This window comes from Aeromonas sp. FL131 (genome assembly GCF_049860615.1).
GTDB classification, from domain to species: domain Bacteria; phylum Pseudomonadota; class Gammaproteobacteria; order Enterobacterales; family Aeromonadaceae; genus Aeromonas; species Aeromonas hydrophila.
This window is the reverse complement of the sequence record NZ_CP187595.1, coordinates 3,909,297-3,964,267: the sequence shown is the minus strand read 5'-3', so window position 1 is coordinate 3,964,267 and position 54,971 is coordinate 3,909,297. Positions and strand designations below refer to the sequence as shown.

General features: G+C 63.9%; 55 protein-coding genes (1 of these 55 only partly in view). 25 read left to right on the top strand and 30 right to left on the bottom strand.

Annotated features, from left to right (window positions below; genetic code table 11):
* The first annotated feature begins 4 nt into the window (after window positions 1-4).
* On the top strand, window positions 5-544 hold the full coding sequence (locus tag ACPW75_RS18370) for an REP-associated tyrosine transposase (protein ID WP_077095757.1): 540 nt from the start codon (window positions 5-7) through the stop codon (window positions 542-544).
* A gap of 122 nt (window positions 545-666) precedes the next feature.
* Here the strand turns inward: ACPW75_RS18370 and ACPW75_RS18365 are convergent, their stop codons facing one another.
* Window positions 667-1,356 (bottom strand): hypothetical protein, encoded by a 690-nt coding sequence (locus tag ACPW75_RS18365; protein WP_077095756.1) that lies wholly within the window; start codon window positions 1,354-1,356, stop codon window positions 667-669.
* 206 nt (window positions 1,357-1,562) lie between these two features.
* Entirely contained in the window at window positions 1,563-2,105 is a 543-nt protein-coding gene (locus ACPW75_RS18360; RefSeq protein WP_179101352.1) for a GNAT family N-acetyltransferase, read from the bottom strand.
* A gap of 337 nt (window positions 2,106-2,442) precedes the next feature.
* On the opposite strand from ACPW75_RS18360, the gene ACPW75_RS18355 reads away from it, so the two are divergent.
* Window positions 2,443-3,024: a hypothetical protein gene (locus tag ACPW75_RS18355; protein ID WP_010635332.1), complete on the top strand. Its 582-nt coding sequence runs from the start codon at window positions 2,443-2,445 to the stop codon at window positions 3,022-3,024.
* A gap of 80 nt (window positions 3,025-3,104) precedes the next feature.
* Here ACPW75_RS18355 and ACPW75_RS18350 read toward each other — a convergent pair whose 3' ends face one another.
* On the bottom strand, window positions 3,105-3,521 hold the full coding sequence (locus ACPW75_RS18350; protein ID WP_077095754.1) for a GNAT family N-acetyltransferase: 417 nt from the start codon (window positions 3,519-3,521) through the stop codon (window positions 3,105-3,107).
* A gap of 112 nt (window positions 3,522-3,633) precedes the next feature.
* Window positions 3,634-3,951, bottom strand: a complete 318-nt coding sequence (locus tag ACPW75_RS18345) for a DUF6968 family protein (protein WP_077095753.1) — start codon at window positions 3,949-3,951, stop codon at window positions 3,634-3,636.
* A gap of 357 nt (window positions 3,952-4,308) precedes the next feature.
* On the opposite strand from ACPW75_RS18345, the gene ACPW75_RS18340 reads away from it, so the two are divergent.
* Both ACPW75_RS18340 and ACPW75_RS18335 read left to right on the top strand, forming a co-directional pair.
* Window positions 4,309-5,214, top strand: a complete 906-nt coding sequence (locus ACPW75_RS18340) for a GGDEF domain-containing protein (protein WP_077095752.1) — start codon at window positions 4,309-4,311, stop codon at window positions 5,212-5,214.
* 458 nt (window positions 5,215-5,672) lie between these two features.
* Window positions 5,673-6,947: an amino acid permease gene (locus ACPW75_RS18335; protein WP_024945675.1), complete on the top strand. Its 1,275-nt coding sequence runs from the start codon at window positions 5,673-5,675 to the stop codon at window positions 6,945-6,947.
* A 63-nt stretch (window positions 6,948-7,010) separates the two neighbouring features.
* On the opposite strand, the gene ACPW75_RS18330 is transcribed toward ACPW75_RS18335, so the two are convergent.
* Complete coding sequence (locus ACPW75_RS18330) at window positions 7,011-7,649, bottom strand: exopolysaccharide biosynthesis protein (RefSeq protein ID WP_024942173.1); 639 nt, start codon at window positions 7,647-7,649, stop codon at window positions 7,011-7,013.
* Window positions 7,650-7,863: 214 nt separating this feature from the next.
* Here ACPW75_RS18330 and ACPW75_RS18325 point away from each other — a divergent pair, with 214 nt between their 5' ends.
* The gene (locus ACPW75_RS18325) at window positions 7,864-8,484 is read left to right on the top strand and encodes an outer membrane beta-barrel protein (protein WP_043160877.1); all 621 of its coding nucleotides are present in this window, start codon (window positions 7,864-7,866) and stop codon (window positions 8,482-8,484) included.
* A gap of 23 nt (window positions 8,485-8,507) precedes the next feature.
* Here the strand turns inward: ACPW75_RS18325 and ACPW75_RS18320 are convergent, their stop codons facing one another.
* Window positions 8,508-8,813 carry a monooxygenase gene (locus ACPW75_RS18320; protein ID WP_077095750.1) on the bottom strand — a complete coding sequence of 102 codons (306 nt, stop codon included), beginning with the start codon at window positions 8,811-8,813 and terminating at the stop codon, window positions 8,508-8,510.
* Between the two features lie 121 nt (window positions 8,814-8,934).
* Between ACPW75_RS18320 and ACPW75_RS18315 the strand changes: the two genes are divergently transcribed.
* Window positions 8,935-9,300, top strand: a complete 366-nt coding sequence (locus tag ACPW75_RS18315; protein ID WP_077095749.1) for a winged helix-turn-helix transcriptional regulator — start codon at window positions 8,935-8,937, stop codon at window positions 9,298-9,300.
* On the opposite strand, the gene ACPW75_RS18310 is transcribed toward ACPW75_RS18315, so the two are convergent.
* From ACPW75_RS18310 to ACPW75_RS18280, 7 genes are all read right to left on the bottom strand, one after another.
* Complete coding sequence (locus ACPW75_RS18310; protein WP_077095748.1) at window positions 9,297-9,731, bottom strand: N-acetyltransferase; 435 nt, start codon at window positions 9,729-9,731, stop codon at window positions 9,297-9,299. The genes ACPW75_RS18315 and ACPW75_RS18310 overlap by 4 nt on opposite strands.
* 125 nt (window positions 9,732-9,856) lie before the next feature.
* Window positions 9,857-10,429, bottom strand: a complete 573-nt coding sequence (locus ACPW75_RS18305; protein WP_043125671.1) for a hypothetical protein — start codon at window positions 10,427-10,429, stop codon at window positions 9,857-9,859.
* Window positions 10,430-10,558: 129 nt separating this feature from the next.
* Entirely contained in the window at window positions 10,559-11,596 is a 1,038-nt protein-coding gene (locus ACPW75_RS18300; protein ID WP_077095746.1) for an acyltransferase, read from the bottom strand.
* Window positions 11,597-11,772: 176 nt separating this feature from the next.
* Window positions 11,773-12,393 (bottom strand): PepSY-associated TM helix domain-containing protein, encoded by a 621-nt coding sequence (locus ACPW75_RS18295; RefSeq protein ID WP_190283838.1) that lies wholly within the window; start codon window positions 12,391-12,393, stop codon window positions 11,773-11,775.
* 65 nt (window positions 12,394-12,458) lie between these two features.
* Window positions 12,459-14,501: a TonB-dependent receptor gene (locus ACPW75_RS18290; protein ID WP_077098298.1), complete on the bottom strand. Its 2,043-nt coding sequence runs from the start codon at window positions 14,499-14,501 to the stop codon at window positions 12,459-12,461.
* A 228-nt stretch (window positions 14,502-14,729) separates the two neighbouring features.
* A complete protein-coding gene (locus ACPW75_RS18285; RefSeq protein ID WP_077098300.1) occupies window positions 14,730-15,641 on the bottom strand; it encodes an ABC transporter substrate-binding protein in 912 nt (303 codons plus the stop codon).
* A gap of 117 nt (window positions 15,642-15,758) precedes the next feature.
* Window positions 15,759-16,823 (bottom strand): porin, encoded by a 1,065-nt coding sequence (locus tag ACPW75_RS18280; RefSeq protein WP_016349239.1) that lies wholly within the window; start codon window positions 16,821-16,823, stop codon window positions 15,759-15,761.
* Between the two features lie 219 nt (window positions 16,824-17,042).
* Between ACPW75_RS18280 and glpX the strand changes: the two genes are divergently transcribed.
* Together glpX and ACPW75_RS18270 are read left to right on the top strand one after the other, a co-directional pair.
* A complete protein-coding gene (gene glpX / locus ACPW75_RS18275; RefSeq protein ID WP_016349240.1) occupies window positions 17,043-18,053 on the top strand; it encodes a class II fructose-bisphosphatase in 1,011 nt (336 codons plus the stop codon).
* A gap of 173 nt (window positions 18,054-18,226) precedes the next feature.
* Entirely contained in the window at window positions 18,227-18,478 is a 252-nt protein-coding gene (locus ACPW75_RS18270) for a YkgJ family cysteine cluster protein (RefSeq protein ID WP_077098302.1), read from the top strand.
* Between the two features lie 151 nt (window positions 18,479-18,629).
* On the opposite strand, the gene ACPW75_RS18265 is transcribed toward ACPW75_RS18270, so the two are convergent.
* From ACPW75_RS18265 to hemC, 4 genes are read right to left on the bottom strand one after another with little or no spacing between them, the layout of a single operon-like run.
* On the bottom strand, window positions 18,630-19,793 hold the full coding sequence (locus tag ACPW75_RS18265) for a heme biosynthesis HemY N-terminal domain-containing protein (RefSeq protein ID WP_011704439.1): 1,164 nt from the start codon (window positions 19,791-19,793) through the stop codon (window positions 18,630-18,632).
* A gap of 10 nt (window positions 19,794-19,803) precedes the next feature.
* A complete protein-coding gene (locus tag ACPW75_RS18260) occupies window positions 19,804-20,877 on the bottom strand; it encodes a uroporphyrinogen-III C-methyltransferase (RefSeq protein WP_041217696.1) in 1,074 nt (357 codons plus the stop codon).
* Window positions 20,874-21,608, bottom strand: a complete 735-nt coding sequence (locus ACPW75_RS18255; RefSeq protein WP_077098117.1) for a uroporphyrinogen-III synthase — start codon at window positions 21,606-21,608, stop codon at window positions 20,874-20,876. The genes ACPW75_RS18260 and ACPW75_RS18255 overlap by 4 nt, the downstream gene beginning before the upstream one ends.
* Window positions 21,605-22,534: a hydroxymethylbilane synthase gene (gene hemC, locus ACPW75_RS18250; protein ID WP_016349245.1), complete on the bottom strand. Its 930-nt coding sequence runs from the start codon at window positions 22,532-22,534 to the stop codon at window positions 21,605-21,607. Before hemC ends, ACPW75_RS18255 begins: the two co-directional genes overlap by 4 nt.
* A 323-nt stretch (window positions 22,535-22,857) precedes the next feature.
* On the opposite strand from hemC, the gene ACPW75_RS18245 reads away from it, so the two are divergent.
* Window positions 22,858-25,392: a class I adenylate cyclase gene (locus ACPW75_RS18245; RefSeq protein WP_017408871.1), complete on the top strand. Its 2,535-nt coding sequence runs from the start codon at window positions 22,858-22,860 to the stop codon at window positions 25,390-25,392.
* A gap of 123 nt (window positions 25,393-25,515) precedes the next feature.
* On the opposite strand, the gene ACPW75_RS18240 is transcribed toward ACPW75_RS18245, so the two are convergent.
* Together ACPW75_RS18240 and cyaY are read right to left on the bottom strand one after the other, a co-directional pair.
* The gene (locus ACPW75_RS18240; protein WP_179101533.1) at window positions 25,516-26,169 is read right to left on the bottom strand and encodes an alpha/beta hydrolase; all 654 of its coding nucleotides are present in this window, start codon (window positions 26,167-26,169) and stop codon (window positions 25,516-25,518) included.
* A 14-nt stretch (window positions 26,170-26,183) separates the two neighbouring features.
* A complete protein-coding gene (gene cyaY / locus ACPW75_RS18235) occupies window positions 26,184-26,498 on the bottom strand; it encodes an iron donor protein CyaY (protein ID WP_011704445.1) in 315 nt (104 codons plus the stop codon).
* A gap of 73 nt (window positions 26,499-26,571) precedes the next feature.
* On the opposite strand from cyaY, the gene lptM reads away from it, so the two are divergent.
* From lptM to ACPW75_RS18205, 6 genes are all read left to right on the top strand, one after another.
* Window positions 26,572-26,748: an LPS translocon maturation chaperone LptM gene (gene lptM, locus ACPW75_RS18230; protein ID WP_017408874.1), complete on the top strand. Its 177-nt coding sequence runs from the start codon at window positions 26,572-26,574 to the stop codon at window positions 26,746-26,748.
* Between the two features lie 20 nt (window positions 26,749-26,768).
* Window positions 26,769-28,019, top strand: a complete 1,251-nt coding sequence (gene lysA / locus ACPW75_RS18225; RefSeq protein WP_077098113.1) for a diaminopimelate decarboxylase — start codon at window positions 26,769-26,771, stop codon at window positions 28,017-28,019.
* 65 nt (window positions 28,020-28,084) lie between these two features.
* Window positions 28,085-28,915, top strand: coding sequence for a diaminopimelate epimerase (dapF, locus tag ACPW75_RS18220; RefSeq protein WP_041217699.1), 831 nt, complete (start codon window positions 28,085-28,087; stop codon window positions 28,913-28,915).
* A gap of 80 nt (window positions 28,916-28,995) precedes the next feature.
* Window positions 28,996-29,676, top strand: coding sequence for a DUF484 family protein (locus ACPW75_RS18215; protein ID WP_016349251.1), 681 nt, complete (start codon window positions 28,996-28,998; stop codon window positions 29,674-29,676).
* Complete coding sequence (gene xerC / locus ACPW75_RS18210) at window positions 29,669-30,646, top strand: tyrosine recombinase XerC (RefSeq protein ID WP_042066090.1); 978 nt, start codon at window positions 29,669-29,671, stop codon at window positions 30,644-30,646. Before ACPW75_RS18215 ends, xerC begins: the two co-directional genes overlap by 8 nt.
* Window positions 30,647-30,686: 40 nt before the next feature.
* Window positions 30,687-31,397 carry an HAD-IA family hydrolase gene (locus ACPW75_RS18205; RefSeq protein WP_077097599.1) on the top strand — a complete coding sequence of 237 codons (711 nt, stop codon included), beginning with the start codon at window positions 30,687-30,689 and terminating at the stop codon, window positions 31,395-31,397.
* A gap of 110 nt (window positions 31,398-31,507) precedes the next feature.
* Here the strand turns inward: ACPW75_RS18205 and ACPW75_RS18200 are convergent, their stop codons facing one another.
* Window positions 31,508-31,909 (bottom strand): STY0301 family protein, encoded by a 402-nt coding sequence (locus ACPW75_RS18200; protein ID WP_179101500.1) that lies wholly within the window; start codon window positions 31,907-31,909, stop codon window positions 31,508-31,510.
* A 41-nt stretch (window positions 31,910-31,950) separates the two neighbouring features.
* Window positions 31,951-33,477: a mechanosensitive ion channel family protein gene (locus tag ACPW75_RS18195; protein ID WP_039212899.1), complete on the bottom strand. Its 1,527-nt coding sequence runs from the start codon at window positions 33,475-33,477 to the stop codon at window positions 31,951-31,953.
* A gap of 133 nt (window positions 33,478-33,610) precedes the next feature.
* On the opposite strand from ACPW75_RS18195, the gene ACPW75_RS18190 reads away from it, so the two are divergent.
* The gene (locus tag ACPW75_RS18190; protein ID WP_161772480.1) at window positions 33,611-34,006 is read left to right on the top strand and encodes a hypothetical protein; all 396 of its coding nucleotides are present in this window, start codon (window positions 33,611-33,613) and stop codon (window positions 34,004-34,006) included.
* A 9-nt stretch (window positions 34,007-34,015) separates the two neighbouring features.
* On the opposite strand, the gene ACPW75_RS18185 is transcribed toward ACPW75_RS18190, so the two are convergent.
* From ACPW75_RS18185 to ACPW75_RS18175, 3 genes are all read right to left on the bottom strand, one after another.
* Window positions 34,016-34,786, bottom strand: coding sequence for a gamma-glutamyl-gamma-aminobutyrate hydrolase family protein (locus ACPW75_RS18185; RefSeq protein WP_077097594.1), 771 nt, complete (start codon window positions 34,784-34,786; stop codon window positions 34,016-34,018).
* 361 nt (window positions 34,787-35,147) lie between these two features.
* Window positions 35,148-35,957: a sugar-phosphatase gene (yidA, locus tag ACPW75_RS18180; protein WP_011704455.1), complete on the bottom strand. Its 810-nt coding sequence runs from the start codon at window positions 35,955-35,957 to the stop codon at window positions 35,148-35,150.
* A gap of 104 nt (window positions 35,958-36,061) precedes the next feature.
* The gene (locus tag ACPW75_RS18175) at window positions 36,062-37,732 is read right to left on the bottom strand and encodes a DUF342 domain-containing protein (protein WP_318841801.1); all 1,671 of its coding nucleotides are present in this window, start codon (window positions 37,730-37,732) and stop codon (window positions 36,062-36,064) included.
* A gap of 285 nt (window positions 37,733-38,017) precedes the next feature.
* Between ACPW75_RS18175 and ACPW75_RS18170 the strand changes: the two genes are divergently transcribed.
* The 3 genes from ACPW75_RS18170 to ACPW75_RS18160 all read left to right on the top strand — a co-directional run bounded on the left by ACPW75_RS18170 (window position 38,018) and on the right by ACPW75_RS18160 (window position 41,118).
* Window positions 38,018-38,992 carry an HlyD family secretion protein gene (locus ACPW75_RS18170; RefSeq protein ID WP_077097590.1) on the top strand — a complete coding sequence of 325 codons (975 nt, stop codon included), beginning with the start codon at window positions 38,018-38,020 and terminating at the stop codon, window positions 38,990-38,992.
* Window positions 38,985-39,914, top strand: coding sequence for an ABC transporter ATP-binding protein (locus ACPW75_RS18165; protein ID WP_017408882.1), 930 nt, complete (start codon window positions 38,985-38,987; stop codon window positions 39,912-39,914). Before ACPW75_RS18170 ends, ACPW75_RS18165 begins: the two co-directional genes overlap by 8 nt.
* Before the next feature lie 109 nt (window positions 39,915-40,023).
* On the top strand, window positions 40,024-41,118 hold the full coding sequence (locus ACPW75_RS18160; protein WP_077097589.1) for an ABC transporter permease: 1,095 nt from the start codon (window positions 40,024-40,026) through the stop codon (window positions 41,116-41,118).
* 49 nt (window positions 41,119-41,167) lie between these two features.
* Here ACPW75_RS18160 and ACPW75_RS18155 read toward each other — a convergent pair whose 3' ends face one another.
* Both ACPW75_RS18155 and ACPW75_RS18150 read right to left on the bottom strand, forming a co-directional pair.
* Window positions 41,168-42,325, bottom strand: a complete 1,158-nt coding sequence (locus ACPW75_RS18155; protein ID WP_077097587.1) for a competence/damage-inducible protein A — start codon at window positions 42,323-42,325, stop codon at window positions 41,168-41,170.
* Window positions 42,326-42,377: 52 nt separating this feature from the next.
* Complete coding sequence (locus ACPW75_RS18150) at window positions 42,378-43,616, bottom strand: HD-GYP domain-containing protein (RefSeq protein ID WP_016349264.1); 1,239 nt, start codon at window positions 43,614-43,616, stop codon at window positions 42,378-42,380.
* A gap of 144 nt (window positions 43,617-43,760) precedes the next feature.
* Between ACPW75_RS18150 and metA the strand changes: the two genes are divergently transcribed.
* Window positions 43,761-44,714, top strand: a complete 954-nt coding sequence (gene metA / locus ACPW75_RS18145) for a homoserine O-acetyltransferase MetA (RefSeq protein ID WP_017408885.1) — start codon at window positions 43,761-43,763, stop codon at window positions 44,712-44,714.
* 8 nt (window positions 44,715-44,722) lie between these two features.
* On the opposite strand, the gene ACPW75_RS18140 is transcribed toward metA, so the two are convergent.
* The gene (locus tag ACPW75_RS18140; protein WP_179101499.1) at window positions 44,723-45,241 is read right to left on the bottom strand and encodes a cyclin-dependent kinase inhibitor 3 family protein; all 519 of its coding nucleotides are present in this window, start codon (window positions 45,239-45,241) and stop codon (window positions 44,723-44,725) included.
* Between the two features lie 159 nt (window positions 45,242-45,400).
* On the opposite strand from ACPW75_RS18140, the gene ACPW75_RS18135 reads away from it, so the two are divergent.
* On the top strand, window positions 45,401-45,871 hold the full coding sequence (locus tag ACPW75_RS18135) for an Lrp/AsnC family transcriptional regulator (RefSeq protein WP_011704464.1): 471 nt from the start codon (window positions 45,401-45,403) through the stop codon (window positions 45,869-45,871).
* A gap of 52 nt (window positions 45,872-45,923) precedes the next feature.
* Here ACPW75_RS18135 and ACPW75_RS18130 read toward each other — a convergent pair whose 3' ends face one another.
* Window positions 45,924-47,888: an LTA synthase family protein gene (locus ACPW75_RS18130; protein WP_077097583.1), complete on the bottom strand. Its 1,965-nt coding sequence runs from the start codon at window positions 47,886-47,888 to the stop codon at window positions 45,924-45,926.
* A gap of 259 nt (window positions 47,889-48,147) precedes the next feature.
* On the opposite strand from ACPW75_RS18130, the gene ACPW75_RS18125 reads away from it, so the two are divergent.
* The 3 genes from ACPW75_RS18125 (at window position 48,148) to ACPW75_RS18115 (ending at window position 52,361) form a co-directional block, all read left to right on the top strand.
* Window positions 48,148-48,405 (top strand): DUF2442 domain-containing protein, encoded by a 258-nt coding sequence (locus tag ACPW75_RS18125; protein WP_011704466.1) that lies wholly within the window; start codon window positions 48,148-48,150, stop codon window positions 48,403-48,405.
* Between the two features lie 245 nt (window positions 48,406-48,650).
* Window positions 48,651-50,618, top strand: a complete 1,968-nt coding sequence (locus ACPW75_RS18120; RefSeq protein ID WP_077097581.1) for a TonB-dependent copper receptor — start codon at window positions 48,651-48,653, stop codon at window positions 50,616-50,618.
* Window positions 50,619-50,741: 123 nt separating this feature from the next.
* A complete protein-coding gene (locus tag ACPW75_RS18115) occupies window positions 50,742-52,361 on the top strand; it encodes an alpha-amylase family protein (RefSeq protein ID WP_179101498.1) in 1,620 nt (539 codons plus the stop codon).
* A gap of 55 nt (window positions 52,362-52,416) precedes the next feature.
* On the opposite strand, the gene ACPW75_RS18110 is transcribed toward ACPW75_RS18115, so the two are convergent.
* Entirely contained in the window at window positions 52,417-52,950 is a 534-nt protein-coding gene (locus ACPW75_RS18110) for an MgtC/SapB family protein (protein WP_016349269.1), read from the bottom strand.
* Window positions 52,951-52,974: 24 nt separating this feature from the next.
* Complete coding sequence (locus tag ACPW75_RS18105; protein WP_077097548.1) at window positions 52,975-54,417, bottom strand: RimK family protein; 1,443 nt, start codon at window positions 54,415-54,417, stop codon at window positions 52,975-52,977.
* A gap of 186 nt (window positions 54,418-54,603) precedes the next feature.
* Here ACPW75_RS18105 and ACPW75_RS18100 point away from each other — a divergent pair, with 186 nt between their 5' ends.
* Window positions 54,604-54,971, top strand: the 5' portion of a protein-coding gene (locus tag ACPW75_RS18100; RefSeq protein ID WP_077097550.1) for a GNAT family N-acetyltransferase. It continues 91 nt past the right edge of the window; the window shows 368 of its 459 coding nt (coding positions 1-368); the start codon lies at window positions 54,604-54,606; its stop codon lies beyond the right edge, outside the window.

Sequence of the window (54,971 nt, the reverse complement as noted above, 5' to 3'; positions counted from 1 at the left end):
ATACATGTCGAATTACAAACGGGTATGGCAACCAGGGGGAACCTGGTTTTTTACGGTCGTGCTGGCTGAGCGTCAGAACAACCATCTACTGGTCGAGCAGATTGATCTGCTGAGGTCAGTTGTCAGGGAGGTGCAAGAGCGCCACCCATTCCGGATCCACGGATGGGTTGTCTTGCCCGAGCATCTACATGCACTGTTGGAGTTGCCGGAAGGGGATACCAATTTTCCGTTGCGCTGGCGCCAAATAAAAAGCAGGTTCTCACGAGGGCTCCCCAATTCAGAGGCTCGGTCAGAATCTCGCTGGCGTCGCGGTGAACGAGGCATTTGGCAGCGACGTTATTGGGAGCATCTGATCCGCGATCAGGAGGATTTCAATAATCATCTCGATTACATCCATATCAACCCCGTCAAACATGGATTGGTAACAGCCACGAAAGATTGGCCATATTCCACCTTCCATCGTTGGGTTCAACAGGGGCGGTATTCATTATCATGGGGCGATACCTCCACTCCAGAATATGAAATTCCACACGACAATAGATAATCGGCATTAACGTGGTTAATGTAGGGTGCAATAAGCGTAGCGTATTGCACCGCTTATTGTCATCTCGAATATATAGGTGCAATTCACTTCGTTCATTGCACCCTACGGTAATATTACTCATGTTACCCTTTTTCAGTTTGTTGTGTTTTTGATATTTCATTGGCTATATCAATGACTGCTCTTGCATCGGAGGGTTGTAAGTAATCAATTAGTGTTAACTTCTTAGTGACCCCATTTAATGAAGTCCCCATAACGATTCCTTTCTTGTTGTCCGTATCAAGCCAAAACCTATCATGAACTTCATCTGTTATGATGTCTTTTATCTTTATGTCTGAATTAATGGATTTTAATATATTGTGCATAGCATCTGGGCTGCGCTTTTTAGCGTCTTTAGGTTTGGACTCTTGAGTGAAAAATGTTATGCATTGCAGTGACTCAGATAACTCAGTTATCATTTTTTTAAAAAGATTCAGAACGTTTTCTTCGTTTGAGTAGAAGAATGCATCGATAATCATTAGGTTTTTCACACCTTTTAATGTGCGTATAAACCCAAGGATTACAGTCTCAACTTCATCTACATTTATACCTGGGTGTAAGATAGAATCACAGGTGATATGGTATCGAAATAAAGATGACATCCCATATTTTATGAACTCATCACGTAAACGCTCTTGAAGGTGAGTGGTGTCTAGTCTGGTTAACATGAAATCGCGACTTAAATCAGGATGTTCATAAAAGCGTTGGAAGATATCTCTGCTATTAATGCCGTTGTTACCATAACAAGCAAGTATAGTCATTTCTTTATCGGTCATAATATCTCTTTGTAGAAATCAAGGTGTCAGTATTATTTGCTAGCTAGTGTATCGTTGCCTTGGTGCCACTATCAAACATTGGTTCTTCCATCGTGTTAATCGGAGCGTAACGGATTATCAGGCTTCAGGAGTCGTGTGGTAGAGATCGCCATAATCAGCGTCTCTTCACGTAATAGAAATCGATAGGATTCGCTCTGCTACAGAAATCAGTCTGAGGGAATAAGCGAATAGACATTCGCATTGAGGGGCTGGCCGTGAAGGAAGATACGATTCCTTGCCCGGCATTCAAAAGTAGCCCCGGCTGCGATGGCAACCGCTTCGCTGGCTATGTTGCCGATCCCCATCACGATCTCAAGCCGAAATAGACCCAACTGCTGAAAGCCAAAGTCACGCAGCAGAGCGACCGCTTGTCGGGCGATACCGTAGCCTTGGCGGGATTGGCGCACCCAGTAACCGATATTGCCGTAGCGATGATGGGGCGATAGCTGGTTGATACCGGCGCCACCCAAGAGCTGGCCGGTGGCGGCGCAGAAAATGCCCATGTCAAAGGCGCGTCCCGCCGCACGATCCTGATCGCAGCTGGCAAACCACTCCAGCGCCTGCTCCCGGTTGAACGAGGGAGTGCACCAGCTCATCCATTTGCCGACCGTTTCGATGGATTCGTGGGCCGCGCGGACAAACTCGTCGGCGTCGCCCGGTTCGAAGGGGCGGATGATGAGACTGGCGTTGGCAAGGGGCTGGAATGTCATTGGCTGTCCTGCGTTGTCAGAGAGTAACGGCGCTCTCCCGAGGGGCGGCTCGGTGGCTGGCCAAACCTGGTGTCGTCCTGAGAAAAGCAGCCGGCCACCTTGGGAGCTGGGGGGCAACACTATCCAGTTGAACCTTGAGCAAACCTACCCTAACGGAATCGGGTGGAGCCTTGCCACCCTTTTGTTCCCTCCGCTTCGCCAGTCTCTGTCGCCCGGTGGTGGTGGGCGCATCGACCCCGCCGGGGTTTGTCTCTAGCATAAGGAAGATGCGGGGCAGGGGCTCCGCCATGTGGGCGGTGGTTGATGCCCGTTTACGGACTTCTGGCGGAGAGACAAGATGAAGCTGCGTTCCTTGTTGATGGTGGGGGCCCTGTTGCTGGGCGGTTGTGCGGTCAATCCCTATGGTGGCACTCAGGCTCCTGTCAGTGAACCGGACCAGCCAGTGAGCCAGCCGGACAAGCCGGTGACCAAGCCGGATGCCGGGGCGCCGCTGCCCAAACCGGTGGCGCCGACCGGGCTGGCGCTGGCCATGGCCGATGCCTTTGTGCAGGCCCCCGAGGTGCGCGAGCTGGCGCAAACTGGCCAGCCGGTACTGCTGCTCACTCCGCCCCAGAACGGCACCGGCGAGCCGGTGGATACCCGCGCCATGGCAGCGGCCATGAGCAAGCGCATCCAGAGCAAGAGCGGTTTTCGCTTTGTCGACCCGGGTCAGGTGGCGGCCATCACCGGCCAGCTGGAATATCAGCAGGGCAGGATGAACCCGGCCTCTCTGGTGCGGCTCGGTCGTCAGACCGGCGCCGGCTACATGCTGTACGGGGATCTGGTGGCCGAGGGCAGCCGCTATCGGCTGTCGATGACCCTGATGGAGCTGCGCAGCGGCGAGCTGCTCTGGAGCGGCAGTCGCTCCGCCAGCCACTGAGTAGCCAGCGATCCATCAATAAAGAGGGTTGAGTGCCTGTGCACTCAACCCTCTTCTTATTCCAGCCCCGCTGGCAGGGATCAGGACTCCATCTTCCTCAGAAAATAGGTGGTATGCCCGGGCGGCATGTCCGGCAGCTCGCCAAAGACCTGGTAACCCTGTTTCTGGTAGAAGGGCAGCGCCTGGAAGCTGGTGGTTTCCAGATGAAAGTTGCTGATGCCCTTGCTTCGGGCGTACTGCTCCATGGTGGCGAGCAATCGGCCGCCCCAGCCATCCTGGCGGATGCGCTCGTCAATCCAGAGCCAGTCCACGTGCAGCCAACCCCATTTGAGGTCGGCGGTGATGCCGCCATGCACCTTGCCCGCTTCATCCTTGATAAAACTGGCGATGTGCTCACGCAGATGGGGGCCGGCCTGGCCGATGTTGTAGCCCGACAGGCCGATGCGCAGCGCGTCGACATCCTGCTCGGCAGGGGGTTGGGGTGGGGTCAGGTGCATGATCTCTCCAGAGCCGGGTAAGGGGCCTCTATCCATAACCGTTCAGACTCGATGCGGTCAAGTGATTGCCCGACCTCAATGGCTATCAGCCTGCTGGGCGGGCAACCCGGCGTCACAGCTGCGGGAAGTAGCAGGCGGCCATGTCGACCGGATGATCGGGACAGCCGGGCAGGTAGAAGTGCCAGCCCGCATCGGTGAAGGCGCGCAGCTCGCTCTCCACGAACTTGAGGGCGAGGCTGAGGGCCTGCAGGGCATCGACGCCATAGATGAAGGTCTTGTTGCCAAGGCCGTCCAGCCTCACTTTGCAGCGCCAGTCACCGCCGGCGGATTTGGGGTCCGGCTCGGGGGCGCGGATGGCAATCTTCACGGTCAGCTGTTCTCCCTCGATGCTGATGGCATCGAAGCGGGCTTTCACTATGGCTCTCTTCATCTGGACGATCCTTTTCCGGGGGCCGGCGCCTGTCTGGCCGGTGGCTGATGGTCGGTGAGCCGGCCGTCAGTGGCAGACTCAGGAAGGTCAGCCTAATGGATGCGGGCGTCGCAGACAACGGGCGCGGCGGCTGTCTGTGAGGCAGGGTGAATATCCGAGTGCTGCCGCCGACGAGTCTGGCTTATTGCCTGTTTTTCACCCGGCCCTGGTTGCTGACTATCTTATTTTCTTGAATTTATTGATTAATATCTATTAATAACAGGATCCGTTATTGGCCCGGCACCAGCCGCAGTACGATAATCGGGATCCGGCGGCAACTCTGGCGCTCGCTTCTCGACATCAAAATAAGGAAACGGCATGGCGCTCTCGGTCAAGCAACTATATGAAGTGATGGCCCAGCTGCCCGACCCCGTCTTCATCCTGAGCGAGGATGGCTACTACATCGAATACATCGGCGGAGTGGAGCAGCAATCCTACCAGGATGGCAACCCGCTGACGGGCAAGCGGCTGGCCGATGTGCTGCCCGCCGCCATGACCCGCTGGGTGATGGAGCAGGTGACCCTGGCGCTGGATTCGGGCCAGGTGCAGGTGGTGGAGTACGAACTGGCGGCGGTGGAGGTGGAGGGGATCGACGCCTCGGTCGGGCCGCAGGGGATGCAGCACTTCGAGGGCAAGATTGCGCCGCTGCCCTCCCGCTACGATGGCAAGCGGGCGGTGGCCTGGGTGACCCGCAACATCACCCGCCAGTACGAGCTGCAGCAGCGGCTCAAGCTGCAGAGCGAAACCGACCAGCTGACCGGCCTCTACAACCGCCGCTATTTCTTCGAACATTGCCAGCAACAACGGCTCGGCAGCGAGAGCAGCGGCCTGGTGATGCTGGACATCGACCACTTCAAGCAGATCAACGATCGCTTCGGCCATCAGCAGGGTGACCGGGCGCTGCAGCGCTTCTGCGCTTGCGTGGCCGCCCAGCTGCGGGCGGACGATCTGTTCGTGCGCAGCGGCGGCGAGGAGTTCCTGATCCTGCTGCCCGGGATGAGCGAGCCGGATCTGCTGGCGCTGGCGGAGCGGATCCGGGCGGCCGTGGCGGCGCTGCCGGCAGATCCGGCGGCCTTTACCGTCAGCCTGGGCACCACCCTGGTGCGGCCGGGGGAGGAGATCAATCAGGCGCTGGCCCGCGCCGACGAGTGGCTCTATCGGGCCAAGCGGGCGGGGCGCAACCGGGTCGCTCACTGCCCGGTGGCAACCGGCGCTCAGGGGTGAAACCGGGGCCGGCGACCCTCTTATATATGGCGACCAGCCCGGCACCGATATATCAGGTGCAGCGGGCACCGTTCGCTGCATAATTAACTGATATTTATGGGCTGATGCTGTTAATATTAACGGGCCACTCTCTGGCCTTATTCAAGTTGTTGAACTACTCATCGAGGTTTTGTCGTTATGTTACCAGACGGAGCTGAATTGATTATCTTGAGGCCGAAATGACACATCTTATTTCCTTTTGAAACAATCCGATTCAAACAGTCATGAATTATTAACCTTGACCTTTATGGCGATTTCAACGATGGTAGCGTGGCATCCCCGTTTCCTCTTGGTGATCATGTTGATCGCAGGCGGGCTTGTTTTTTCTACGATCCGGTCGATATGCCGCTGCATATCACCAGCCTAATTACACGGGCCAATAAAATAAAAGATGACAGATTAATAAGGTGTATATCGCAATGAGTGTTGCTATTGCTGAAAAGAGTAATCCCGCATCAAAGTTGAAATGGGAGAAAAGTGATTCGGTATGGACCATGGGCTTATATGCCACTGCGGTCGGTGCCGGTACACTGTTTCTCCCAATTACCGTTGGCAGTAATTCACCGGTTATCTTGCTGTTTATATTATTGATGGCATTTCCGCTTTCTTATTATTCCCATCGGGCATTGAGTCGTTTTGTATTATCCAGCTCCCACCGGGAAGGGGATATTACCCACGTGGTGGAGGAGCACTTCGGTGCGCGGGCAGGCAAGCTGCTGATGCTGGTCTATCTGATGGCCTTCTACCCCATCATTCTGGTCTACAGCATCTCCATCACCAACGCGATCCAGAGCTTTGTGGTGCATCAGCTGGGCAATGCCGAGATCCCGCGCGGCCTGCTGGTGTTGGGGGTGATGCTGGGGCTGCACCTGGTGCTGCTGGCGGGCAAGCAGATCGTGGTGTCGGCCATCAGCGTGCTGGCCCTGCCGATGGTTGCCTTCCTCATCGGCCTCTCCATCTATCTGCTGCCCCAGTGGAGCCTCTCCTACTTCAGCGAGAGTCAGGGAGTGGACTGGCGCGACCCGGCATTCTGGAAATCCCTCTGGCTGATCGTGCCGGTGATGGTGTTCTCCTTCAGCCATGCCCCCATCATCTCCTCCTTCAGCGCGGCGCAGAAGAAGCGCTGTCAGGCGAGTGCCGACCAGCGCGCCAAGCGGATCATCAAGTGCAGCAGCCTGCTGATTTGCGGCAGCGTGCTGTTCTTCGTGGTGAGCTGCGTGATGAGCCTGAGTCAGGCCGAGATGGCGCAGGCCCGCATCGACAATATTTCGGTGCTGTCGGCGCTGGCGAACAAGTTCTCCAATCCGCTGATCGCCTATGTGGGGCCGCTCATCGCCATTCTGGCCATGTCCAAATCTTTCCTCGGTACCTCCATGGGGGTGAGCGAGGGGACGGTGAGCATGGTGAACGGTGCCTGCCAGGGGCTGGGGCTGTCGCTGCGTGAAGCGACCATAGCGCGGGTCTCGTCGGTCATCCTGTTCGTGGTGACCGGGGTGATTACCTACCTCAACCCGAACGTGCTGGAGATCATCGAGAAGGTGAGCGGGCCGCTCATCGCGGTGATCCTGTTCCTGCTGCCGGCCTGCTCCATCTATCGTCTGCCCGCCCTCAAGCGTTATCGCGGGGCGAGTACCCTCTTCGTGCTGGTGATCGGGCTGCTGGCCATCTCGGCCCTTATCTACGATCTGCTGTGACGGCGGATCCCGCACAAGTCAAAAAGGGCGACCCATGGGGCGCCCTTTTTCTTGGTGTTGCCGTTAGCCGAACAGGGTGGAGACGCTCTGGCCGGCCATCAGCAGGCCGATGGCCAGGGCGCTGAACCAGACTAGGGTGGCGCTCACCAGCAGGTAGCCGCTGGCGACGAACAGGCCGTCGCGCTGCAGCATGCCGATGGCCAGCAGCAGGATGGCCCAGGCCGGCATGGCGTTGGTGAAGGGGATGGCCCCGAGCGGCAGCATCAGCAGCAGGGCCGCCAGCATGATCAGCAGGCCGTTGCAGCGGTTGATGGTACTGCTGCCGGTCAACAGCAGCAGGCGCGGGCGGATGAAGCGATCGATGCGGGCCAGCAGATCCGCCCCCTTGTGCAGGGTCGGCTTGAGCTGCTCGGCGGCAAAGCGGCGCTCCATCAGGATGGCGGGCAGCCAGGGTACCCGGTTGAGGGTGATGCCGATGCCGATAAAGAGGATCAGCAGGCCAAACGGGGTGCTGACGCCGGGGATGGAGACCGGCAGCAGGAAGGGCACGGTGAGCAGTACGCAAAACAGCAGCATGCCCTGTTCGCCGACCAGGGCCAGCATCTGGCGCAGGCTGATATGGCTGTCCTCGATGGCGTGGGCGGTGGCCCGCAGGGTATCGGAGAGCTTGTTCTGGGGGTCGTTGAGTTGCGCGGCAACCATTCCCTGATGTCCTTCTGGTGAGTTGAACCGGCTCACCATGAGCCGATTGCGCGCCAGCATACGTGGCAGAGGTTAATCGGGGATGAATAACGGCAGGGACGGCGAAGTGTGATCGCCCCGATGAAAACCGCTTGATACAGGCCGGGTTTAGGATGGGGGCCAGTGGGCTCTGATATGCTTGACGGGCACTGATGCAGAGCACGGAGGAGCCGTGATGAAACGAGCAGGGATCATGATGATGGGGCTGTTGTTGCCACTGGGGCAGGCCTGGAGCGCCGAGGAGCAGGCCGCCCTCGGCTGGCAGGTGACGCCGTTCTTCGGCTACAGCTCGGCCATCGACTTCGAGGCCAATGACGAGCCCAAACCGACGCCTGTTTCCACCCGGCTGGAGTCCTTGCAGGGGGAGCGCTCTGGCAGCTGGGGGCTGTTCATCAGCAAGGAGGTGGATGACCCCGGCATGATAGAGCTGCTCTACAGCCACCAGTCCACCCACCTCTCCCCCGATCAGCCGGATCGCTTGACGGTGGACACCCTCCACTTCGCCGGGGCGCTCACCCTGTCGGACAACCTGATGGCTCCCTATATCGGCGCCGGGATCGGCGCGACCCGCTTTGCCGCCTACGACAGCGAGGTGGCCCCCTCCATGTCGCTGGCGCTCGGGGTGCAGCCGCGCCTGACCGAGCATCTGGCACTGCGGGCCGAGGTGCGCGGTTATGGCTCGCTGGTCAACGACAACAGCCAGTTTCTCTGCAACCCGGACCAGTGCGTGTTCAAGGTGCGCGGCGAGCTGGTGACCCAGTGGCAGGCCAATATCGGCCTGACCCTGCGGTTTTGATGCCAGCCCGGTGACGGATCATGTCAGGCAATGCCACGGGTGAGGCGGCTGAGCGGCTCGTTGACGTCGAACAGCTTGAACTGCACCGCGCTGGCGCCCATGGCGAGCACCCGCTGCTCGTGCATGGTGGCGTAGGCGAGGGCGCTGGCCTCATCCTCGAACAGATAGATGCCGCCCGCCTCGCCGGTGCGCGGGTTTTCGGTCCAGATCTTGGAGATGAAGCCCGGCTCCTTGGTGATGGACTCGGCCAGCGGCATGGCCGCGGCGGTGAGGGCCGGCCCCATCAGCTCGGCGGGGAAGTTGAAATGGATCTGCAGCAGGCTGGGCATGGTGAACCTCTCGTGGGCGTTGAATGACTAAGCCCGCATCATAGGAAGCCGGCATCTTGGCTGCAAGAAGGCACATTTTCGTGGCATAGTTACCGCAAAGTAACCACTCGCGAGCCATCCCTTGTCTTCACTGCCCTGTCCCGCCTACCGGGTGCTGCGCCTGCTGGCCGGCAAATGGAAACCGGCCATCCTGTTTCATCTGCGCGTGCAGACCCTGCGCTTTGGCGACCTGCGCCGCAGCCTGCCCGAGGTGAGCCAGAAGGTGCTCACCGCCCAGCTCAAGGAGCTGGAGAGCGACGGCGTCATCATCCGCACCCTCTACCCGGACGTGCCACCCCGGGTGGAGTACAGCCTGAGCCCGCTCGGCATCGCCCTGCTCCCCCTGCTCCAGCAGATGCACGACTTTGCGCTGAGCCACGGCTCTCTGCTGGCGCAGAGCGAAGCGGGGGCGGCCCGCGAGGAGCCCCATCTCGGCGAGCCCGGTTAATCCCGCGCCGGCCAGACCATCAGCCACTCGGCGCAGCCGGTGTGGGGATCCACGCCCTCTGCCGCCACCTGAAATCCTTGTGTGCGATAGAAGTCGCACGCGGCCCAGTTCTGCTGATAGACCTGCAGTCGCAGGGTCGGCAACTGCTGCTTGGCGTGCTCGAGCAGGGCCTTGCCCAACCCTTGCCCCTGCCGCGCGGGGGCCACGAAGAGGGCGGCCAGGGAGCCCTCATGCAGGGAGTAGAAGCCCAGCACCTGCTCACCCAGGCAGAGCAGCTGGCTGTCGGCGGCGGGCAGATAGATCTCCCGCATCGGCGCCAGGTTGGCGTGCCAGTAGGCGGGCTCGATGAAGTGGTGGGCCTGCAGAGAAGCCTCCAGCCAGATGGCGAGGACGGCCTCGGTGTCGGCCGGGGTGAAGGGGCGGATCTGCATGGGTGTCTCGTCTGGAATCATCACAAGGGAGGCATGGTAACAGCACAGGCCCGGTCGTCACCCGACGGGTTGCCAAACTGTTACCCCCATAACAAAACAGGCGACCCGCAGGTCGCCTGTTGCCGTTAGCCGGCGTAGGGGAGGGAGGAGTGGTGCAGCACGATGCGTACCTTGCCGTCGTCCCCCTTCTTGAAGCCCCAGGTCTTGTCGACCGTGGTCTGCTTGTTGTCTCGGTCGGTCAGGTGCACCTTGCCCATGGTGAGGGCCATGTCGCCGTTGATGTAGACGGCGGCGTTGTCGTAGTTGTAGCTCTGCCAGTTCTTGAGGGCGAAGCCGGTGTCGGCGGGATAGGCCTGATTGTTGCCGACGAAGTAGGCCAGCGCCCCTTCCTGATTGATGCGGAAGGTCTGTTCGCCGCCGGCCAGGGTCGGCTTGAACAGCACGGGGCCATGGTGGTAGCCGTAGGCACCGTCGAGCACGGCGGTGGCGGTGGCTCTGGCCTTGTCGATGCCGCCGCTGCGGTAGTCGTCGCTGATCTGGATCAGGGCCTTGCCCCAGGCATCCTGCGCGGCCTTGATCTCGGCTTCGGTGATGTTGTTGTTGGCGATCTGGGCGGCGCTGAGGGAGCCGCTGGCGGCGAGCAGAACGAGGACAAGGCCGGATTGCTTGGTGAACAGCGTCTTGGTGAGCAACTTCATACGGTCGTGACTCCTGGGTGTCGCGTTTAAGGAGTCCCGGAGTTTATCTATCTGCGATGAATAAAAATTGAACCCACCATTCAGCCTTGAGTGGGGAGGGATCGGCCTCCCTCCCATCCCCTGTTCCCCTCAGCGGGCCCGCAGCAGCCAGCGACTGGCCGCCCCCTGTGCCAGCAGCCGGTAGCCGAGCAGGGAGAGCGCCAGCAGCGCCGGCACCTTCAGCAGCTCCCACCACACCTGCTTGCCTTGCGGGCCGAAGATCATCAGCCACACCACCAGCATCATGTGCAGGCAGTAGAGGCCCAGCACCTTGGGGGCCTGGCGCTCGAGCCAGCTGCCCCGGCCCCAGCCCGGGTTGGCCAGCAGCAGGCCGAACAGTCCCAGCGCCCAGGGCAGGGAGCCGAGCAGGAAGTCGTGGCGGTTGAGGGGCACGGCGGCAAAGTGCAGCAGCCCTGTGGCCTCCAGGGCGTAGAGCCCCATCCCCGCCATCATCAGCAGGGCGCAGCGCCTGGCATCCGGCTGCCAGACGCGCAGGCGCAGTTCGGCGCCAAGGGCTACGAACAGCAGCGAGAAGAAGGGGCCGTTGCGAGTCAGCAGGGCCCACTCACCCCCCAGCAGCGGCGGGCCATAGGAGCCGCCGAGCAGGGCCAGCCCGTAGAGCAGGACGCCCAGCAGCAGGGCCAGCCGGGGCAGGCGGGCCTGCTGGCAGAGCGCCAGGATCAGCACCGCCAGCATCAGGGCGGGCAGGAACCAGAGGTGGATCATGCCACCCACCCACCAGGCGTTGAGCGGATCCCCCAGCTGCATCTGCCACTGGCTCGCCATGGCTGGCAGGTAGCCCTCGTTCACCGCCGCGAGCGGATTGAAGGGTATCAGCACGTAGAGCAGGCTCCACGCCAGCCAGAGCCCCAGCAGCGGGCGGCAGTAGCGCAGCGCCACCGTCAGGGGGTGACCTGCGGCGAGGGCGGGTTGCAGAAAGTAGCCGGCGCAGAGAAAGAACAGCGGCACCGCGAAGCGGCAGAGCTGGTTGATGACGCCCCCGAGCCAGAAGTAGAGGGTGCCGTCCCACAGGGTGGGGTCGAAGGGGTTGCTGAAGGGGGAGAGGTGAATGGCCATCACCGCCATGATGGCCACCACCCGTCCGCATTCGATGCTGGAGATGCGCATGCTGCCTCTTGCCGCTTGGGTTGAGGGCGCACCCTAGCAGCCGCAGGCGATCCTCATCCAGCCGCCTGGCCGGCAACTGTGACCCCCATCGGCGGCCGGTTACCCTTTGTTACCCGAGGTGCGGGCAAGGTTACCGCCACCGAGAGACAGATCCCGTTTTGCCGTCGGTAAACGCCCTAGAGCAGGGCCACCAGCACGGTGACCAGGGCGCCCAGCAGCAGCAGGGCGATGCCGCGCGCGGCCGGGCCGTGCAGCTTGTTCCACATCAGCAGGCTGGTGAGGGCCAGCAGCAGCATGGCCAGCGCCGCCAGATCCCCCACCAGCTGCCACGGCAGGCCGGTGCCCATGCCACGGTGCAGCCGGTTGAGGCTGGCGGCGAAGTTGGCCTGTTGCAGTTCGGTGCGCACCAGCAATGTGCCCGCCACATAGCTGGCAGCCACGCTCTGGCTGAGGGTGACGCCGCGCATCTCCCAGCGGGCCGGCAGGGTGAGCGGGCCGTCGGGGGTGGGCAGGGTCTGGGGCGGGGTGAGCTGGACGCGCCCCTCCTCGAACCCTGCTGCATAGCGTTGTTGCAGCAGGCTTTTCAGCTCATCCGGGCTGCTCAGCGGTGCGCTCAGCACTATCTCTTCGCTGGATTTTTCGGTGTGGGGGCCGGGCAGCGGCAGCACGGCCCTGTGTTGCAGCCAGAGGCCGGTGAGGCCGTAGAGCAGCATCAGGGTGAGGGTGGCAAAGCCGGCCCAGGCGTGGATGCGGCGCACCCACTTGTTGTTGTGCAGGGGGAGTTTTCTGCGTTTCATCGCTCGGTGCTTCATAAAAATCTGGCCAGCGGAAGCTGGCCAGAGGGATCGGGAAAAGGCGGGGATCAGAAGCGGTAGGCGGCGCTCAGATGCAGCTGACGGGGTGTGCCCGGCATGATCTGGGAGGCGCTGGTGGCGCTGACGAAGTAGTCGTGATCGGTCAGGTTCTCCACGCTCAGCTGAGTTTCCCACTGCTGCCAGCGGTAGCCGGCACGGGCGTCGAAGCGGGCGTAACCGGGCAGGGTGGTGGTGTTGGCGTTGTCGGCGAAGCGATCGCCCACCGCGGTCACCCCGGTCTCGCCGAACCAGCCCTGCTTGCCGCTCTGATAGCCGGCGAACAGCTCGCCGTTCTGACGGGAGACGTTCATCGGCCGCTTGCCTTGCAGATCGGCGTCCGCCTTGACCTGCTCGGCATCCTGGATGGCGATGCCGCCGCGCAGGTAGAGTTCGTCGGTCAGCTGGGCGCGGGCGCTCAGCTCGATCCCCTCGGTGCGCTGCAGACCGGTGAGGATCACCTTGGTGGGATCCAGCGGATCCTTGCTGCGCTTGTTGTACATCTCCAGCCGGTAGAGGGAGAGGGTGGTCGCCAGGCGGCCATCCAGCCAGTCGCTCTTCACGCCGCCCTCGTACAGCCGGGTGTGCTGGGGATCCAGGTTGTTGTTCTTGTCGCCCGGGGTGATGCCGATCAGCTCGCCACCCACCGGGGTGAAGGTCTTGCTGTAGGAGGCATAGAAGGCGTGCTCCTCGATCGGGTTCCACACCAGCCCCAGGCGCGGACTCAGGCTGGTGACCGAGACGGTCTCCTCCTTGTTGAGGTCGTTGCGGCGGCTGGTGACGGTGAAGTCGTCGCGGCGCAGACCCGCCAGCAGGTGCCAGTCACCCAGACTGAGCTGATCCTGCACATAGAGGCCGTAGCCACGCACCTTGTGGTTGGCGTCGCTGGAGAGCTTCATGGCGCCGTCGTAGGTGGGCAGGGAGCCAGGATCATAGAGGTTGCCGGCCGGGATCGCGGTGGCGTTCTGGTAGAGCTTGGGGGTGCGCTCCTGCCAGTTCTGCTCGAAGCCCACCAGCAGACGGTGCTCGATGGGGCCGGTCTGCAGCTGGCCCTCGGCCTCGGTGTTGCTGATCAGGCTGTTGGCCTTGAGATCCTGCTGCCAGCGGGAGCGGGTTACCTGATCCCCCTTCACGCTGGTGACATAGGTGTTGTCGAACTGGCTGTCGAGGCTGGTGTAGCCCAGCTGCTGGCGCAGTTGCCACTGATCGTTGATGTCCCAGGTGAGGCGCGAGCGGGTGGACTGGGCCACATCGTCGATGAAGTCGCGGCGGGTATCGCTGTAGACATACTCCTTCGGCACGTCGGCCGGCCGGCCGTTGACGCCGGGGATGCCGCGATCCGGGGTGCGGTCGTGCTCGTTGCGCTCGTACTGCACCAGCCAGTTCAGCTTGTCGTTGATCTCCCAGTTGACGGAGGGGGCCAGCAGGGTGCGTTTGCTGGTCACGCCGTTGCGAAAGCTGTCTTTGTCTTCCTGGGCCAGGTTGAGGCGCACCTGCACCTGCTCACCCGCTTCGCCGTTGAGGTCGGCGGCCAGCCGGCGGCTGTCGAAGCTGCCGACCTGGGCGCTGACGCTGGACTCCAGCCCCTTCTGTGGCTTCTTGCTGACCCGGTTGACGATGCCGCCGGTGCTGCCACGGCCATAGAGCACTGCCGCCGGCCCCTTGAGCACTTCGACCCGCTCGGTGTTGCCAAGGTCGCGGGTGTACTGCATGTCGTCGCGAAAACCGTCCAGATAGAAGTCATTGCTGGCGCTGAAGCCGCGGATGTTGACGCCGTCGAAGCGGGTGTCACCGCTGGCGTTGACGCCGGGGATGCCGGTCAGCGCCTCGCTCAGGGTGGGCTGGCCGAAGGCGGTCAGCTCGCTGGCCTTGACGCTGTCGATGGCCTGCGGCACCAGCTTGGCCGGGGTGTTGGTGCGGGTCGCGGTGGCGACCTCTTCATGTTGGCTGCGTTTGCCGACCACTGTCATGGTCTCGTCTTCGGCGTGTGCGCCGGCGCTCAGGGCCAGCAGGGCGACACTCAGCAGAGTGCGCGGGTGGTGAGGTGTGTGCATGTTGCGTGTTGACTCTTGAAGAAGCGACCTGATGGTCTGAACTTGTTGATTTATTTGTAATTATTTTGTTTTCTCCCATTTGGGAGGATGCTAATGATATTGATTTTCATTAGCTGTGCAATAGAAACATGTTTTGGCGATGGGACTGGGTATCGGATGGCTCGCCAGCGCCGACAGGCCGCCCTGCCGGCAAGGTGACGGGAGGAGAGAAGAAGGGGGATGAGGGGCTCAGTGGTCGGCGGCGGAGGGGGCGATCTCGGCCAGCTGCTTGCCCAGTACCAGCCGCGGCGCCGGGTCGGTCTGCAGCGGGATATCCTGCAGCGGGGTGCCCTGCAGGTTGCGGTGGATGATGTTGGCCGCCATCTGGCCGAGGGCCCGATAGCTGCTGATGGTGCCGACGGTGCAGCCGTGCTCGACATAGAGCTCGGCGCTGCAGATGGTGGGGATGCCCGCCTCGTTGAGGGTGGCCAGCAGTTCGGGGGCGATGGAGAGCAGGTAGCTGTCGGCGGCGAGAAACACGATGCTCTCTTTGGCGTCGTGCTGCAGCCGCTTGAGTTCGCTGGCCAGCCGCCGCTTGTCCGGCGCGATGCGCCAGGTGGTGAGCTCCCACTGGTAGCGACGGGCTTCGCGCAGCAGCAGCTCACCGGTCAGCAGGGTGTTCTGCTCGCGCGGGTTGAACGGCAGCAGCAACCCCTTGCCGGCGGGCAGATAGCGGCGGGCGTTGGCGAGCTGCAGCGCCATCGGCACCATGTTGCTGGTGCCGGCCACCATCTGGTTTTCCGTCTTGTCGTCGGACAGGAATCCGGCCCCGACGGGGTCGGACACTATGCTGAAAATCAGCGGCTTGCGGTTGCCCACCAGGCTCTTGACCATGGCCGTGGCGGTGGTGCCGAAGCAGTAGATGTAGTCGTAGTCGGCGAGGGAGGGCAGCAGTTGCTGGCGCAGCAGGGTGGCCAGCACGGTTCTGTCCTGATTGGCGTTGAAGGTAACGAAGGTGGGGTGATGACCGAGCCGGTTCAGCTCGTCGAGAAAGCCGCGCTCGGCATCGGTCTCGCCGCGCCACAGCACCATGGCGATGGTCAGCGCCTGGACGGGCAGGGCGCAGAGCAGACAGCAGCAGATGAGCAGGCGTAGCGGCATGATGATCTCCTCGTCGTGGTTCTGTTGAGCCTAGATCATGGGGAGCAGGGCACGCCGGTGCGGATGCAAAAGAGCGCGCCGGCATCAGCCGGCGCGCGCAGTGCAGAGGGGCCCGACTTAGAAGTCGTAGCGGGCCGCCAGCTGGAAGTCATCCTTGACGTTGAGCTTGCCGCTCTCTTTGCTGTCGAGGTTGTTGATGCGGTACTCGCCGATGACGCGCAGGTTCTTGTTGAACTTGTACTGGGCGCCGAGGGTGTAGTAGTCGATGGAGTCATAGTCGGCCTTGCCGTCCTGCTCTACCTTCTGCTTGTTCCACAGCGCCATCAGGCCGAAGCCGTTCTCGAAGTTGTAACCCAACGCCCCTTCCCAACCGGTGTGATCCTTGCCGGTGGCCAGGAAGTCGGTACCGTCCGCATAGCTCAGGGCGGCGTAGACAGCCTTGTTGTCGTACTTGGCGGAGAGCAGCCACAGCTTGGCATCCTCTTCCCCGTTCTTGTCGCGGATCCCCACGTTGTAGGCAGTGCCCAGCGCCAGGTTGAACGGGAAGGTGTAGGCCACGGCGGCGCCGTAGGCGGCATCGCTGTCCTTGCTGGTGGTCTCTTCGGTATCACCGCCGTCGAACTTGTAGCTGGTATCTACCTGGAAGCCGTTGAACAGACCGGAGTACTTCAGCACGGAACCGGCACGGTTGGTGGCGAAGGTGTCGGTCTTGGCACCCAGCGCGTCGTTGCCATAGCCATCGGAGAGAGAAACGTCGGTCCAGTCAGCCAGGAAGCCAGGGGCCCCTTTCTGGCGACCGAAGGTGATGTTGCCCCAGTCGGCGCCAACACCGGCGAACGCCAGACGGGTGCGCAGGTTGTCGGAGTTCTCGCTGATGGTCTTCTCGCTGTCGTTGATGTACATCTGCACTTCGTACTGGGCCAGCGCCTTCAGTTGGCTGTTGATCTGGCTGTCGACCTTGGCGCCGAAGCGGACGAACTGATTGGCGCCCTGCTTGTCGCTGTACTCCTGAGTGCCGTTCGGATGGGTGCTGTCGACCCCTTCCTTCTTGTCACCGAAGAACTGGCCGGCGTAGATGCGGCCGTACAGATCCAGGGTGGTGGTGTCATTCTTGTAAACTTCAACGGCGTGAGCCTGGAAGGCCGCGGTGAGAGCCAGTGCCACTACAGTCAGCTTTTTCATCTTAATCCCTTGTGTTGCAAGCTTTGTTGTAAAAGACGGGGCCATGCTAGGCAGGGGGGATGACAGCGGGGTGACACTCTCGTGAAGTGTCGGTGGCGGTTTGATGTCAAATTGGTGAAAGGGCCGTGTTTTGTGTGACGAGCCGCCACTTTTGCGCGCAAAGGTTTGCCCTTGTGGTAGAATGCCGCCCGTTTTCGAGCTCCAAAGGTTGGATATGCGATGAGACGTGAACTGGCAATCGAGTTTTCCCGAGTGACGGAAGCGGCTGCACTGGCTGGCTACAAGTGGCTCGGACGTGGTGACAAGAATATCGCCGATGGGGCGGCCGTTGCGGCCATGCGCCATATCCTCAATCAGATCCAGATCGATGGTGAGATTGTGATCGGCGAGGGTGAAATTGACGAAGCGCCCATGCTCTACATCGGCGAGAAGGTGGGCACGGGTCTGGGCGACGCGGTGGACATCGCGGTCGATCCCATCGAGGGTACCCGCATGACCGCCATGGGTCAGGCCAATGCCCTGGCCGTGCTGGCCGTCGGCGACAAGGGTTCCTTCCTCAAGGCCCCCGACATGTACATGGAGAAGCTGATCGTGGGTCCCAAGGCCAAGGGTGCCATCGACCTCGATCAGGCGCTCGAGCTGAACCTCAAGGCCGTGGCCAAGGCGCTCGGCAAGCCGCTCTCCCGCCTGACCGTGATCACCCTGGCCAAGCCGCGTCACGACAAGGCGATCAAGGAGATGCAGGGGCTGGGGGTGCGGGTGTTCGCCATTCCCGACGGCGACGTGGCTGCCTCCATCCTCACCTGTCTGCCGGACAGCGAAGTGGACATGCTGTATGGCATCGGTGGCGCGCCGGAAGGGGTGATCTCGGCGGCGGTGATCCGTGCGCTGGACGGTGACATGCAGGCCCGCCTGGTGCCCCGTCACCAGGTCAAGGGCGACAGCCCGGAAGTGCGTGCGCTGGGCGAGCAGGAAATTGCCCGCTGCGAGGCACTCGGCATCGACGTGAGCAAGGTGCTCAAGCTGGAAGACCTGGCCAAGAATGACAACGTCATCTTCTCGGCCACCGGCATCACCAAGGGCGATCTGCTGGATGGCATCACCAGCGACGGCGTCATGGCGACCACCGAGACCCTGCTGATCCGTGGCAAATCGCGGACCATCCGCCGCATCAAGTCGATCCACTTCCTGGATCGCAAAGACAGCGTGGTGCGGGACATCATCCTGTAAGCGAAGCGGAATATCCGCGGGGCAACCCCCATGGTACCGCCTGAAAAGCCCGACGCTGTCGGGCTTTTTGTTGTCTGCTTGCAAGGGGACTATTTCATGGCGGGGCCGGGATAACAGTGAGGAAAATCCCCGCCCTTTGCTAAACTGGTTCGCCCTGCCGAGGAAAGCATCACATGGAATGTCGTCAAGGTTGCGGTGCTTGCTGCATCGCCCCCAGTATCAGCAGTGCCATTCCCGGCATGCCCGACGGCAAACCGGCCGGCGTGCCTTGCGTGCAGCTCGATGCGCGGCTGGGCTGCAAGATCTTCGGCCAGCCCGAGCGGCCGTCGGTGTGCGGCGGTTTTCGTCCCATGCCGGACGTGTGCGGCTATCACCGGGAGGAGGCTATCTGGCTCATCGGTGAACTGGAGCGAATGACGGCCTGAGGCTGACCTCTCCCACGGGGAGAGGGGGGCTGGTTCCCCCTCATCCCCGACCCTTATCCCGCGAAGGGAGCAGGGAGAGCTACCATTCGGAACAATCCCAATAAAAAGAGGCCGCAACTGCGGCCTCTTTTTATTTCGCGACGAGCTGGCGTCAGACGTCGGCCAGCTGCAATGCCTGGCGGTAGTACTCGTTGGCCTTGTTGGTGAGGCGGCGCTTGTCCATCACCTGACCGAGGGCGTGGTAGACCGCAGCGTTCGGCGCTTTTGCGACCTCCTGCTCCAGCAGGCGCTGGGCGTCGTCCAGCTGACCGGCCAGCAGGTAGACCTGGGCCAGCGCCGCGTCGACGCCTGGCTGGTCCTGGATCTTCTGCAGCAGGGTCAGCATCGGCTGGTAGCTGTCGAGCTTGAGCTTGGGCAGACGGGCCAGCAACTGGGGCGAGACCTGCTTGCGCAGCGCATCCAGCCACAGCTCGGCGGCCTCATTGTCGGCCCCCAGCTGGCGCAGGCGATCGCCATAAGCGGCCAGCAGATCCGGATCCTGGCGCAGCTTGCGCGGCAGCTCCTGCCAGATCGGGCGCAGGGTCTCGAGGGCGCCGCTGGCGGCGTCGAGGCGACCACGCCAGGCCTGCTGCAGCAGATCCTCTTCCTGTTTGGGGGTCAGCTTGCCCACCTTGTGCAGCACCGGAATGAGGTCGATGAGGGCAGCCCAGTCCTCACGGGCCAGGTGCACCTGGCGCAGCTGGTCCAGCACCATGGGGTGGCGCGGGTTGAGGGCGTAGACGGACTCCAGCATGGCCAGCGCGGTATCGTACTGGCCCTGCTCGATCTGCAGCTGGGTCTGGGTCAGGGTCAGCGCCAGCTCGGCCTTGGGGTTCTCCTCCTGCGCCTTTTGCAGGTATTGGTCCCGGCGCACGTCATCGCCACGGGCCTGGGCCGCCTTGGCAGCGCTCAGGTAGTTGAGCAGCGGGGTGTCGCTGTTGCTGGCGCCCTTGAGCATCAGCTTCTCGGCCTGGCTGTAGTGCCCCTCGGCCATGGCCAGGGTGGCAGCCACGGTCTGCTGGTTGGCCTTGCGGCGCCGGCGCGAGCCGTACCAGCCCAGCGTCTTGCGGCGCAGGCCGAACACCCGGCCCAGCAGCCACTCGACGATGAGCAGGGCACCGTAGAACAGCACCGCTAGGATCACCGCGCTGGTGACCGAAGATTCCACCGTGTAGTTGCCCAGCGAGATCAGCACATAGCCCTTGTTGCCGGAGGCCTGCGGGCCGAAGATGAGGCCGGCCACCATGGCGGCCACCAGTACAATCAGACGAATCATGGTGCCCTCCTCAGTTGCTGGCCAGAATGCGCTGCAGGCGCTCGGTCAGCACCTCTTCCAGCATGGCCTGGGTCTTGAAGCGATCCGGATAGTTGAACTGGATCTGCTCCCCCTTGAGCTTGTCCAGCTCGGACTGCATGTAGTGGGTGGCGCTGTTGTCGGTGTCGAAATACTGGGTCAGCCAGCGCTGGGCCTTGTCCAGGCTGTCGTCATAGAGAGCCTGCTGCTCGCGGTAGACGGCGAGCTGGGCCTGCAGCAGCTTGGTCTTGAGGTTCTCGCGCAGGAAGATCTCCTGCTGCGGGGAGAGCAGGGCCTCCACCGCGCCGTCACGACGGCGGATGGTGATGAAGTTCTCGGTGAACTTGACCCAGTTCTTCTTGAGATTGCTCTCCCACTCGTCCGGGTTGGTGCTGACGGCCTGATCGGGCTCGCTCTTGGCTTCCGGCATGCTGACGGTGGAGAGCGGCAGCAGCTCGATCTGATCGGAGAGGGCGGCCAGCTTCAGGGTCAGCCCTTCGCGGTCGATGCGCGGCATCCCCTTGAGCTGGGCGATGTCTTCGGCCAGCGCCTTGCGGATGGGCATCAGGCTGGGATCGTTGAGTGCCTTGATGCGCTCGTCGGCATTGCCGAGCAGTGTGATGGCGGAGACGAGGTCGTGTTCCAGCCACAGCTTGCGACCGGCCATCCGCACCAGGTATTCGGATTCGGCCAGCATCCAGTCATTGGGGCGCTTGTCGTTGAGATCCAGCACCCGGGTCTGCAACCCCTTGAGCTCGTCCTGCAGCAGTTGCTGCTGCTTGCCGAGGGCGGCCAGCTGTTCGCCATCCTTGCTGTTGCTCTGGTCAAGCTTGTTCATGGCCTCGGCCAGTTGCAGCTTGAGCTGGTTCAGCTCGCCCTGCTGAGCCACGGCACTCTTGTGGCCGTGCAGATAGAGGCCGCCGGTCAGGCCGAGGGCCAGCAGGATGGCGATGCCGCCGACCACAGCACCCGAGCTGCTCTTCTTGTTGTTGACCTTCTGGCCGGGTTGCTTGTTGTCGGCCACGGAGGCCGCGGCACTCGGCTGGACTTCTTGCTGTTCAGTCATTCCATCTTCCTCAGTTCCAGAGCGGCCGTCAGGGCCTGGTTGGATGCACCCTGGGCAATCGTGATATGGGTAAAGCCCGCCGCTGCGGCCATTTCGGCCACCCGCGGGCTGGGCACCACCAGCAGGCGGTCGTGCAGCCAGGGCAGCTGTTGGTCCGGGACCAGTTCCAGCAGCCGTTGCAGCAGTTCACCGCTGGTGACGAGCAGGCTGTCGAGCCCGGCCGCCTGCCAGTGGCGAGTCAATGCATCCCCGTCCAGTGCGGGGTAGTGGCGCTCATAGGCCGCACAATAGTGCACCAGTGCGCCGCGTGAGGCCAGCGTCCGGGCGATGAGATCCCGGCCGCCATTGCCGCGCAGGATCAGCACCTGCTTGCCGTTCACCTGTTGCAGGCCGGGCAGGGCCAGCAGCCCTTCGCTGCGCGGATCGTCCGGGCTCAAGGCCTGGATGCCCACCTCGGCGAAGGCATCCGCGCTGGCCTGGCCGACCGCAAAGTAGTCAATATTTGGCCAGGTCTGACCAGTTTGCAACAGAAAATGATGAGTGAAATGAACTGCATGCATGCTGACAGCGATGACGATGTCGGCCTGGGGCAGCAGTTCGGGCAGGCGGTGCAGTTCGCTGCCCGCCACGGTTTCCAGCAGCGGGCAGCAGAGCGGTGCGTGGCCGTGCTGGCGCAGCAGCGCCGCCAGCTCGGCGGCCTGGGCGGCCGGGCGCACCACCAGCGGGATCATGCCCGGTAGACCTCGGCCAGGATGACATCGGCACCATCGGCCAGCAGACGCTGGGCCAGGGTGTGACCGAGGGCCTCGCCGTCGGCCAGTGGGCCGCGGATCTCGTCGCGGATGACGCGGCTGCCATCTGGGCTGCCCACCAGGCCGCGCAGCCACACTTCTTCCCCCTGCACCAGGGCGTAGGCCCCGATGGGGACCTGGCAGCCCCCCTGCAGGGCACGGTTCATGGCGCGCTCGGTCAGCACCCGGATGCGGGTCTCGGGGTGTTCGAGCGGTGCCAGCAGGGCGTGCAGCTCATGATCGTCGAGGCGGCATTCGATGCCGACCGCGCCCTGGCCGTTGGCGGGCAGGCTCTGCTCTGGCTCGATGAAGGCGGTGATGCGGTGCGCCATCTCCAGCCGTTTCAGGCCGGCGGCCGCGAGGATGATGGCGTCGTATTCACCGGCGTCCAGCTTGGCGAGACGGGTGTTGACGTTGCCGCGCAAGTCGCGGATCACCAGATCCGGGCGTGCCGCGCGCAGCTGGCACTGGCGACGCAGGCTGGAGGTGCCGACCACGGCCCCCTGCGGCAGCTCATCAATCTGGCCGAAGCGGTTGGAAACAAAGGCATCGCGCGGATCTTCGCGCTCGCAGATGGTGTGCAGGCCGAGCCCCTCGGGGAACTCCACCGGCACGTCTTTCATGGAGTGCACGGCGATGTCGGCCCGTCCCTCCAGCATGGCGGTTTCCAGCTCCTTGACGAACAGCCCCTTGCCGCCCACCTTGGCGAGAGGGGTATCCAGGATCTTGTCACCCTGAGTGCTCATGGGCACCAGCTCGACCTGCAACTCGGGGTACAGGGCTTCCAGCCGGTCTTTGACGAAGTTGGCCTGCCACAGGGCCAAGGGGCTCTTGCGAGTGGCAATTTTCAGGGTTCGGGCTGCCATATCAATCAGTTGTTTCATCTTTAGAAGGAAAACGATCTTACCACCCTTTGCAGGGGCTTTCATGGCGCAGCCCGCAAAAGCGGGCTCAAGCTCAAAAACGGCCGCTGAAAATGATTTTTATTAAGTCTGGCTTGCCAGTTAATTTGTTGAAATTACAAATCTTTATTGCTTTCCAATGATACTGTTTAGTGACTTGTCATAAATAATCCGGCGATTGTGTGCGGGCTTGTTTACCACCGCTGTTTGCATTGTTAACATGATCACACTTTTTTGACGTCTCCCCGTTTTGGTGCGTCATTTCTTACCTCGGTATAGGCAGGGCATTGCTGGTAAAACTCGACACGCTGGTGGCGCGCTACGACGAACTCAATCGTCTCAAGACGCAACGGGCGCTAGGTCTCATGAGTCGCTACGGGCAGCAGGTTTTTCAGCTGCTACCCGTCATGCTGCACTTCAATCACCCCTTGTTGCCCGGTTATGTGGCGGGGGATGTGCCGCACGGCATCTGGAGTTTTACCGCCAATGACGCCCAGCAGGCCTTCATCGAGGACCTGTGCCAGAACGCCAACTGCCTGAACGGCCTCACCACCCATGACAAGTCGATCCAGGGGCTCTACTCCATGGGCAGCACCTCGTCCATCGGTCAGTGCTGTCACTCGGATCTCGACATCTGGGTCTGCCACGTGGCCGGTTTGTCGCAGGAGCGGCTCGAGCTGCTGGATCTCAAGTGTCAGCAACTCTCCAAGTGGGCCGAGCAGCGCGGGGTCGATCTTAACTTCTTCCTGATCCCCGAGGACAAGTTCCGCCAACGCAACGATGCCCAGATGCAGGGTGAGAGCTGCGGCAGCGCCCAGCACCTGCTGCTGCTGGACGAGTTCTATCGCAGCGCCATGCTGATCGCGGGCAAACGGCTGCTCTGGTATCTGGTGCCCAGCGAGTATGACGACCACTACGACGACTACGTCAACGGCCTGTTCGCCCACGGCAAGCTGAGCCAGGATGACTGGCTCGATCTCGGTGGCTTCAACCGCATTCCGGCCGAGGAGTACTTCGGCTCCGCCCTCTGGCAGCTCTACAAGGGTATCGACTCCCCCTACAAGGCGGTGCTCAAGTCGGTGTTGATGGAGGCCTACTCCCACGAGTATCCCAACACCCGTCTGCTGTCGGTAACCAGCCGCGACTGGTTCCAGCACAACGAGGGGATGCACTACCGGCTCGACAACTACTGCCTGATGCTGGACAAGGTGACCAACTACCTCAAGTCCATCGGTGACATGCAGCGGCTCGATCTGGTGCGTCGCTGCTTCTATCTGAAGGTCTGTGACGGTCTCAGCCACCCGAAGGAGGAGCATTCCCCGGCCTGGCGCCGCGAGCAGATGACCCAGCTGGTGGCCTACTGGGGCTGGAGTCAGGAGCGGTTGCACCATCTGGATCACCGCCAGGAGTGGAAGGTCGAGGACGTCAAGGTGGCTCACGCCGAGCTGCTGGAAGCCCTGATGCAGAGCTACCGCAACCTGATCCAGTTCGCCCGGCGCAACAACATCAGCGAGTCCATCAACCCGGAAGACATCGGCATCCTGTCGCGCAAGCTCTATGCCGCGTTCGAGAGCCTGCCGGGCAAGGTGCAGCGCATCAACCTCAAGATTGCGCCGGACTTGAGCGAGCCGGATCTCAGTTTCGTGCAGGTGCCGCACGGCCGTTTGAACCGCGCCGGCTGGTATCTCTACAAACATTCGCTGGAGCCGGCAGACATCATCGGCCGGGCGCCGCTCGAATATAACGGCTACATCAGCAAGCTGGTGTCGTGGGCCTACTTCAACGGCCTGCTGACGCCCCAGTCCCGGGTGCACCTGTTCAATCAGGGCTCGGATCTGCACATCGACAACCTGCACCAGTTCTGTCGCGATCTGTCCGGCACCTTCCCGGTCAAGTATCCCCGCGCCACCAACCTGGCCCTCAGCCGGCCGTGCGAAATTCGCCAGCTCTCCATCTTCCTCAACCTGGAGACGGACCCGACCAGCCACTGGGTGGGCCAGGTGATCGAGTTCGACGCCAACGCCGCCGACGTCTTCTCGTTCGGCCGCAACCAGGAGTGTCTGGTGGGCTCGGTGGACCTGGTCTATCGCAACTCCTGGAGCGAGATCCGTACCCTGCACTTCCAGGGGGACGAGGCGGTGGTGGATGCCCTCACCACCATCCTCGGCAAGATGCACCAGGATGCCGCCGCCCCCGAGATGATCGAGGTGTTCTGCTACAGCCAGCACTTCCGCTCTCTGGTGCGTACCCGCTTCCAGCAGCTGGTGGCCGAATGCATCGAGCTGCGTCTGGCCCGCGACAAGCAGCAGCTGGTTAAGACGCTGGCGCTCGGCAAGGAGAAGTACGGCATCTTCTTCGAGCGGCGCGGGGTGTCGGTCAAGAAGCTGGAGAACGCGGTCGACTTCTATCGTCACATCTCCCACAACAAGCTGGATCACCTGCCACTGCGGCTCGACAAGACCCACAGCCAGCATCTGCCCGGCATCGTCGATGCCTACGCCAGCGAGGGGCTGGTGCAGTTCTTCTTCGATACCCGGGATGCGGGCACCAACATCTATATACTGGACGAGGCGAACCGGGTGGAGATCTACCAGCACTTCGCCGGCAACAAGGATGAGCTGGTGCAGGGAGTGAACCGCTTCTATACCTCCAGCCACGAGCGCTTCAGCGACGCGGGCCAGTTCAGCAACTTCAACCTGCCCCAGTACTACGAGATAGTGCAGATCAATGGCGAGCTGGAGGTGATCCCCTACCGCAGCCAGGGTCAGCTGCGCGACGGTGGTCAGGGGCGCGAGCTCGGCTCCGCCGCAGGTGCGGGGTAGGGCAGGGGCCGGTCCGGCGTGCGCGCAAGCGCCCTGGTCTCGGCCCCCTGCTGCACAGGATCATCGCTCATATCCAATGAAAACGGCCTGCATCTGCAGGCCGTTTGGCTATCCGTGGTTGGCTCAGCCCGCGAGGCGAGCCAGCAGCCACTGACGGATATCGTCGAGTTGCGGGCGGCAGATTTCGTGGCGCATCGGGTACTCGTGCCACTCGGGGGAGAGTCCGGCCGCCTCCAGCCGGTTCTTGGCGTCCCAGCCCATGGAGAGGCTCACCACGTCGTCATAGATGCCGTGCATGTAGCAGATGGGCAGGCTGCGGGCAGCCTCGCCCATCTCGCCGAGCAGGGCGTCGGGCGCCGCCAGGTAGGTGGACATGCAGAGCAGGCCCGCCAGTTGCTGCGACAGGCGCAGGGCGGTGAAGGAGGCAATCACGCCCCCCTGGGAAAAACCGGCCAGCACGATGCGATCGGGGGCGAAGCCCTCGGCCACCAGCTGCTCGATCAGCGAGGCGATGCGGGCCGCGGACTCCCTGACGTGGGACTCCACGGCGCGATCCGCCGGGTTGTCGAAGCTCTTGACGTCGTACCAGCCGCGCATCTTGTAGCCCATGTTGATGGTGATGGCGCGCTCCGGCGCATCGGGCAGCAGATGACGCACCGGCAGGTCGGCGGGCAGCGCCAGCGCATCCACCAGCGGGGCGAGGCCGGCGCCGGAATCTCCCAGCCCGTGCAGCCAGATCACCGCGTGACGGGCGCCTTCAGGGTGCAGATCGATCATGGCGGGCTGCGTCATCATGGGAACTGGACGGGTTCGCCCGCCTGGGTGGTGCAGGCCTTGCTCAGCAGCGTCTTGAGCTCGTGACCGAAGCGGTTGTCGATCCAGCTTTCCCCTTGCAGCTCGAAGTGGAAGCCGTTCTCGCGGGTGGCGACCCAGATCTGGTGCAGGGGCTCCTGCTTGTTGATGATGACCTTGGTCTTGTTCTCGAACGACAGGGTCAAGACCCCGCCGGCACGCTCACAGTCAATATCCGGATATCCTGCGTCGACGGTGTCCTCCACATATTGGAAAAAGGCGTCGGTCAGGGCGTGATACTCGTGATCCTTCATCGGTTTATCCTGTTGCTTTTAACAATGTGAGTGCGATTATAGAGGGCCAAAAATTTTTTCGCAGCGAACCATTATGATTACCCAGCTTACCAAGTGTCTGCTTGCCACTCTTCTGTCTCTTGGTTTGGCCGCGTGTGGCCTGACGGGACCGCTCTACATGCCGCCCCCCGAGCAGCCCCAGACCCAGAGTACACCGCAAGCACAGACGCCTGCGACCGCCGAGGCTGCCCCAGAGGCCGCGCCGCAATAATTTAGGAAGGAACCGCCCCCTTGGATCACTTTAACTACGACGCCGACGGCCAGCTTCAGGCCGAACACACCTCGCTGCAACAACTTGCCGAGCAGTACGGCACCCCGCTGTACGTCTACTCCCGCGCCACTCTTGAACGCCACTGGCACGCCTTCGACAAGGCGGCGGGCGACATCCCCCATCTCATCTGCTATGCGGTCAAGGCCAACTCCAACCTGGCGCTGCTCAACCTGCTGGCGCGCCTTGGCTCAGGCTTTGACATCGTCTCCGGCGGCGAGCTGTCGCGGGTGCTGGCGGCGGGCGGCGATCCGGCCAAGGTGGTCTTCTCCGGGGTGGCCAAGAGCGAAGCCGAGATGCGCCTCGCGCTGGATAAAGAGATCCTCTGTTTCAACCTGGAGTCGGAAGCCGAGCTGGAGCGTCTGAACCGGGTGGCGGGCGGCATGGGCAAGAAGGCCCGAGTGTCGGTGCGGGTCAACCCGGACATCGACGCCGGTACCCATCCCTATATCTCCACCGGCCTCAAGCAGAACAAATTCGGCATTCCCATCGAGCAGGCGCCCGCCATCTACCGCAAGGCGGCGGCCATGGCCAACATCGAGATCGTCGGGGTGGATTGCCATATCGGCTCCCAGCTCACTGAATTGAATCCCTTCATGGAGGCGGCCGACAAGCTGCTGCGGCTGATCGACGGCCTGGCGGCGGAAGGCATCCACATTCACCACCTGGATGTAGGCGGTGGTCTGGGGGTCAACTACGGCGCCGAGCAGCCGCCCCATCCCAGCGAATATGCCGAGGCGCTCAAGCAGAAGCTGGCGGGCCGGGATCTGACCCTGTTGTTCGAGCCGGGTCGCGCCATCGTCGCCAACGCCGGCGTGCTGCTGACCCGGGTGGAGTACCTCAAGCCGGGCGAGACCCGCAACTTCGCGCTGATCGACGCCGGCATGAACGATCTGCTGCGTCCTTCGCTCTACGGCGCCTGGATGAACATCGTCGAGGTGGACAGCCGCACGGCCCACGAGCCGGCGCTGTACGACGTGGTCGGTCCGGTCTGCGAGACCGGTGACTTCCTCGGCAAGGAGCGCACCCTGGCGATCGCCGAGGGATCCCTGCTGGCGGTGCGTTCCGCCGGTGCCTACGGCTTTACCATGTCCTCCAACTACAACACCCGTCCTCGCGCCGCCGAAGTGCTGGTGGACGGAGCGCAGTCGTTCCTCATCAGAGAGCGCGAGCAGTTGGCCGATCTCTGGCGCGGTGAGCATTTACTGCCCTGATTGTTAATGGATTTCTCTAAGCGTTCCTCCAGGTGAGAGCGTGAACAAGGGTACAGGAACGCACGATGTTGATAGATTTTTCCAAGATGCACGGGCTGGGGAACGACTTCATGGTGGTGGATGGCGTCACCCAGAAGGTGTTTTTCAGCAATGAGGTCATCAAGAAGCTGGCGGATCGCCACTTCGGCATCGGCTTCGACCAGCTGCTGCTGGTGGAGCCGCCCTATGATCCCGAGCTTGACTTTCACTACCGCATCTTCAATGCCGATGGCAGCGAGGTGGAGCAGTGCGGCAACGGTGCCCGCTGTTTCGCCCGTTTCGTGCGCCTCAAGGGGCTGATCAACCGGGATCGCATCGCGGTCAGCACGGCGCGCGGCCGCATCGTGCTGCAGCTGGAAGGGGAGAACCAGGTCACGGTCAACATGGGGGTGCCCCAGTTCGAGCCGGGCAAGATCCCGTTCCGGGCCCAGAAGGCGGAAAAAACCTACCTGCTGCGGGCCCAGGAGCATACTGTGATGTGCGGGGCCGTCTCCATGGGTAATCCTCACTGTGTCATCGAGGTGCCCTCGGTGGTCGATGCGCCGGTGGCGACCCTGGGTCCCATCATGGAGCGACATGAGCGCTTTCCCGAACGGGTCAACGTCGGCTTCATGGAGATGGTCAACGCCAGCGAGATCAAGCTGCGGGTGTTCGAACGCGGGGTGGGCGAGACCCTGGCCTGCGGTACCGGCGCCTGCGCCGCCGTGGTGGTGGGCATCAGCCAGGGCAAGCTCAAGGAGCGGGTCACCGTCACCCTGCCGGGGGGCAAGCTGACCATCGCCTGGAAGGGGCCGGGTCAACCGGTCTACATGACCGGGCCGGCCGAGCACGTATTTGACGGTCAGATAGAGTTATAGGCACGGGCGGGGAGGCCCCCGCTCTGCCAAGCGCTAATGTCGGGGCCTTGTGCCCCTTTTTCGGATGGACCAACCAAGTTATGAGCGAACTCAAACGGCAGGAACCACTGGTGGATGAAGCCACAGTGCTGGAGTACCTGGCCCGTTATCCCGAGTTTTTCCAGCGCCACGCGGCCATGCTGGACCGGATCCGCATTCCTCACGAACGCAAGGGCACCGTCTCGCTGGTGGAGCGCCAGCTGGACAGACAGCGCGAGCGCATCGAACAGCTGGAGCAGGAGATCACCGAGCTGATGGGGATCGCCAGCGAGAACGAGCGGATCTTCCGGGTCTATGCCGATCTCTACGGCGAGCTGTACGGCTGTCAGAGCCTGTTCGAGGTGAGCGCTGTGATGGGCAAGGCGTTCGTGCAGCGGTTGCGGCTGACCGGCCTGCGGCTCTGGCTCAGCCCGAAAAAATTCCAGTTGAGCGGCCCCGAGCAGAAGTTCATGGCGGAGGGCCGACAGCTAGAGCAGCTGCTGGGCCAGCGACTGCCGGGTCAGGATTACTACTTCGGTCGGCTCAACCAGAGCGAGAAGCAGGCACTGTTCGGCCACGACGTGCTGGTCAACTCGGTGGCGCTGATGCGGCTCGGCGATCTCGGCGTGCTGGCCTTCGCCAGCTCGGATCCGAGCCACTTCACCCCCCACAACGACACCCTGCTGCTAGGCCAGCTTGGCCGCCTGCTGCAACTGCGTCTGCCCGAGCTGGCGCGTGGCTAAGACGCCGGCCAGATCCCCCGCCAAGGCGCCACCAGCCGCCGAGCCCCTGCCGGCTGCATTGGCCGACGAGCTGGCGGCCTTCATCGAATACCTGCGGGTCGAGCGCCAGCTCAGCCCGCACACCCGCAGCAACTACCAGGCCCATCTGGAAGCCATGACCGCCGAGCTGGTGAAGCTCGGGGTCGACGACTGGGCCAGGCTCGAGGCGAGTCAGGTTCGCAGTCTGGTGACCCGGATGCACAAGGCGGGGCTGGCGCCCCGTTCGCTGGCCACCAAGGTCTCCGCCCTGCGCAGTTTCTGCGACTGGCAGGTGCGCCAGGGCCGACTGGTGGCCAATCCGGCTCGTGGCATCGTCACCCCCAAGCAGGGGCGGCCGCTGCCCAAGAACCTGGATGTGGACGAGATGTACCAGCTGCTCAACATCACCGACGAGCAGGATCCGCTGGCGGTGCGGGATCGCGCCATCATGGAACTGATGTACTCCTCCGGCCTGCGCCTCGCGGAGCTGGTGGGGCTCAATCTGGCGGACGTGAAGCTCGACGAGCGTCAGCTCAGGGTGACCGGCAAGGGCTCGCGGGAGCGGGTGCTGCCGGTGGGGCGGATGGCGGTGGAGTGGCTGCACAAATGGCTCAAGCTGCGCCCCCTGCTGGCCGGCGACGAGCTGGAGGCGCTGTTCGTCTCCAAGCGCAAGCAGCGGCTGTCGGCCCGCTCGGTGCAGGAGCGGCTCGACGGCTGGGGCAACAAGCAGGCGCTCAACGCCCACGTCCATCCCCACAAGCTGCGCCACAGCTTTGCCACCCACATGCTGGAGTCCTCCGGCGATCTGCGGGCGGTGCAGGAGCTGCTGGGTCACGCCGATCTCTCCACCACCCAGATCTACACCCACCTTGACTTCCAGCATCTGGCCAAGGTGTATGACAGCGCCCACCCGCGGGCGAAGCGGGATCCCGCGGCCCCGGACGACGAATGAAGAGGGCCGGGCACGCCCGGTCCCGACAAGAGGAGATACCATGCAGTTCTATCGCCGCTGGCAGCCGGTGGCCGCCATCTCGTTTGACCTCGACGATACCCTCTATGACAACGGCCCGGCCATCGAACGAGCCGAGCAGTGGATGCTGAGCCACCTGCGCAGCGAATACCTGGCTACCGCCATGCTGGACAAGCCGCGCTGGCAGGCGCTCAAGCACAACCTGCTGCTGGAACAGCCGGCACTGCGCCACGACGTCAGTCTGGCGCGCCGGCACGGCATTCAGGCCGCGCTGATGGCGGGAGGGATGGCACAAGGGTTGGCGGAGCGTGAGGCAGCGTCGGTGTTCGCCGGCTTTCTGGCCGAGCGCTCGAAGATCGAGGTGAGCGACCAGACCCACACCCTGCTGGCCCGGCTGGCCGAGCGCTACCCGCTGGTGGTCATCACCAACGGCAATCTGGACCTGACCCGGGCTGGTCTCGCGGATTACTTCACCCTGGTCTGCAAGGCTGGCCTTGGCAGCAGGATGAAGCCGGCGCCGGACATGTTCGTAGAGGCGCAGAGGGCTCTCAAGCTGGCGCCCGGCCAGATCCTGCACGTGGGGGATCATCCACAGACGGATGTGCTGGGAGCTCGGCTGCACGGCTTCAAGGCCGCCTGGCTCAATGAGCGCGGCCAGCCCTGGCGAGAGTTGCAACTGCTGCCGGACGTGGAGCTGACGGCGCTGGGCGAGCTGGCCGAACTGCTGCTCTAATCAGACCTCCATACCCACCCCATACCCGCCGGTTCGCAGCCGACATGCATCCCCTGTCGGCCGCTCATGCTCCGCAGGCCGCAGCCGTGGTACGGGTCATGCCGGAGTGGTCACTCGTTGCGGCAGATCAATCCGCGTAGATCGTAAGGCTCGGGCTGGTTGACCCGGCAGTAGCTGATGCCGGCGGGCAGCGCCTGCTGCAGGGTGATGGCGGTCTCCCGGTAGTGGCAGACCAGGTAGAAGGGGCGGGGGTTGCGGCGATCCAGACTCCAGTAGTGCAGCGCGTCGCTGTCGCCGTTGTCCGGCTTGAGCTGGGCTCGTTCATCGGGGTCGCCGTCGAACAGGGCCAGGTTGTCCAGCCGGTGGCTGAGGGGCTGGTGTTGTTCCCCCAGATCGTTGCGGGTGACGGCCTGCCACCCCGGGTTGGCCCCCAGCTGCTGCTGGCGGGTTTCAATGGTCGCGGGGCAGTCAAATTGCAGGGTGGCGCTCAGGGCCAGTGCGGTCAACAGCATGAAATGCATCTCTGGTAGAAAGCCTGAGCCGCCATGCTACGTCATCGACCGCCAAACAGCGCCATCAGTTTGTCCAGCAGATCCCGTGGCGGGGTGATCTGCTTCATGGCTTCCGCCTCCCGCGCCAGCAGCTCCTGCTGCTCCTGCTGACGGGCGCTCAGCACCTTGTAGAGCGGCTCGAGCAGGGAGCCACGCTGGGCCACCAGCTCCTGGAACATGGCCTGATTGATGCGATAGGTTTCGACGGTCCCCAGGGCCCGCACCGTGAACGGGCTGGGCTCGCCGGTGAGCAGGCTCAGCTCGCCGAAGAAGTCGCCGGCATTGAGGGTACCGAGCGGCAGCTCGCGCCCTTCCACCTCCACCAGCATCTGGGCATCCCCCTTCACCAGCACGAACAGCCAGCCGGAAACCTCCCCCTGGCTCAACATCCGATCGCCGTTGACGAAGGGGGCGAACTTGACCTGATCCGCCAGCCGCAGCAGCTCCTCCTCCTGCAGCATGGCGAACAGCGGCAGGCGGCGCAGGGTGTCGGTGCGCTCGGCGGTATGCCGCTTGTGGCGCTGATCCTTGTGATCCTGATCCGTGGTCATGAAGACGTTGAAGATGGGCGGGGTCAGGCGCCGGTCGTTGCGGCGCAGGGCGGCATCGATCAGGGTGCGCACCGCCGAGTCGGTGGGATCGTCCACCGCCAGATCGGTGAGCCAGTAGCGCACCGCGTAGCGGGCGATGCCGTTTTCCACGTTCATCAGCAGGCAGTCCGGCTGCGGGCTGGCGGAGACGTGGCGGATGCGGGTCTCCCGCAGGGACTGTTCCACCAGGGCGATGATCTGGGTCGGCAGGGTATCCAGGGTGATGTCGAACCAGACCCAGCGGCGCCACTGCAGGGGGGCGTTCTGCCGCCGTCCGAGCACGGTGAAGCGCTGCTTGAGCAGGTGGCTGTTGGGGATCACCACGGTCTCCCAGTTGCGGGTCTCGATGGTGGTGGCACGCCAGTTGATCTCCACCACCCGGCCCTGGGTGGTCTCCACCTGCAGCCAGTCACCGATGGCGATGGAGTTGTCGAGCTGGATCGAGACGCCGGCCAGCAGGTTGCCCAGGGTGTCCTGCATGGAGAAGGCGATGACGGCGGTGATGACGGCGGAGGTGGTGACGATCTCGCCGAGGGCCATGCCGGAGGCGTAGAGGCGGAACAGGCACCAGCCGATGTAGCCGACCGTGATGACGATGTCGGCGATGATGCGCGGGATGCGGATCTGGCACAGGGGCAGCAGAAACTGGAACAGCAGGATCCCCCAGATCTTCACCAGCACCAGCCCGGCCAGCAGGCTGGAGATCTCCACCAGCCAGTGGTGGGGCAGCGGCAGACGAAACCAGCCCCCTTCGAACTGGATCAGCAGGATCACCACCAGGCTTATCATCACGAAACCGAGCTCGCTCACCAGCTCCCGCCGACGGCCGGGGCTGCGCAGGAAATGGGTGAAGAGCAAGAACAGGGTCAACAGGGTCCAGAATGGGTGTTCGCCAATCCACAGCAGGGTAGGTAGCGCAACGAGGTTATCGCTAAACATAGCAGCCCCTTATCATTGGTTATTTCCAGCATAGTTGGTTTCAACCCGCTAAATGGGTGCGGGGCGGGGGCAATTTATTTATGCTGGGCGCCGGTCTGACGAGGGAGTGGTACGAGTGCGCACGCTGAACAAGATGGTCTGGATTGCCGGGGCCTGGTTGCTGACGGGCTGTGATCAGCTGGCCGACAAGTATCGGGTCGAATTTCGCGATGGCTCCTGGCGCGAGATCGCCATCACCCCCTTCGCCGACGAGGCGCGCTGGCGCGAGGGCTGCGCCACCGGCGAGGTGCTGAGCGACATGATGCTGCCGCTCAAGCGCGGCAAGACGGTCAACGGCCGCGAGCAGCTGTTGATCGGCGGCGAGCTGTTCGAGCTGGACGACAGCGCACTCTATCGCAGCAACGGCATGGTGTTTGGCCACACGCCGGATCACATCCAGCGCGGGCTGAAGGGGCTGGAGGTATGCCGAACCCTGCGCCCGGATCGCGGTGCGCTGCCCAAGCTCAAGGCGCGCGGGTTCGGCGACTAGCCGGCGGCGTCAGACGTCGCTCAGACGGGCCCGGCAGGCGTCGCCAAAGGCCTTGAAAATCTTGATGGAGTGAGGGTTCTCGCTCGCCTTCCACTCCGGGTGCCACTGCACCGCCAGCAGGAAGGGGGAGAGGGCAGGGGCGTGGATCGCCTCGATCAGCCCATCTTCGGCATGGGCCAGCGGCTCCAGCCCCTTGGCCAGCGTCTTGATCCCCTGGCCGTGCAGCGAGTTGACCGGGATCGACGGCTGTCCCATCAGCTCCGCCAGCCAACTGCCCGGCACCAGCTCGACCTGATGGCTCTCGCCATACTGATCGTCCACCGGATCGTCCGCATCCTCCCGATGATCGTCATAACCCGGCTCGCTGTAGACCTTCTGGTGGATGTCTCCCCCCAGCGCCACGTTGATCTCCTGCATGCCGCGGCAGATCCCGAGGATCGGCAGGCCGCGGTCGAGGGCGGCGCGCACCAGCGGGATGTCGAACAGATCCCTGTCTCTGTCTTGCTGCTTCTCCGGGGTGAGGTTCTCCTGGCCGTAGAGGGCGGGATCTATGTTGGAGCCGGCGCCGCTCAGATAGACGCCATCCGCCAGATCCAGATACTGCGCCAGATCCTCGGTGCCGCAGCAGGTGGGCACCAGCAGCGGCACGCAACCGCTGATCTCCACCAGCGGCTTGATGTATTTGTGGGTCATCACCTGATAGGCGTGGCCATTGCGGGGCTGGGCGCCCATGGTCATCAGTACGACGGGTTTACGCGGGGTGTGGGGGCTGCGAGTCATGATTCACCTTGGCTGTCCTTAGCGGTCCTGCGCCTTGGGCAGGCCCTTGCCGTCGTCAGCGGGGCAAGGGCATGCCTCAAGGCATGGTCGTGGGATCGGAGGTGCGCTGCACAGCCAGAATCGTCGGTCAGCCTGGGCAACGACAGCCTGGATCCTGATCCCAGTCTGCCAAGGCCGTTCAATATGTCAAACGAAATGATGCCAAAATGTTAAATTCATTCTGCGCTCGACTGGCTTGAGTCCCATTAAAAGGGGGCTGTAGCGAGGGTGGGGAGAGGGAAGGACGTTATCGTGGTGGATATATTAAACATGCCGCGCTGGCGGCCGGATAGCAAAAGGGGCCCGCAGGCCCCTGGTCGCGTCAGGCGTTCAGGATGAAACGCTCGATCACCTGGGCGACCCCGTCTTCATCGTTGCGCCCCGTGGTGTGCTGGGCCAGTGCCTTGATGTCGTCGGTGGCGTTGCCCATGGCCACCCCCAGCCCGGCGTACTCGATCATGTGGTGATCGTTGCCCGCATCCCCCACCGCGATGACCTGGGAGGCATCCAGCCCCAGGTGCTCGGCCAGGGCGGCGACGCCGGTCCCCTTGTTGCTCTGTTTGTTCATGAACTCGAGGAAGTAGGGGGCGCTGCGCACCACGGTATAGCGCTGGTAGAGCTCGGCCGGCAGCTTGGCGATGGCGGGGGAGAGCAGCGGCTCGGGATCGATCATCATCACCTTGAGGATCTGCTCGTCGGCGGGCAGGGTGGCGAAGTCCAGCAGCTTGATGGGCATGTCGATTAGGCGGGATTCGTGCTCGGTGTAGGGGCTGACTCTGGGGCTGATGAGCCCCCGGCTCACCGAGAAGCCGTGCACGTTGACGCCCAGCTCGTCGGCCAGGGCGGCGATGGCGCTGGCATCGCTGCCGGTGAGCAGCTGGCTGCGGATGATGCGCTGATCGGCCACCTGCTGCACCAGTGCACCGTTGTAGCAGATGACGTAGTCATCCTGACCGGTGAGGCCGAGTTCCACCAGATAGCGGCTCATCCCCTCCAGCGGCCGGCCCGAGGCCAGCACGACGGTGACGCCCTTGGCGCGGGCGGCGGCAATGGCTGCGTGGGTGCGGGGGGAAATCTGGCCCTGGGAGTTCAACAGGGTGCCATCCATATCCAATGCGATCAGCTTGTACATCTCTCACTATCCTGCGGTCTGGCTGGCCCGCCCGATGGGGCCAATGGGAGGCCGAGTGTAGCGAAATTCGCCGTCCGGATCACGACTGACGGGTCACTCTTGCGTCACTTGTGGGGTTCGTAGGGGGTCAGCTGCAGCTGATCTTCACGGATGGCGAAGTGGATGGGGCCGTGCTCGATGTCGACCCGGTTGTGGTGGTGGGCCATCTCCACCTCGACCCCGGGGAAGGCGTGCTGGGTGGCGATGATGTCCATCTCCGCCATCAGCTTCTGCAGCTCCTCCTGGGCCGCTTCCAGCTGTTCATCCAGCAGCTTGCTCTCCTCGAGGCGCTGGGTCCGGATCAGCTTGATCTTCTGCAGGGTCTGGGGATTGCGCTTGTCGCTTGGCAGTTGCAGCAGCTTGAGCAGCAGGTCCTGCAGCTTGTCCAGCTGCTCCCGGCACTCCTGCTTGCGCTGGCGCAGCGCCTGCTCCTGCTCCTTGTGGGTGAAGTAGCCGCCGAGGATCTGCAGCCGGGTCTGGTTGTGGGCCGAGGCTCCCAGGATCGGCGCCATGATGAGGCGGTTGGCGATGCTGATGCCCCCCAGCAGGTGGCCCTTGCGCATGCCGCTGTCACCCACCTTTAGATCCTGGCCGCTGCGGCTGTAGCAGTGGCTGAGCTGGGTCAGGATGTGGATGTCGCCGCCGGCCTCCAGCTTGGCGTACTGGGCGTAGCTGGCGTGGATCTCGCCCTGGGCGTTGAGGTGGCAGAGGAACTCGTCACTCTGTTCGCTCTTGCGCCCTATGATGCCGTTGCGCACCGTGATGGTGCCGCTCGATTCGATGTAGCCCCCCTCGACGAAGCCGCCGATCACCACGTCGCCGCTGGTCTTTATCTTCATGCCCGGGGTGACGTCGCCTGCCACGATCAGCGCCCCTTCGAAGATGACGTGGCCGTGGCGGATATCCACCTGCTTGACGCTCAGCACGTCGTCCACCTTCATGCCGTTCTTCTCCTGGCGCGGCAGGCCGGGGCGGCTGGCCAGCAGCAGATCGGGATCATCCGGCGAGAGGAAGGTACCCTCGCCGGCCACCATGGGGCTCTCCTTGCCATGTTTGGCGGGCAGCTCCTGGCCGGTGACGGTGAAACCCGGCACCCCCTGGGTCGCGGGGTGGCGGCGCATCAGCTGGGCGCCGGCCTTGACGGTGAGGATGGTGCCGAGGTCGCGCATGTCGACCCGGCCGTGATCCAGCTCCTGAGGCTTGAGGATCCGTTCGGCCGGGGTCTCCACCAGTCGCTCGAAACGGGTGTCCTGACCGTTGACGGCGGCCTTGCCCTGCGCCACCGGCAGCCTGAGCAGGGTGCCCGGCGTCGCCTCCTTGGCGGCCAGCACGGCGGCGGCGATGAGTGGCGCCTGCACCCCCTGACTGATCTCGCTGCTCTGGATCGCCTGCTCCAGCTGTTCACTGGTGAGGTATTTGCCGCCCCAGTCGGCGGTGATCTGGGCGGTGGCGCTCATCCGGTCCTTCTCCACCACCAGCAGGACGCTGGCATCGTGGCGCTGGGCGATGGGCACCGGATTGCCGGGCAGGGGGGCGGTCGGGTTGCTCAGCAGGGTGTTGAGCAGGCTGATGGCCTGCTTGATCCCCTCCGTCAACGGTTGATAGCGGCGGCAGTTGGAGGCCAGCAGCAGTGTCTGGATATCGCTCTCCGAGATGGGGTTGGTCAGCCCGGGCACGATGCGCAGGCAGGCGTATTCCATATCGGCTGACAACAGTAACCACTCTTTGCTTAACACCCGGATCCCTTCCTTCGTCCGCATCCCAATTGGAACGGCTGCTTGTTTTCAGTTAATCGGCATTTTGTTAAAAATGCGAATCATCAACATGGTGCTGGTCTGCAGTATCCAGACATTTCTCCTTTTTGGTCAATGAGCTAACCACAAATGGGTGAACTGGGACGAGGAAATGAAAAGTAACAGGGAGTATGCTGACGGCACCATGAGCCCGTCTGCCAGCCGCTAGCGGCTGTCGTCCGGCGGGTGAACGGAGTGCCCCCGGGCGGATCCGCCACCGTGAGAGGAGTGTCGACCTTGCGTCATTGTCTGCTGCCCCTGGCCCTGACGGGCCTGCTTAGCGCCTGCCAGCCACAGGCATCCACCACGGCCCTCGGCACCCTGGAACGAGACCGGGTACTGCTGACCGCCACCGCCGGCGAGATCATCCGCGCCCTGCCGGTGGCGGAGGGCAGCCGGGTGGAAGAGGGCACCCTGCTGGCCCGGCTCGATGACCGGCGTCAGCAGGCGGTGCTGGCCCGTGCCAGGGCCCAACAGGCTCAGGCGCGCGCCGCCCTCGCCCGGCTGACCAATGGCGAGCGGCCGGAAGACATCGCCGCCGCCCGCGCCAGCCTCGACAAGGCGCAGGCCAACGTCAGGGAGAGCGAGCGCAACTTTGAGCGGATCGACCGGCTGGTACGCCGCAAGCTGGTGAGCCCGGCGGATCTCGACAAGGCCCGCGCCCAGCGCGACAGCGCCCTGGCCGAGCAGGACGGCGCCCGCCAGCAGCTCGACAAGCTGGCGCGCGGGGTGCGGCGCGAAGATATCGACGAGGCGCAGGCCGCCTTGCTGGCCGCCACCGCCGAGGTGGCGCTGGCGGAGCGGGAGCTGGCGGACCTCTCCATCGTCGCCACCCGCAGCGGCCGGCTCGACAGCCTGCCCTATCACCTCGGCGAGCGCGTCGCGGTTGGCGCCGTGCTGGCCGCCATCCAGGCGGACGAAGCGCCTTACGCCCGGGTTTATGTGCCCGAACCCTCCCTCGCCGGTTACCGGGTCGGCCAGCCGGTGTGGGTGCAGGTGGACGGGGTGGCGGAGCCCCTCACCGGCCGGCTGCGCTGGATCTCGAAAGAGCCCGCCTTTACCCCCTACTACGCCCTCAACGAGCAGGACAGGGCCCGGCTGGTCTATCTGGCCGAGATCGATCTGCCTGCGGGAGCGCAGGATCTGCCGAGCGGCCTGCCGCTGCAGGCCGAACCCGCCGCGGGGGGAGAGGGCCATGAGTGAGCTGGCGATCCGGGCGCTGGGGGTGAGCCGCCGTTTCGGCGATTTCCTGGCGGTGGACGGACTGGATCTCTGCGTGCCCAAGGGGCAGATCCACGGCTTTCTCGGCCCCAACGGCTGCGGCAAATCCACCACCCTGCGCATGCTGACCGGCCTGCTCACCCCCTCGGCAGGAGAGGTGGAGGTGCTTGGGCTGCACATCCCTCGCGAGGCCGAGACCCTGCGCCGGCGGATCGGTTACATGACCCAGAAGTTCTCCCTCTATGACGAGCTGACGGGCTGGGAGAACCTGGAATTCATGGGCCGGATCCACGGCATGGGGGGCGCGACGCTGGCTGCCCGCCTGCACGAGCTGCTGGCCACCTATGAGCTGGCGCCGCTGGCCCGGCAGCGGGCCGGCGCCATGAGCGGCGGCCAGAAGCAGCGGCTGGCGCTGGCGGCGGCGGTGATCCATCGGCCGGCGCTGCTGCTGCTGGACGAACCCACCTCGGCGGTGGATCCGCAGAACCGGCGCGATTTCTGGGAGAAGCTGTTCGATCTGAGCGAAGGGGGCACCACCATACTGGTGACCACCCACTACATGGACGAGGCGGAGCGCTGCCATCAGCTCGCCATCATGGAGGCGGGCCGGGTTAGGGCCCAGGGGGCGCCGCAGGCGCTGATGGACGCCATGAGCACCCGGGTGGTGGAGGTGCTGGCCGCCGATCTGCGGCTGCTCAAGCAGCAGCTGGTGCAGCTGGCGCCGGTGCGCTCCGCCGCCCAGCTCGGCCAGCGCTTGCGGGTGCTGGTGGACAAGGAGCTGGCGGAGCCGGTGGCCTGGCTGCAGCAGGCCTGCCCGGCGTTGGCCGGGGCCAGTCTGGCGCTGGTCAGACCCAGTCTGGAAGATGTGTTCGTCAGTTGTACCGGTCAGGAGCCGAGGGCATGAACAGTCTGCGACGGCTCTGGGCCATTACCCAGAAAGCACTCAGGCTACTGGCCAGAGACAGGCTCACGACCTCGGGTATGGTGGTGATGAGCCCAGTGGGAGTGAATCGATGAACAGTCTGCGACGGCTCTGGGCTATCACCCAGAAAGAACTCAGGCAGCTGGCACGGGACAGGCTCACGTTCGGGATGGTGGTGATGATCCCGTTGATCCAGCTGCTGCTGTTTGGCTACGCCATCAACACCGATGTGCGCCAGGTCCCGGTGGGGCTGGTGGAGATGAGCCAGAGCGTGCCGGGCCGGCTGCTGGTGGAGGCGGTGAAGGCGAGCCAGGTGGTGCACATCAAGCAGCAATACGTCGGGGTACAGCAGGCCGAGGCGGCGCTGACCCGGGGCGAGGTGCGCGCCGTGCTGGTGTTGCCCTCCGATCTGAGCCGCCGGCTCAGCGCCGGCGAGACGGCAGGCCAGTGGCTGGTGGATGGCTCGGACACCATGATCGCCGGGGCCCTGCTCGGCCTTCGCAACATGCCGCTCGCCGACCTGAAACCCGACCTCAAGACGGCCCCCCCCACCTTCGAGACCGTGCTCTACTTCAACCCGGCGCGCCGTTCGGCGGTCAACATAGTGCCCGGCCTGCTCGGGGTGATCCTCACCATGACCATGATCATGTTCACCTCGGCGGCCATCGTGCGCGAACGGGAGCGCGGCAATCTGGAGCTGCTCATCACCACCCCGGTCGGCTCGATGGAGCTGATGCTGGGCAAGATCCTGCCCTATATCGGGGTGGGGCTGATCCAGGTGGCCATCATCCTCGGGCTCGGTCACTTCATCTTCGACGTGCCCATCAACGGCGCCCTGAGCCAGGTGCTGCTGGCGACCCTGTTGTTTATCGCCGCCAGCCTGACCCTGGGGCTGCTCATCTCCACCCTGGCGCAGACCCAGCTGCAGGCGATGCAGATGACGGTGTTCATCCTGCTGCCCTCCATCCTGCTGTCGGGCTTCATGTTCCCCTACGAGGGGATGCCGCTGCCGGCCCAGTGGATTGCCGAGGTGCTGCCGGCCACCCACTTCATGCGGCTGATCCGGGGCATAGTGCTGCGCGGTGGCGAGCTCTCCGAGCTGCTGCCCGATGTGCTCTGGCTGGCGGGGTTCACCCTGCTGGTGCTGACCCTGGCCGCCCATCGCTTCAAGAAGAGTCTGGATTGATGTCCCGCGAGGGGTGAGAACCTGGCTGCTTGCTGCTTGCTGCTTGCTGTTAGCGGCTGGCGGTGCGGGCCAGGGTGCGGTAGTCACCGAGCACCGGCAGCCCCTGCAGCCGGCGGCGCAGCATGTCGAGGGCGGCGAAGGCGAGGATCCGGCGGCCACTGTCGGGATCCGGGTGGCTGACCTTGAGGGTCTGGCCGTGCAGTTGCCCGTCGACACAGAGCAGCAGCGGCACGCCGTCCGGGCCTGCGCGGCCAATGGTCAGGCTGAGGGGGGCCGCGGGCGCCGCCAGTTGCGCCAGCTCGCTGGTCAGAGCGTGGCTGAAGCTGGCCGTCAGGGCCGGATGCGGGTGGCACATGGCTAGCAGGGCGCCTCGGCTCTCTCCCTCCAGCAGCGTCAGCGGCCTATCCCGCAGCAGATCCAGGATCTGCTGCGCCGGCTCTTTATCGCCCCGTCCTACCAGCCAGGGCTCGATGGCCGCGAGCAGCCGCGCCTCGGCGGCGCCCATGTCCGCCGCGCTGGCGCCGTGGCCGATAAGCTTCAGCTCGATGAGCGGCATGGAGGAGCGGTAGCCGAGCTCGATGCCGGCGGGCCAGGGCGCGGCATCCAGCATGTCGCTGAGGGCCGACTCCGAGACGCCGAAGGTATAAAAGCGGCGCAGTTCGGTGTCGGTCTGCTCGCCGGCCAGCGCTTTGAGGCGCGGCATGATCTGCTCGCGCACCATCTGCTTGAATTCGAACGGCACACCCGGGGTGAAGAAGAGCCGGCTTGGGCCCTGGTGGCCTGTGTGGGTGACCACAAAGCCGCAGGCGGTGCCGACCGGGTTGTCGAGGATTTCGCACCCCTGCGGCAGCCAGGCCTGCTTGGCGTTGCTGGCAGGCATGGGCCTGCCCCGGCTGGCGTAGCGCGCTTCGATGGTGGCGAGCCAGTCCGGGAACAGGGTGAGCGGCTGGTCGAAGGCTTCGGCCGCCGCCTGGGCGGTGAGATCGTCGGCGGTGGGGCCGAGCCCGCCGCACACCAGCACCGCCTCGGCGCGGCTGGCGCTCTCTGCCAGCACGGCCTTCAAGTCCTTGAGGTTGTCCCCCACGGTGACGCGGCGGCGCACCTGCCAGCCCTGCTCCAGCAGCAGGGCGCTGAGCCAGGCGGCGTTGGTGTCCACCACCAGACCAGTCACTATCTCGTCTCCGGTGCTGATGATTTCGATGCGCATGGCGGGCTCCTCGGGGCTGACGGCTGGGCTGGCCACCGAGTGGCCGGGTCAATCAGGGCTTGGTGTGTTCGAAGTAGTAGCTGATGCGGGTGCGCGGGTTGAGGTACTCAAACACCGCCGGCGGCAGCCGTTTGGGATGGATCACCTTGGCGATGGAGAGCTCGGCCTGCTGCAGGTCGATGATGGCCGCCTCCTGGCGCGGGATGCGCGGATCGTACACCAGCACCGAGGGGTAGAGCAGGCGAGAGGCGTTGACCGACATCACCAGCCCCACCTGACCGTTGGAGAGCTGCACCACGCTGCCGGGCGGGTAGATCCCCATCAGCCGGATCAGCATGCTGAGGTACTCGGGATTGAACTGGGCCTTGCGCTGCTTGTAGAGGCCGCTCAGGGCCGAGTAGGGCACCTTGGCCTGCATGTGGCAGAGGTTATCGTACTCGTTTATGAGGGAGACGATCTGGGTGAGCGGATCGAGCTGCCCCTTCTTGAGCCCCTCCGGCCCGCTGCCGTCCAGGTATTCGTGGTGATGCAGCACTATGCCCTTCGCCTCGGCCGGGAAGTCCTTGGCCAGATTGAGCAGATCCAGCCCGTAGCGCGGGTGCTGGGCCATCAGGTTCTGCTCCGGCTTGGTGAGCGGCTCGGTCTTGCGCAGGATCTGGCTCGGGATCTTCAGCTTGCCGATGTCGTGGAACAGGGCCCCCATGCCGACCTGGCGGATCTCGTCGGCCGACATGTTGCACTCCTTGGCCAACAGCATGCTGAGCACGCTGACGTTGAGGGAGTGGAAGTAGAGGTTGTTGCCGTCCTCGCTGTCGGAGACCAGGTGCAGCACCATCTCGTCCACCGACAGCAGCTGCTCGGTCATGGCGTTGATCAGCTCCTGCGCCTCGCCGATGGCGTTGAGGGGGCGGGACTGGATCTTGCTCATCACGTTGCGCACCTGGGCCAGCGACTGCTGGAACTGCTTCTCGCACTGCTGCAGATCGCGGCGATACTGCTGCAGCTGCTCGATGCGACGCTCCTTCTCCAGCTGCATTTCGGCCTGACGCTGGGAGGTATCCGGCGCCTCTACCGGCTGGGCCTGGATCTGGTTCAGCGGTTTGGGCGGGGCGTCGCTCTTGTCGGGGATGATGGTCACGAGCTTGAGACCGAGCCGGCGAATGAGCTCGATCTCCTCTTCATTCTTGAGTTTGAAGCTGGAAAACAGGAAGGGGTGTTCGCGCCAGCCAAGTGGCAGAGAAACGTAATTGCCGACTTGCAGCCGGTCTACTGAAATCTTGATACCTGTCATTGTCTTGGATGCGAGAGACACACTGAGCCGTATGCTAGTCAAAGGTGGGGGTGAATACAAAAGGTATCTGATGACAGGGTGGGTGCTTTATTATAGGCTTCTGGATGTCCAGACATATTTACCGATGCAGTACAGGGAGTAAGCATGCCGATCAAGATCCCGGATCAGTTACCCGCCGCCGAAGTGCTGGGGCAGGAGAACATCTTCGTGATGACGGAATCCAGGGCCGTCACCCAGAACATCCGCCCGCTGCGGGTGTTGATCCTCAACCTGATGCCCAAGAAGATTGAAACCGAGATCCAGCTGATGCGGATGCTCTCCAACTCGCCGTTGCAGGTGGACGTGGATCTGCTGCGCATCGACGATCGGGAGTCGAAGAACACGCCCCAGGCGCACCTGGAGAACTTCTATCACGACTTCGAACAGGTACGCGGCAACAACTACGACGGCATGATCATCACGGGGGCGCCGCTCGGGCTGGTGGAGTTCGAGGAGGTGGTCTACTGGCCGCGCATCGTCGAGATCATCGAGTGGTCCCATCAGCATGTCACCTCCACCCTGTTCCTCTGCTGGGCAGTGCAGGCGGCGCTGAAAGCTCTGTATGGCATGGAGAAGCAGACCCACGGCGAAAAGCTGTCCGGGGTCTATCGCCACCACCGGCTCGACGAGCACGAGCCGCTGCTGCGCGGCTTCGACGACGAGTTCGTGGCGCCTCACTCCCGCTATGCGGCGTTCGACGGGGATCTCATCCGCGCCCACACCGACCTGCAGATCTTTGCCGAATCGGCAGAGGCCGGCGTCTATCTGGCAGCCACCAAGGATTGTCGTCAGGTGTTCGTCACCGGTCACCCGGAATACGATGCGCTGACCCTGGATGGCGAATACCAGCGGGATCTGGCGGCCGGGCTTGCGCCGGTCATTCCGGTCAACTACTACCCGGACAACGACCCGACCCGGACCCCGCGCGCCAGCTGGCGCAGCCACGGCCACCTGCTGTTTTCCAACTGGCTCAACTACTACGTCTATCAGCTCACCAGCTATCGCGTCGAGGATATCGGCAAGGTGTTTACCTATCAGCAGAACTCGCCGTCGAGGTAGGGACTGGCTCAGTCGCCCTCGGCCAGCCGCGCCGCCAGCCCGTCGAGCCACTGGCGGTGGCAGGCCAGGGTGAAGGCCTTGGGGCGATGGGCCCGGATGGCGGTCATCGCCTCCTGCTGGGGCTGGCCCAGGCTCATCAGCAGGGCCGCCGCCACCAGCCCGGTGCGGCCGCTGCCGCCCTTGCAGTGGATGACCAGGTGCTTGCCGTCCTGCAGCAATCCGATGAGATCTGGCAGAGCCTGCTGCCAGGCGACCTCGAAGGCGGCATCGGGAGCCTGATCGTCCTCGATGGGCAGCTGGAACCAGCGCATGCCGGCGGCCTCGATCTGCTGGCCAAGCGTGCCGAGTTCAAGCCGGGCCAGTTCGGCGTCGGTCATCAGGGTCAGCACGCCGTGCGCCCCGGCCAGCTTGAGCTGGCCCAGTGCCAGCGGCAGCGCCACCTGCTGGGTGCCGGGGCAGGGGGTCAGCAGCAGCTGGCCATCGACGCGGGGGACTTCCTGGCTCCAGAAGGGGTGAGACGGGTGCATAAAGATCCTTATGACGCCAGCAACGGCGAGGCAAGCCGGGCCTGACCCGGTTTTTGAGTGCGCCAAAGCATAGGGGGCGCGGCCCCGATGTCAATCTGCGTTGTGTTCGGCCCGGTTTACGGGCAGAGTCTAAAAAATTGAGCGGTTCAAGGAGTAAAGATGAGAAACCTGGATCAACTGGATTTGGATATCCTGGCCCATCTGTTTCGCGATGCGGGCATGACCAACAAGGATCTGGCCGCGCTGGTCGGGGTGGCGCCGTCCACCTGTCTGGAACGGGTACGCAAGCTGCAGCAGGACGGGGTGCTCAAGGGCGCCCACTGCGAGGTGGATTACCAGGCCCTCGGCGGTCACATCCAGGCCATGGTGTCGCTGCAGCTGGCCCGCCACAGCCGCCAGATCATCGATGCGTTTCGCGACGCTATCCTGGCCCTGCCCGAGGTGATCAGCCTGTTCCACATGGGCGGCAAGGATGACTTCCTGGTGCATCTGTGTGTCGCCGACACCGAGCACCTGCGCAACTTCGTGTTCGATCACTTCACCTCCCGCGAAGAGGTGGTGCACCTGGAGACCTCGCTGGTGTTCGAGCACAAGTTCAGCCGCTCGCTGCCCTGCTTCCTCAACACCTGACGCCAGCCTCCTACAAAAAACCCGCCAATCGGCGGGTTTTGTTTTATGGCGCTCAGTTCAGCACGGTGCGGGTATCCGGCGCCGTCCGGTAGAGCCCCTGCTGGTAGGCGAGGCTGCCCCACAGCGCCAGGCCGAGGGCGGCATCCTTCATGGTGGCCGGTTGCGGCGCCGGGGTGAGCGTCTCTGTCGCATCCTCATAGATGAAGCCTTCCGGCGCCCGCTCCGGCTGCAGGATCACCACGTCCTTGCCGCGCATCAGGGCGAAGTTCTTGTCGTACTGCATGATGGCGCGGCCCGGCCAGTCGGCGGGCATGCGGGTCAGATCCTTGCCGAGCATGGGGTAGTCGGCGCTGATCCCCATCAGGGAGAGCAGGGTCGGCGCCATGTCGATCTGGCTGACGATGCGCGGATCCTGTCTCGGCGCTATGCCGTCACCCACGATGACTCCCGGAATGTGGAAGCGGGGGATGGGCACCAGGCTGGCGCCGCTGACCCGGCTGTCGTGATCGGCGATGACCAGGAACAGGGTGTCCTTCCAGTAGTCCGACTGCTTCGCCTTCTTGAAGAACTCGCCGATGGCGTAGTCCGCGTACTTGGCGGCGTTGTTGCGAGTCTGCTTGGGCTGCTCATAGAGGGCGATGCGATCGTCGGGAAACTCGAACGGATCGTGGTTGCTCGAGCTGAACACCAGGCTGAAGAAAGGCTTGCCCTGCTTGCTGAGTGCCTGGAAGGTCTCGTCGGCCTTGGCCATCAAGTCTTCGTCAGAGGCGCCCCAGGAGCCCTCGAACACCGGATTCTTGAAGTCCTTCTGCTCGACGATGGTGGTGAAGCCGTTGCCGAGGAAGAAGCTGCGCATGTTGTCGAAGTGGCTCTCGCCGCCGTAGATGAAGCTGGTGTCGTAGCCCCGCTGCTTGAGCAGATCGGCGATGGTGAAGAAGTTGGTCTGGCTGCGGCCGAGCTTGACCACGGCCTGGGCCGGGGTCGGCGTGAAGCCGGTCAGCACCGCCTCGATGCCGCGCACCGAGCGGGTGCCGGTGGCGTAGAGCTGCTCGAACGCCCAACCCTCTTTCGACAAGGCATCGATGTTGGGGGTGAGCGGCAGGCCGCCGAGGGAGCCGACGAACTGGGCGCCCAGGCTCTCCTGCAGCAGGATCACCAGATTCTTCGGCTTGCCGCCGTAGCTGGCCTCGTTGAAGGTCTGGCTGGGCAGGGTGTCGGAGCTGAATTCGTGGGATTCGCGGCCGCTCTCCTGGCGAACCAGATCCAGAATGCGCTGACGGGGCAGCTCGCCGTAGAACTTGCTGACATCCTCTTCATCCTCCATCTGGTTGATGGCGAAGAACAGGGAGTAGGAGGAGTTGACGGTCAGCGCATTGACCAGCGGATCGCTGGCAAATGCCACCATGGCCGGGTTGAGGGCGCGGTGGCCCAGGCTGGAGCGGGCACCGAGAAAACCGATGGCCAGGATCAGCAGGGCGAAGGCGGGCCGCCAGTACCAGCGCGGGAAGCTGATGCCGCGCAGCAAGCGGCCGCTCAGCCACCAGCCGCCCGCCAGCACGGCACCGCTGAACAGCAGTGCCAGCAGCAGTTCGCCCTTGCGGCCGGCCCACAGCATGGCGAACACCTCTTTGGGATAGATGAGGTATTCGATGTAGAGGCGGTTGGGCCGCACCCCGTACTCGGTCACGAAGGAGGGGGTGGAGATCTCCAGGAAGAGCAGCAGCCAGAGCCCCAGGGTCAGCCAGACCCGGATGAACTGCAGCCAGGCACGGCCGACGGCATGGGGGCCGGCCAGCAGCAGGGTGAACACGGCGGGCACGCCCCACAGCCAGCAGAGGGTGGCGAAGTCGACCCGCAGCCCCTGCAGCAGCATCTCCTGCCAGCCGGCGACGGCGTCGACCCGCTCCAGCTGCCAGAGGCCGAGCGCGAGCCGGCTGATGGAGAGAGAAACTAGCGCGATCAATGAAAAAACGGCGATGGGCCAAAACGGTCCCAGCCATCGTCTGATAGTGGTCATTGTTGTTCCTACAAGCCTGTTTGCACCCGTCCACGGGCGCATTGTTTTTATATTGCAGGGTTATGACAGCGGGCCTGGGGAAAGGTTGCGTGTAGGTGCTGTTTAAAAGGATGTTTTGGCACGATTTATGATTTTTATGTGAGGGCGCGCAGGGATCGAAGACAGCATAAACGGCTGGAAAAACTGTGATCCTGCCGGCAAAGCGGTGCGGGGGGCTTATCTATAATGGCGCCGAATTTTCTCAATCGGAGCCGAAGGGATGCCGGTCTTTATCGATGTGGAATATTTGCAAGGGTGGAGCCTGTTCGTGGTGCTCTCGGACGGTACCACGGGGGCGCTGGACCTGACCCCCTGGCGCACCCAGCCGCTGTTCGCGGCGCTGGATTCGGAGCGGCGCTGCGCCCGGGTCTTCATCAATCGCCATCACCAGCTGGAGTGGCCCGCCGGCTGCATCCTGTCGGCCCACGAGGTCTATCACCTGATCAAGCCCATCGACGAGCGGGAAGCGTTCAGCTAACCCCCTGTTTTTGTGAACCACCCCAAGATTCCTGTAACGGGAATGTTTGAGCGTTTGCCTTCCTCACCCAATTTGGGTAAAACCTGCGCAACATTTTGCCAACCCTAGCTTGGCTTCGCCTCAAAGGGCTTGCCGCCACCGCGCAGCAGGCCTTTTTTGCAGCCTGACGGCAAACCTTCCAGCAGCTGAATAGTTTGTCGGTCGAAATTAAAAAAACAAAATAAACAGAGAGATAAGGAAAGAGTATGGCTTGTCATATGCGCACCCCGCTGGCCCTGCTGGTGGGCGGTTTTGCCTGTCACGGTGCTGCCGGCCAGGAGCCGGTCCAGCAACTGGAGCCCATGGTGGTGGTCGCTAGCCGCCCCGCCAGCACCCTGGAGGTGACCCTGGATCCCAAGAAGCCAGGCTCCCCCATGCCGGCGGCCGATGGCGCCGGTTACCTCAAGAACGTCACCGGCATGAGCATGGTGCGCAAGGGGGGGCTGGGTGGCGATCCCGTGTTGCGGGGGATGGGCATGTCCCGCCTCAACGTACAGATGGATGGCGGCATGCTGGCCGGTGGCTGCGGCGGCCGGATGGACCCGCCCACCGCCTACGTCTTTCCCCAGTCCTTCGACCGGATCCGGGTGCTGAAGGGGCCGCAATCCCTCGAGCAGGGGGCGACCCTGGCGGGCACCGTGCTGTTCGAGCGGGATAGGCCCGAGTTCACCGCCCCCGGCGTCAAGGCCGAGGCATCGGCGCTCTATGGCAGCTTCGGGCGTGACGACCAGATGCTGGATGCCACAGTAGGGGCGCCACAGGGCTATCTGCGCGGCCAGTTCACCCACTCCGACAGCGATGATTATCGCGACGGCCACGGCGACAAGGTGCGCTCCTTCTACCGGCGCGAGAACGGCACCGCCCAGCTTGGCTGGACGCCCAGTGAGCACACCTGGCTGGAGCTCACCGCCGAGCGCAGCAACGCCCGCGCCGCCTATGCGGATCGCACCATGGACGGCCCCATGTTTGACCGCGAATCCTTCGGCCTCAAGCTCAGGCAGGAGCAGATCAGCCGCCACTGGCAGCGCAGCGAACTGACCCTGTGGGACAACGACATCGACCACATCATGGACAACTTCAGCCTGCGCCCGAACAGCGGCATGAAGATGCTCTCCAACCCGGACCGGCGCAACACCGGCGGGCGCTGGGCCAACGACATCGCCCTGCCGGCCGACTGGCTGCTGACCGCCGGGCTCGATGCCAACCGGGATCAGCACAGGGCCCGCAGCGGGGTGGATTACGCCAGCCAGCCGCGCCAGCGCACCCTGCGCTTCGAGCAGCAGGGCGGCTTTGCCGAGCTGGGCCGCCAGCAGGGGGCCCACAGCTACAAGGGGGGTTACCGGCAGGACAGGGTCGAGACCACCCGTTACGGCGCGGGGGAGCAGACCCTCTACAGCGATACCCTGACCCTGGACAGCGGCTTTGGCCGCTACGAATACCAGTGGTCGCCGGCCTGGTCGAGCTATCTGGCCTGGGGACAGGCGAAACGGGCGCCAGACTACTGGGAGCGCAGCAAGGACAGCGTGCCCTTCACCCTCAACCCGGAGCGCAGCCGCCAGTGGGATGCGGGGCTGGCCCTGCGCAGCCGCGAACTGGATCTGACCCTCTCCCTCTTTAGCGCCGACATTCAGGACTATCTGCTCTATAACAACAAGTCAAACAAGGTGCGCAACATCGACGCCCAGACCCGCGGCGGCGAGCTGGAAGGGCGCTGGCAGTTTGCCGAGCAGTGGCGCCTCGATGGCGGTCTGGCGGTGGTCTACGGCGAAAACCGGAGTGATCACCAACCGCTGGCCCAGATGCCGCCGCTCGATGGCAAGCTGGCGCTGGGCTGGCAGCCGGCCGAGGCGTGGAACCTGACCCTGCTGGGCCGCGCCGTGGCCGCGCAGGATCGGGTCGATGTGGGCTCCGGCACGGTAGCCGGCCAGGATCAGGGGGAGACGCCGGGCTTCTTCACCATGAACCTGAGCGCCGCCTGGCAGTTCCAGCCGGGCTGGCAGCTGTCGGCCGGGGTCGACAACCTGTTCGACACCTTCTACTACGAGCACCTCTCCAAGTCGGTGCACGCCAGTCAGGCCGGGCTGGGCTACGAGCAGGTGGGGCGGATTCCGGAGCCGGGCCGCGCCTACTGGCTCTCGGTCAGTTACCGCTTCGCCTCGGCCGGCGTGCTCTAGGTCGGCGCGCCAACCGACTGAGCCAGGTAACGTTTTCAGTCACAGACCCGTGCGGGCGGGGCCGCTATCATGGCCCCAGTGTGGCGCTTTGGGCGCCGATACCACCACAGCGGGAACATAACAATGAAACAAGGAACGTTGCGCCATGGCGGCCTCATCGGGGCCGCCCTGTTATTGACGGCTTGCGGCAGCGGAGGCGGGAGCGGCTCCAGCGAGCCCCAGCAGCCCCCGGTCACCAACCCGCCGCCGGCCACCGCCAGCCGCGCCTGCTACGGCAATGATCAGCCGGCCTGCAATCTGCGCACCTATCAGGTGATGGTGGAGTCGTTCGTCGACGGCGACGGCAGCGCCAACTACGGCGTCGGTTACGGCCCCTCCCAGCACAACGGCGATCTGCAGGGGATCATCGACAGCCTGGACCACATCAAGAGCCTCAACGTCAACGCCATCTGGCTGACCCCGGTGTTCGACTCCTGCGCGGGGCAAGGCGGTGACGACAAGCTGGATGCCACCGGCTACTTCGCCTGCGACTTCTTCAACGTGGACCCCAACTTCGGCAGCAACGTCCAGCTCAAGAAACTGGTGGACGGAGCGCATCAGCGCGGCCTCTACGTCTTCCTCGACGGGGTGTTTGGCCACGTCAACAAGGTGGGGGTGAGCAAGCCTTCGCCCGAGGGACGGCTGCCTGCCCTCAAGAGCGGCGGTGCCGGTTATCCCGGCCAGCTGGTGGATTACAGCCAGCCCCAGAGTCTCGCCTACTTCAAGGAGGTGGCCCGCTACTGGGTCGAGCAGTACGGCATCGACGGCTGGCGCCTCGATCAGGCCTATCAGCTCGGCCTCGACGACTGGCGCGCCATTCGCAGCGAGGTGGAGCGGGTCAGCGCGGCGCGCAAGGCAGCCGGTCAGCAGTGGGGCACCCTCGGCTACATGGTGGGCGAGGTGTGGAAGGGCGCCGACGAGATCCGCGCCCAGGCGTATGGGCCGAGCGACAACCCGGCGCTCTCGTCGGCGTTCGACTTCCCGCTGCGCTACGGCCTGGTGCAGGCGCTGGCGGTGGAGGAGTCCGGCAAGGGCGGGCAGGGGGCCAGCGTGCTCGACGCCAGCTGGAACAAGGTGGAGAACTACCCGAACCACGCCATGCCCAACCTGATGCTGGGCAACCACGATCTGGTGCGCTTCGGCGATCTGCTGGAGCGCGGCAACTTCAATCCGGCGGACTACTGGCAGCGCCACAAGGCGGCCTTCAGCTTCCTGGCGGCCCGCTCCGGCCCCATCACCCTCTACTACGGCGAGGAGTTTGGCGACGAGGTGCCGGGCTTTGCCAAGCAGGTGGGGGGCGACTGCGCCGCGCAGGGACTCTGTGACGATCACGTGGCCCGCAGCGACGGCAAGGTGCCGGGTGCCACCGGCTTCGTGCCGAGCAGCGAGCAGAGCGAGCTGAAACAGTGGCTCAGCCAGCTGCTGGCCCTGCGCGCCGCCCACCCCGCCCTCTATCAGGGGGAGCGGGTCAAGCTGGTGGCCGAGGGGAGCGTCTATGGCGACATCAAGCAGACGGCGGCGGAGCAAGTAGTCTACCTGCTCAACGTCTCGGGCACGCCCCAGAGTTACGCGGTGCCGGTCGGCAAGCTGCGCAGTGCCAGCGCCCTGGTGGATCTGCAAAGCGGCGAGAGCCTGGCCATCGGTGGCAGCAGCGTGACGGTGGATTTGCCGCCGCTGAGCGGCCGCTTCCTGCTGGTGCGCTAAGCGAGGCTGGCAACAAAAAGGGCTCCGTGATGGAGCCCTTTTTTCATGGGGGAAGTTACTTCTCGATGCCGCTGCCGAGTTCGTCCTGATGGGGGGCAGCCTGCGCGTGGCCATTGCCGTGGCGCCAGCTCTCCAGCCGGTTGTGGACTCCGCGGCGCAGGCTCTTGAAGCTGGTCTCCAGATAGTCGACACCGACCAGAATGGAGAGGGTGACGCCGGTGAGCAGCAGCGCCTGGTGCAGCATCTGCATGCCGATGAGGGCGCCGAGGGCGGCCAGCATCCAGACGGTGGCGGCGGAGGTGACCCCCAGTACCTGGCCATCCCGGGTCATCATCACCCCGGCGCCGAGAAAGCCGATGCCGGTGATGAGCTGGCCCAGCACCCGCGCCTGATCGGCGCTCTGGGGACTGACGGCGGCACCGATGGCGAGAAAGCAGTAGGTGCCGAGGATGATGAGCGAGGAGGTACGGATGCCGACCGGCTTGCCGCGCAGCTGCCGTTCCAGCCCCACCAGAGTGCCGCACACCAGACAGACCAGGATGTTCTCCCAGCCAAGGGGCGCTATGTCCCACCAATCAGTCGTCATCATATCCACCTCTGCTATCGATGCTTGTTATCCGGCCGCGCTCTGCCCCCGGTTTTCCAGCCGCTGGCGGAAGGCCCGGGCGAGGCGCTCGTAGAGGTCCTTTGCCTCTCTGTCCTCAATATCGCCACGTATCCAGGGATTGTCGATGATTTCCAGCAGCACGCAGTCGCGCCCCTGCTGGCGCAGGTCGACCCCGAACAGGCCGTTGCCGAGCTGATGGACGGCGCGGCGGGCGGTCTGCAGCACCCGCTCCGGCACCTCGTTGAGCGGCAGTGCCTCGATGCGGCTCATGTCGAGGGGGTGCTTGCGGCGGCGAATGCGGTTGCCGGGCTCGGGGCGGAAACGGCGGCAGGCAAACAGCGGCGAGCCGTCGAGAAAGCCGATGCGCCAGTCGAACTCGGCGGGGATCCGGCTCTGCACCAGCAGCAGGGCGGAGCGGGCCAGCCCCTCATCCAGCAGGCGGGCCAGCTGCAGCTCGTCGCTGGCCATGGCCAGATCGCGCCCCTGCGCCCCGTCGGGCACCTTCACCATCAGCGGCAGGCCAAGCCGCTGCACCAGTTCATCCACGTGGTGGCGGCCGCGGCGGGTCACCACCATGGTGGGCGGCATGGGCACGCCGCTGCGCACCATCAGCTCGTAGAGGTAGAGCTTGTTGCTGCAGGCGAGAATGGCGCGGGAGCTGTCGATCACCGGCATCTTGAGCTGCTCGGCGCGGCGGGCAAATTCGAAGGTGTAGTGGCCGACCGCCGTCTCGGAGCGCAGCCAGAGGGTGTCAAACTCCGGCAACCGCTCGATGGCCGATGGCGCCAGGATCTCGGCCCGGATCCCCTGCGCGGCCGCCGCCTGGATGAAGCGATCCAGCGCCAGGGCATCGCTGCTGGCGCGGCCGTCGTTGGGGTCGACCAGGATGGCGAGCTGGTAGAGCGGCGCCGCCTGCTCCTCGTCGCCGGTGCCCACCAGTGCCTGGGCGTGGTGCAGCATCAGCGCTTTCTCGCTCGGGCTCAGCGCCAGCGGCGACAGGCTCTGCTGCTGGCGCACCGACCAGCCGTGGCGGCCGCGCTTGAGGGTCAGCTCCTGCAGCGGCAGCTGGCTGAGGCCGTAGTAGTAGCGGGCCAGCCCCGCCAGCTCGCTCTGCTCGCACTGGCCGAAGATAGCGCGCACCCGGATTCGGTCCTCGCTCTGCAGGGCCAGCCAGCCCTGCAACTTGCGCCACAGCTTGGCAGGCGGCTGCTGGGGCTGCAGCTGGCTGATGGCCTGCAAACCCGGCAGGCAGTGGTGGCCGCGCGCCTGGGCCAGCAGCGAGCAGTAGTAGCCGGCGCTGAGGTGCTCCAGATTGCGACAGAGGTTGATGATGCGGGGACGGCCGCCGGTGGTGGGCACTCCGTGTTGCAGGTAGGTGCGGGCGGTCAGCAGATAATCGGCATGGCAAGGCCAGTCGCCCGGCTCTTCGACGATGACGTAGGTACTCATTTTTTCGGCTCCACAGATGAAACTGCCTTGAATGGCAGGATCCCCAGTGGGCTTCGATGCACCGACAAGCACGACAATGGCGCGAGGGGAAACAAGAGGTTACAGTGCCTAATATGCCGCCTTGGTAACTTGTGATACAAGTCGCATTTTTGGTGATGAAGATAAATAACCGAACAAGGACTCCCCGTGTTGACCGTGCGCGCGGCCCGGACCGATGATCTGGGCGCCATCGTTAAGCTGGAACGCTACTGTTTTCCCCCCGAAGTCGCCTTTGGCCGCAGCCGCTGGCACTATCTGCTGACCCACGCCAAGGGGCGTACCCTGCTGGTGCTGGACCAGCAGGAGCAGCTGATGGGCTACCTCTGCCTGCTGGAGCACAGGGGCTGGGATCGGCTGATCATCCAGACCCTCGCCATCCGCTGGACCATCCGCCGGCAAGGCTGGGCCCGCCGCCTGCTGGAGCAGGTTATTCAGGAGGGCAAAGAGGCCGGCTGGGGGGCGATCCGGCTGGAGGTAGGCGATGCCAATGAAGAGGCGCAGGCCCTCTATCACGA

Coding starts and splice junctions, on each gene's coding strand:
- ACPW75_RS18370 (WP_077095757.1), top strand. CDS start 5: ATGTCGAATTACAAACGGGTATGGCAACCAGGGGGAACCTGGTTTTTT.
- ACPW75_RS18365 (WP_077095756.1), bottom strand. CDS start 1,356: ATGACCGATAAAGAAATGACTATACTTGCTTGTTATGGTAACAACGGC.
- ACPW75_RS18360 (WP_179101352.1), bottom strand. CDS start 2,105: ATGACATTCCAGCCCCTTGCCAACGCCAGTCTCATCATCCGCCCCTTC.
- ACPW75_RS18355 (WP_010635332.1), top strand. CDS start 2,443: ATGAAGCTGCGTTCCTTGTTGATGGTGGGGGCCCTGTTGCTGGGCGGT.
- ACPW75_RS18350 (WP_077095754.1), bottom strand. CDS start 3,521: ATGCACCTGACCCCACCCCAACCCCCTGCCGAGCAGGATGTCGACGCG.
- ACPW75_RS18345 (WP_077095753.1), bottom strand. CDS start 3,951: ATGAAGAGAGCCATAGTGAAAGCCCGCTTCGATGCCATCAGCATCGAG.
- ACPW75_RS18340 (WP_077095752.1), top strand. CDS start 4,309: ATGGCGCTCTCGGTCAAGCAACTATATGAAGTGATGGCCCAGCTGCCC.
- ACPW75_RS18335 (WP_024945675.1), top strand. CDS start 5,673: ATGAGTGTTGCTATTGCTGAAAAGAGTAATCCCGCATCAAAGTTGAAA.
- ACPW75_RS18330 (WP_024942173.1), bottom strand. CDS start 7,649: ATGGTTGCCGCGCAACTCAACGACCCCCAGAACAAGCTCTCCGATACC.
- ACPW75_RS18325 (WP_043160877.1), top strand. CDS start 7,864: ATGAAACGAGCAGGGATCATGATGATGGGGCTGTTGTTGCCACTGGGG.
- ACPW75_RS18320 (WP_077095750.1), bottom strand. CDS start 8,813: ATGCCCAGCCTGCTGCAGATCCATTTCAACTTCCCCGCCGAGCTGATG.
- ACPW75_RS18310 (WP_077095748.1), bottom strand. CDS start 9,731: ATGCAGATCCGCCCCTTCACCCCGGCCGACACCGAGGCCGTCCTCGCC.
- ACPW75_RS18305 (WP_043125671.1), bottom strand. CDS start 10,429: ATGAAGTTGCTCACCAAGACGCTGTTCACCAAGCAATCCGGCCTTGTC.
- ACPW75_RS18300 (WP_077095746.1), bottom strand. CDS start 11,596: ATGCGCATCTCCAGCATCGAATGCGGACGGGTGGTGGCCATCATGGCG.
- ACPW75_RS18295 (WP_190283838.1), bottom strand. CDS start 12,393: ATGAAACGCAGAAAACTCCCCCTGCACAACAACAAGTGGGTGCGCCGC.
- ACPW75_RS18290 (WP_077098298.1), bottom strand. CDS start 14,501: ATGCACACACCTCACCACCCGCGCACTCTGCTGAGTGTCGCCCTGCTG.
- ACPW75_RS18285 (WP_077098300.1), bottom strand. CDS start 15,641: ATGCCGCTACGCCTGCTCATCTGCTGCTGTCTGCTCTGCGCCCTGCCC.
- ACPW75_RS18280 (WP_016349239.1), bottom strand. CDS start 16,823: ATGAAAAAGCTGACTGTAGTGGCACTGGCTCTCACCGCGGCCTTCCAG.
- glpX (WP_016349240.1), top strand. CDS start 17,043: ATGAGACGTGAACTGGCAATCGAGTTTTCCCGAGTGACGGAAGCGGCT.
- ACPW75_RS18270 (WP_077098302.1), top strand. CDS start 18,227: ATGGAATGTCGTCAAGGTTGCGGTGCTTGCTGCATCGCCCCCAGTATC.
- ACPW75_RS18265 (WP_011704439.1), bottom strand. CDS start 19,793: ATGATTCGTCTGATTGTACTGGTGGCCGCCATGGTGGCCGGCCTCATC.
- ACPW75_RS18260 (WP_041217696.1), bottom strand. CDS start 20,877: ATGACTGAACAGCAAGAAGTCCAGCCGAGTGCCGCGGCCTCCGTGGCC.
- ACPW75_RS18255 (WP_077098117.1), bottom strand. CDS start 21,608: ATGATCCCGCTGGTGGTGCGCCCGGCCGCCCAGGCCGCCGAGCTGGCG.
- hemC (WP_016349245.1), bottom strand. CDS start 22,534: ATGGCAGCCCGAACCCTGAAAATTGCCACTCGCAAGAGCCCCTTGGCC.
- ACPW75_RS18240 (WP_179101533.1), bottom strand. CDS start 26,169: ATGATCGATCTGCACCCTGAAGGCGCCCGTCACGCGGTGATCTGGCTG.
- cyaY (WP_011704445.1), bottom strand. CDS start 26,498: ATGAAGGATCACGAGTATCACGCCCTGACCGACGCCTTTTTCCAATAT.
- lptM (WP_017408874.1), top strand. CDS start 26,572: ATGATTACCCAGCTTACCAAGTGTCTGCTTGCCACTCTTCTGTCTCTT.
- dapF (WP_041217699.1), top strand. CDS start 28,085: ATGTTGATAGATTTTTCCAAGATGCACGGGCTGGGGAACGACTTCATG.
- ACPW75_RS18215 (WP_016349251.1), top strand. CDS start 28,996: ATGAGCGAACTCAAACGGCAGGAACCACTGGTGGATGAAGCCACAGTG.
- ACPW75_RS18205 (WP_077097599.1), top strand. CDS start 30,687: ATGCAGTTCTATCGCCGCTGGCAGCCGGTGGCCGCCATCTCGTTTGAC.
- ACPW75_RS18200 (WP_179101500.1), bottom strand. CDS start 31,909: ATGCTGTTGACCGCACTGGCCCTGAGCGCCACCCTGCAATTTGACTGC.
- ACPW75_RS18195 (WP_039212899.1), bottom strand. CDS start 33,477: ATGTTTAGCGATAACCTCGTTGCGCTACCTACCCTGCTGTGGATTGGC.
- ACPW75_RS18190 (WP_161772480.1), top strand. CDS start 33,611: ATGGTCTGGATTGCCGGGGCCTGGTTGCTGACGGGCTGTGATCAGCTG.
- ACPW75_RS18185 (WP_077097594.1), bottom strand. CDS start 34,786: ATGACTCGCAGCCCCCACACCCCGCGTAAACCCGTCGTACTGATGACC.
- yidA (WP_011704455.1), bottom strand. CDS start 35,957: ATGTACAAGCTGATCGCATTGGATATGGATGGCACCCTGTTGAACTCC.
- ACPW75_RS18165 (WP_017408882.1), top strand. CDS start 38,985: ATGAGTGAGCTGGCGATCCGGGCGCTGGGGGTGAGCCGCCGTTTCGGC.
- ACPW75_RS18160 (WP_077097589.1), top strand. CDS start 40,024: ATGAACAGTCTGCGACGGCTCTGGGCTATCACCCAGAAAGAACTCAGG.
- ACPW75_RS18155 (WP_077097587.1), bottom strand. CDS start 42,325: ATGCGCATCGAAATCATCAGCACCGGAGACGAGATAGTGACTGGTCTG.
- ACPW75_RS18150 (WP_016349264.1), bottom strand. CDS start 43,616: ATGACAGGTATCAAGATTTCAGTAGACCGGCTGCAAGTCGGCAATTAC.
- metA (WP_017408885.1), top strand. CDS start 43,761: ATGCCGATCAAGATCCCGGATCAGTTACCCGCCGCCGAAGTGCTGGGG.
- ACPW75_RS18140 (WP_179101499.1), bottom strand. CDS start 45,241: ATGCACCCGTCTCACCCCTTCTGGAGCCAGGAAGTCCCCCGCGTCGAT.
- ACPW75_RS18135 (WP_011704464.1), top strand. CDS start 45,401: ATGAGAAACCTGGATCAACTGGATTTGGATATCCTGGCCCATCTGTTT.
- ACPW75_RS18130 (WP_077097583.1), bottom strand. CDS start 47,888: ATGACCACTATCAGACGATGGCTGGGACCGTTTTGGCCCATCGCCGTT.
- ACPW75_RS18125 (WP_011704466.1), top strand. CDS start 48,148: ATGCCGGTCTTTATCGATGTGGAATATTTGCAAGGGTGGAGCCTGTTC.
- ACPW75_RS18120 (WP_077097581.1), top strand. CDS start 48,651: ATGGCTTGTCATATGCGCACCCCGCTGGCCCTGCTGGTGGGCGGTTTT.
- ACPW75_RS18115 (WP_179101498.1), top strand. CDS start 50,742: ATGAAACAAGGAACGTTGCGCCATGGCGGCCTCATCGGGGCCGCCCTG.
- ACPW75_RS18110 (WP_016349269.1), bottom strand. CDS start 52,950: ATGATGACGACTGATTGGTGGGACATAGCGCCCCTTGGCTGGGAGAAC.
- ACPW75_RS18105 (WP_077097548.1), bottom strand. CDS start 54,417: ATGAGTACCTACGTCATCGTCGAAGAGCCGGGCGACTGGCCTTGCCAT.